This window comes from Pseudomonas sp. GW823-FHT02E01 (assembly GCF_058797535.1).
Genome location: NZ_JBXAJS010000009.1, coordinates 1 through 55218 on the forward strand (window position 1 = coordinate 1; position 55218 = coordinate 55218).

A 55218-nucleotide genomic window follows, 5' to 3' on the forward strand; every position below is an offset into this window, starting at 1 on the left:
TAGGTCATCGTCAAGATTAAATTCCGAAACCCCTATCTGCGTATGCAGGTAGGGGTTTTGTTTTTGTCCGCGGGAAATGAAATTACTGCCCCAACCGCTCCAGCGTGTGCTCCAGGGGATCCAGCGACACACAGATAAAACCATCAAGCGGTCGATTGAGTTCCTCTACCAACAAGATGGTTGCCCCCGTCGACAGGGCACACATCAGCAATACGGCGACAATGGTGCCGTTGCAGGGTGCAAACAGGCCGAACGAACCGAAGATAATCCCCAGCCACGTCACCAGGATCACCAGCATCACCGGTGGAATCGATTGATTGGCCTGCAGCAGGGTCAGCCAGCGGGCGGCAAACACGGTGTCCATGTCTTGCAATGCCTTGGCTTTGAGTGCGCGCTGATCATCGTTGCCGGGCGTCAGTGACTCGACCTGGCGTTGCAGGCCTTCGGAGCGACGGATCACTTCTGGGCTATCGAGTTTTTCAATCTGACGGTGATCGCGGGTCGCGAGCACCTGGGTGACTTCGGCGTAGTTGTGCTTGAGCTCGGTGCGGATGCCCTGGGTGTCGGGGCCGTAGCGGGCCAGCAAGCGGTCGAATTGAACCACTTTCGCCGCCGCGCCCTCCAGTTCGGCATTGGCCGTATCGAAGGTGCCTTTGGCAGAGGAAACGAGCAGGCCGAGGACCAGCGCCGACATCGTTGCGATGAGGCCGGTGGCCAGCTTCACTACTGCCACGGAGTCATCGCTCAGATGATGGCTCGGTAATCGCTCCCTCACGTACGAGCCCATCAGTGCGCTGGCGGACAGACAGGCGAAAACGATGAGAGCGATCACCACGTCATTCAAATTCAACCTCCGTTGACGCTGTCCTCCAGGGGGAGATATCTACTGGTACTTGATCACGATACCTTTGAGCTTGCGTCCCTCGATGGTCCTCACGTCGCGTGCCCACAGCGGCCCGCTGGCATAGGCACCCACCGCCTGAATGTGGTCATAGACGACCACCACGGCGTCGCCACCGAGTTTGGCGGACTCTTCCCGCAGCTTCTGTTCGACTTCGGTAATCGGCGGGGCAGGGTCGATGCTGGCGTCGATCAACACCTCACCCAGGCGCACATGTGGGCGCAGAGGCTCCGAGCGCAGCACGACAACCTGGTCCGGCGATGTCGGTGCCGGATGTTCTACACCGACATAGGCGGTGGTCTGTGCATCGACAGTGGTGCAACCATTGAGGGTCAGCAGGCTGGCGATCATTCCACCGGCCAGTAGCAAGAGCTTGCAACGGGTGGGCCAGGACGCGTCGTGGGTCGGCATAGTGGGTATCCTCCTCAGGTTTGCTGCTATCCGTATGGCTAGTTGACGGTAGCAGACAGGCGGGGAGTTGCCAGAAAGCCCAACCTTTTCAGGTCGGGCTTTTTTGTGCCTTCAATACTCTCGATCGACCAAGGCCTTTCACTGATCCTTTTCGCAATTGACCATCCACGACACACCAAAACGGTCGACCAGCATGCCGAAGCGTGCTGCCCAGAACGTGGTTTCCAGTGGCATTTGCACAGTGCCACCGTCCGCCAGTGCCTTGAAGACCCGTTCGGCCTCGGCAATGCTGTCGACGTTGAGTGAGATCGAGCAACCACTCATGCCCTGGACGGGACGATCCGGAGTGGTGTCCGACCCCATGATCGCCTGATCGCCCACGATCAGGCGGGTATGGATGATCAGGTTGTGCAGATCCGTGGGGACATGCTCACCGGCAGGCGTTTCGCCGAAGGTCATCATGGCTTCGATCTGGCCTTGCAGGCACTGCGCGTAGAACGTGAAGGCAGCTTTGCAGTCGCCGTTGAAGATAAGGTAGGGATTGATTTTCATGGTCGGCTCCAGGTGCTCGAGTGCATACATCGGTTTGGACGCCGGTTTTTTCGGCGAATTCCGATTGTGTCGAGCCGACAAGCAAAGCGCTAAATCTTCGTCGAAGCTTGTGTTTCTTTAGATGTTTTTTTCAATAGGACGCGCCAGGCTTATTGCCTCCGGCACACGCCGTGGCGCAAGCACGCGTTCGATGGCGCCGCTGACCATGCTCTCGAGCAGCTCATCACGTTCCTGCTCGTCCAGCACATGGGGTGTCAGCCAGCTGGGAGCACTGTTGAGCAGGGCGCCAATGGCATGCCCGGCGGCCAGCAGGCCTTGCTCGCTGAAGCGGGACTTGGCGCCCAGCATCCTCAGCAACGTGCGTTCGTATTGCTCGCGCAATTGCCGGACCCGATCCTGTTGCTCTTCGTTCAGGCAACCGCTGTCGCGCTCCACCAGGCGGAAATGCCAGGGCATCTCCCGATGCAGATTCAGATGGGCGCGAATCAGGCTGTTGAGTTTGTCGCGCTTGCCCGGGGCCTTTTGCTGGATACGTCCCAGGGTGGCCAGCAGCTCCTCGTAGAACTCCTCGATCAGGTCGAGCAGCAGATGCTGTTTGCTGGGGTAATGGTGATACAGCGAGCCTGGGGAGAGCCCCAGGCACGTCGCGAGCTCACGCATGCCGACCTGGCCGAACCCCTTGCAGGCAAACAGCTCCAGGACCTTGTCCCGGTACTCGGCAAAGCGCGAGCAACGCTCAGGCATAGGCATGGAAGCCGCGCCCCGTTTTACGTCCCAGGTAACCGGCGGCGACCATTTCCTTGAGTAACGGCGCCGGGCGATATTTGCTGTCGTTGAAACCGTCATAGAAGGCTTCGAGGATCGACAACAGGGTGTCCAGGCCAATCAGGTCCGCCAGGGCCAACGGGCCGATAGGCTGGTTGCAGCCCAGGCGCATGCCGGCATCGATGTCTTCGGCGCTGGCCAGGCCTTCCTGGAACACCAGGATCGCTTCGTTGATCATCGGTACCAGGATCCGGTTGACCACGAAGCCCGGGCGGTTGCCGGCAGTGATCGCGGTTTTGCCGAGGGTGGTCGCCATGTCCAGCGCCAGTTGGTGGGTCGCGTCACTGGTTTGCAGGCCACGGATGACTTCGATCAGGCCCATCACCGGCACCGGGTTGAAGAAATGCAGGCCGATGAAGCGCTCAGGCTGGCTGACACTGGCGGCGAGTTGGGTGATCGACAGCGACGAGGTATTGGAGGCAATGACGCATTCGCTGCTGACTTGCGCAGCAATCTGTTGCAGCACACGCAGTTTCAGGTCGAGATTTTCCGTCGCAGCTTCAATGACCAGCTGCGCATTTTGCAGGCTGCTGTAGTCGGTGCTGGTGCGGATTTTGTCGAGAGCGGCCTGTTTCTGCTCCGGCGTCAGGGTTTCCTTGGCGATCTGCCGGTCCAGGTTTTTGCCGACCGTTGCGACGGCTTTTTGCAAAGCGCTTTCGGAAATGTCGAGCAAGGTCACGTTGAAACCGGCCATGGCGCAGACTTGTGCAATGCCGTTGCCCATGGTGCCCGCACCGATCACCCCGATGTTTTGCAGATTCATCTTCCCATCCTTCGATCAAACCCTGCGATACCTTGGCCGCGATTGCGACCGAAGGCGTACTATTGCCGCGAGTCTAGAGCCGGCAGGGCGGTTGTCCTATGCCAAAACTGTTCAACGGCACTGATGTTTTTTGCCATTCGGGTGATGAGAGAGAAGCGAACCAATGCGGGAAAAGGACTCGGTTGCCGCCTATTTCGTGCAGGCAATGATCCATGGGCTGCGCGATGATCCGCAGCGCGTGACGGCCGTGCTCGAACAGGCGGGCATTGATCCGGCGGTCATGCACCAACCCACGGCGCGGGTGCCGGCCAATGCGTTTGCGGCGTTGTGGCTGATCCAGATCCGCGAGCTCGACGATGAGTTTTTCGGGCTCGATTCCCATGGCATGCCACCGGGCAGTTTCGCCCTGATTTGCCGTGCCTTGATTCAGGAGCCCGATCTGCACAAGGCCATGCGTCAATGCCTGGCCAACTTCGGCTTGTTCCTGCGCGACTTTCGCGGCTCTCTGGCCGTGCGTGGCAAGCGTGCGGTCATCAGCCTCGACACCCGTTCGACGGACAACGATGCCAGCCGGTTTGGTGAAGAAACTTTCCTGGTGTTGATGATCAGTCTGCTGTGCTGGCTGGGCGGGCGGCGCATTCCCATTGACCGTGCGGACTTCCGCCATTCGCGCCTGTCGCTGGGTGATGACCGCCTGCTGTGGGGCCCCAACCTGACCTTCGGTGCCGAGCGCACCGAAATCGAATTTGCCAGCCACTACTTGCGCCTGCCCGTGGTTCAGGACCTGGCGTCGCTGAAAGTGTTTCTGCGTACCGCGCCGCAATGGCTGGTGATCCGCTTCCGCAACCAGCATGGCCTGGCATCCCAGGTTCATCAGCGCTTGCGCGGCAGTCATTACAGTCAGTGGCCGACGTTGCAGGCCTTTGCCCTGGAACAGCACCTGAGCCCCAGCACCTTCCGCCGCAAACTGGAGCGTGAAGGCTGTTCCTACCAAGAGATCAAGGACGAAGTCCGCCGTGGCGTGGCCTTTGAGCAATTGCGTCAGAGCGACGCGAGCATCAGCGATATCGCTGAACAACTGGGTTTCCAGGAACCCAGCGCCTTCCATCGGGCGTTCAAGAAGTGGACCGGGGAAAGCCCCGGGCGCTATCGGGCCCGTTATCAGGGGGAGCAGGGCGCAGAGATCGCTACCCTTGAAGCTTCCTGCGATCCCTGAACCATCAACGATCCACCCGCAGGACGAGCAGATTTACACAAACTGTGGGAGCGAGCCTGCTCGCGAAAGCGATAGGTCATTCAACAATGATGTTGTCTGACACTCCGCCTTCGCGAGCAGGGTTTCGTCATGGCATTTCCGGCAGTTCCTGTGGCCGCAGGTCAAAGACCAATACTTCAGCATCCACGCCATTGCTCAAGGTCAGTACCTGTTCTTCGCGAACCCGCACACCGTCGCCTTCCTGCAACAACACACCGTTGAGTTCAACGCTGCCCCGAGCCACATGCACATAGGCGTAGCGGTTGGCGGCGAGCTCCAGGGTGGCGCTTTCCTTGCCGTCGATCAGGCCGGCATACACCCGTGCATCCTGACGCACCTTCAGCGAACCCTTGGCGCCGTCCGGCGAGATGATCAGTTGCAGGCGCCCGCGTTTCTTCTGGGGGCTGAAATGCTCTTGCTGATAGCGCGGTTTGGCGCCGCTGACGTCGGGCACGATCCAGATTTGCAGAAAGTGCACCGGCAGGGTTCCGGAGTGGTTGAATTCACTGTGGGCCACACCGCTGCCTGCGCTCATCAGTTGCACGTCGCCGGGGCGGATCACGGAACCTGTGCCCAGGGTGTCCTTGTGTTCCAGGGCACCTTCAAGCACATAGGAGAAAATCTCCATGTCGCGGTGCGGGTGCTGGCCGAAGCCTTTGCCGGCGGCGACGCGGTCGTCGTTGATCACCAACAGGTCGGAAAAACCCTGCTCTTTCGGGTTGCGATAGCTGGCGAAGGAAAAGGTATGGAACGACTTCAACCAGCCGTGATTGGCCAGGCCACGATCCGAGGCTTTGCGAAGAGTCAGCATGATGAAATCTCCTTTGGGGACGTGAATTCGTCCGAGTGAGGAGAAGGTTAATGGTTACTGGCTGATTCAATAAGTAGGTTGAAATTGAAATACTGTCTCGTTCAGGTTGACAGTATTCGGGCACGAATCAGTTATTCTTTTCCGATGCCTGGCCTGTGTTTGTCCATAATGCACAGTACCGAAACCTGTGGGAGCGAGCTTGCTCGCGATAGCAATTTTCCAGTCACCTCATCTGTCGAATGTGATACTGCCATCGCGAGCAAACTCGCTCCCACAAAGGGATAGCGCTCGACAAACCGACCTTATTTGATCCCAGTGAATTCCAATCCATGAAAACCGTGGCAATGGTGCTGTTTCCCGACTTTCTCCTGCTCGACATGGCCGGGCCCATGGAAGTGTTTTCCATCGCCAATCGTTATCTGAAACCCGAGGATCACTATGTGCTGACGACCATCGGCACCGAGCCCGGCGCACTGCGGGCGTCCAACGGGGTGAGCGTGCACGCCGACCGGCACATCGATCAGGCCTGCGAGGGTTTTGATTTGCTGCTGGTGCCCGGTGGTCCCGGTGCCTACAACGAAAAGCATCCGCCATTGCTCGACTGGCTCAGGCACAACGTCAGCGGGTCCGCCGGTTATGGCTCGATCTGCACCGGGGCGTTCGTGTTGGGGCATGCGGGGTTGCTCGACGGCTATCGCGTCACCACCCATTGGCACTACACCGAGCGGCTGATCAAGGGCTTTCCGAAAGCGACTGTCGAGACCGATCAGATCTTCGTTCAGGACCGCAACCTGATCACTTCCGGTGGCGTCACCGCCGGGATCGACCTGGCCTTGTCGGTGGTCGCCCAGGATCATGGCAAAAAAGTCGCCCAGGACGTGGCCAAAGTGTTGCTGGTGGTTATGAAACGCCAGGGCGGGCAAGCGCAGTTCAGCCCGTTGATGGCGGCGGTGGCCCCTCACGAAACGGCGATTACCCGGGTGCAGAACCACGTGCTTGAACATCTCGATGAAACCTACAGCATCGAGCGCATGGCCGGTCTGGCCAACATGAGCCCGCGCCATTTCGCCAGGGTGTTCGCCCGGGAAGTGAACATGACGCCGATGGAGTTTCTGCAAAGCGCGCGTATCGATTGCGCCAGGAACCTGCTGGAAACCACCGAGTTGCCACTCAAGACCGTGGCCTTCAAAAGCGGCTTCGGCAGCGTGCGGCACATGCGTTTTCTGTTCAGTGAAAAGCTCGGCCTGACCCCGACCCAATACCGCGAGCAGTTCAGCTAACGCGCATGTCCGTCGTGCGCACCGCAATGGCCGTGACGCTCCCCCCGCGGCAGTTGTACCGTCACCGAGGCCTGCCAAGATACCGCTGAACTCATTGCAAGGACGGTGCGGAGCCTGGGCTGGAAGCCAGGCTTGCAGCGAGTGACAGCCCATGAACAGCCTCAGAGATATAAACAACGAAGCGGTGCTGCAATTCGGGCCTTACGCTTTCCACCTCAGTCAGCGACTGGTGCTGGAGGGCGATCGACCGCTGCGCCTGGGCGGCCGCGCCCTTGACGTGTTGCAGGTGCTGGTCGAGCACGCAGGCTCGGTCGTCAGCAAGGAGGAGTTGATTGCGCAGGTCTGGCCGCGCTCCGTGGTCGAAGAGATCAACCTGCGGGTACACATTGCCGCCTTGCGCCGAGCCCTGGGCGACGGCCAGAACGGCCAGTGCTACATCGTCAACATTCCCCAGCGCGGTTACAGCTTTGTCGCCCCGGTACAGCATTCGCCGCAGCCCGTCTCGTTCCCGAGCGAGACCGTAAAAAAGCCCCTGCACAACTTGCCGGCGCGGCTCACGTCGATCACCGGGCGCGATGCGGTTGTCGGCAGCCTGGTTCGGCAGTTGCCGGTGCGCCGATTCATGACCCTTGTCGGGCCTTGCGGGATCGGCAAGACCACCGTGGCGCTGCGCGTGGCCGAACTGTTGTTGCAGCACTATCGGCACGGCGTGTGGCTGGTGGACCTGGCGGCGATCGATGACCCGGCGCAAGTGACCGACCACGTCACACGAACCCTTGGGCTGGAGGTCGGCACCACGCTGGAGGCGCTGGCGCAGCGGCATGCCTTGTTGGTTCTGGACAACTGCGAACACCTGCTCGAACGCTGCCAGACGTTGATCGAAACACTGCTGGCTTCGCTGCCTCGTCTGTCGATCCTCGCCACCAGCCGCGAGCCGCTCCAGGCAGCGGGCGAAACCGTATTGCGTCTGCCACCGCTGGCGGTGCCGCCGGTGTCAGCGCTGCGCAGTGTTGACGAGGTCATGGGCTATTCGGCGGTGCAGTTATTCGTCAGCCGTGCCCGGGCTCGTCAGCAAGGGTTCACCCTGCGCGAACAAGACCTCAAGACCGTACGGGAAATCTGCCGGCGCCTCGACGGCCTGCCGCTGGCGATTGAATTGGCGGCGGCGCAAATCGATGCGCTGGCGCTGGTGGGGTTGCAAGCGCAACTCGATAACTGTTTTCAATTGCTGTCCCAGGGCCGTCGCACGGCCGTGCCCCGGCACCAGACGCTCAAAGCGGCGCTGGACTGGAGCTACGAACGTTTGACTGCCGTGGAGCAAACCGTGTTGCAGCGCCTGGCGGTGTTCAAAATGGCCTTCACCCGGGACGCAGCGATTGGCGTGATCTGCTGCGACAGGCTGCCTGCCGCCGACCTGATCAAGGTGATGGAAAGCCTGGCCCTCAAGTCGCTACTGACCCTGGAGCAGGGGAGGGAAGTGGCCCGTTACCGCTTCCTCAACACCACCCGCACCTATGCGCTGGAAAAACTCGAACTCAGTGGTGATTTGCGCGCCCTTGAAACGCGTTATGCCGGTTACGTCAGTCAAGCGCGCTGGTCTTCAGGCGGGCAGGTGGCAGTGCAGCTCGTCGAGTAGCCGGCGAACGGTCATCAAGTCCGGCGTGGCGAAACCTTCGGTGTAGCGCTGGTAGATCGGGGCCAGCAATTGATGCGCCCGTTGGGGATCGCCCTGACGCTGCCACAACTGCGCCAGTGAGGTGGCGCTACGCAGCTCCCAGGCCAGGGCACCCTGGGCCTTTGCCACGTTGAGTGCCTTGAGCAGCATGGTTTCGGCCGTCGCGGTCTGGAGCGGGCAATCGGTTGCCAGCAACGTCCTGGCCCTGGCCCGCAGTATCTCTGCCGTGCTCCAGTCCGAAACACCGCTTTGCGCACGTTCGAGCAAATCATCGTCGACACAGGTTGAATCCAGCGTGACCATGATGTCCTTGATCAAACCGACGCTTTGTCGGCCGATTGGCTGAACATCGATACCGCCGATCACCCGCGCATAGTGTTGCGCCCAGTCATGGAACAGCAGGACCGAGTGTTTCCGCGCTTGTTGCAGCAGCAGGCGCAGGAGTTCGCGGGCGCTTCGGGTGTCGCCGTTGTAGTGGGCGATCAGACAGCCGGCGAGCGCCAGGGTGTAGCAGATCGATGTGCCGTGGTTGATCTGCAATGCGATGTCCAGCGCCTGGCGGGCAGTGCGCCAGGCCTGTTCCGGCTGGCCTTGCAGCCAGAGGATGCGCGCGTGGAGGGTCAGCGCCGCGACACTCTGGTCGTATTGCACGCCAAAGCCATGGGTGAAACGGTTGAGATGACCGCTGTGGGCCATGCGTTGCAGCACTTGTTCGGCATGCTCCCCAGCCTGATGCTGGTTGCCGGAGAAGTGCAGGGCGAGCACCCGCAATCGATGCATGCTCAGGGACATCTGGGCGTCGTCTTGCAGCCCCAGGTGATCGAATTGCCGACTCTGTTCCAGGGCCATCTGGTATTGGCCGCAGCTGAGATTGACCGCCAGGTGCCCGGAAATCGCCCGCAACTGACCGGCCACATCGTTGAGTTGGCTGGCCATGGCTCTGGCGCTGACGAAGGCGCCAACGGTTTCGCTGCTACCTCCTTGAACGTGATAACAGGCACTGCCCAAAGCCAGCTTGAGGGCCATCTGCAAGCGCGGGCAAGGCTCGGCAGACTGCTCGAGCAAGGCCAGCGCCTTGCGCACATAACCGCCGTGTTCCTTGAGCAGTGACAACTCCTGCCACAGCGGCGTGGACGTCGCGGCCAGGCGTATCGCCAGTGCCTGCGGCCCTTGCCCGTGCAAACCCCAATCGAGGGCTGCACGGATGTCCTCCAGGGCCCGGCCATAGCGTTCGAGCCACAAGCCGGTGGACGTTTTCTCCCAGTCGTCCTGCGCCTGTTGCATCGTTGCCAGGCAACGCTCGGCATGCCGCTCCCGCGTCCCGGGCAGGTCGGTGGTTTGCGCAAGTTTTTCCAGGGCATAGCTGCGGGTGGTATCGAGCAGGCGGTAGTAAACATCCTCGTCGCCCACCTCCACGTTCAACAGGGATTTGGCGACCAATTGGGTGATCGAGCCGAACACCTCGCGGGGTTCGATGTGTTCGCCGACAATCACCGCCGCTGCCGACTCCAGGGTGAAACCGCCGCGAAACACACTCAGTCGGCGCAAGCAGGTCTTTTCGCAGGCGCTGAGTAGCTCGAAGCTCCAGTCCAGTGTCGCGCGCAGGGTCTGATGGCGTGCCAGGGGCGTCTGGCAGGGCTGGGTCAACACCCGGAAGTTGCTTTGCAACTGCGTCAACAAGCCGGGCAATCCGAAGTTGCCCACTTGCGCCGCCGCCAGTTCGATGGCCAGTGGAATGCCGTCCAGTCGGTGGCAGATGTCGATCAACAGCGGCAGTTCATTGTCCGTCAGTTCAAAGCTGTCATGGCTGGCCATGGCCCGCTCGACAAACAGTTGCAGGGCGGAAAAGGTCATGGCCTGGGCGCGGTCGAGGACGGCGATGGGCGGCGGGCAATCGAGTGACTCCAGGCGCTGGACGAATTCGCCTTCGGCCCGCAGGCTTTCGCGGCTGGTGGCGAGAATATGTACGTGCGGCGCACTGCGCAGAATGGTTTCGCAGAGATGGGCGATGGCGTCGACCAGGTGCTCGCAGTTGTCGATGACCAACAGCATTTGCCTGTCGCGCAGAGAGTCGGCAAGACCGCTCAGGGGGGCGTCGTTGTGCAGGGCCAGTTCGAGCAACGTCGCCAGATGACCGTCGATCATCAGCGGGCAGTTGATCGGGGCCAGGTCCAGCAGGCGAATGCCGTCCCGGTAGCGACCGATCATTTGTTCGGCGACCCGCAAGGCCACGGTGGTCTTGCCGATGCCGCCGGGACCGACGAGGGTGATGAAGCGCTGGCGTGGCAGTTGCACCACCAGATTGTCGACCAGGGTCTGCCGGCCGATCATTCGCGTGCGGCGCACCGGCAGGTTATGCCGGCTCGGTGCGCAAGCCTCGGGCGCTGGCGATTGCTCGGCCTGTTCCAGTGAGTGCGGTGCGACGAAGCTGTACCCGCGCTGGGCCACGGTGACGATGTAGCGCTGGCCGGCCTGACCGTCGCCGAGCGCCTTGCGCAACGCGGCCATGTGCACCCGCAGGTTGATGTCTTCGACCACGCTGTTGGGCCAGACCCGGGCGATCAGTTGCTGCTTGCTGACAACGTTGCCTGCGTGCTCAAGCAGGATCAACAGGATGTCCATGGCGCGCCGCCCCAGGCGCAAAGGCTGGTCGGCCTCCATCACCAGGCGTTGTCCGGGGTAGACCCGGTAGGGGCCGAAATGCACAGCCTGTTCGGGGGAAAGGGTCAACGAGTCGCTCCTGCTGCATCCGTCTGGTACGCGGTTTTCGAGCATATTCCTCAGGTTTTTTACGGAGCGCAATGCGTCGCTTGGGTGACTGAAGGGGCAGGCATTGACTCTAGCGTATCGGCCAGCGGCTGTCGGCCCCGTGATCGTTGGGCGCGACAGATGGACAGCGTCTGCCGGGGCTTTTTGCGCGCCTGGGAAAATTAACAACGTTTAACTCGTCCTGCGTCCGGTCTGCACCCAAAACTATCTTCCTGTAGGAGCGAGCTTGCTCGCGATGGAGTATCAGTCGACACCAATGTGGCTGACACACCATCGCGAGCAAGCTCGCTCCTACAAGGGATTTCAACCCATCTCAAGGACAAACCAATGAGCAACGTGGTGGTGGTCTATCACAGTGGCTACGGGCACACCCGGGTCATGGCCGAAGCCGTGGCCGGTGGCGTGGAACGGCACCTTGGCAGCACCTGCCAGTTGATCCCGGTCGAAGAGGTAGACGAGCACTGGGAGCGGCTGCACTACGCCGACGCCATCATTTTCGGCGCGCCGACCTACATGGGCAGCGCCTCGGCGGCCTTCAAGGCGTTCATGGAGGCCACGGCGGCGTTCTACCTGACCCAGCCCTGGCGCGACAAACTCGCGGCGGGCTTCACCAACTCCGGCAGCCTGTGCGGCGACAAGCTCAACACCTTGCTGCAAATGACGGTGTTCGCCGCCCAGCACTCGATGATCTGGGTCGGCCTCGACCTGCTGCCGGCACGCTCCAGCACCGGCGCGTTCAACGGCCAACTCAATCGTCTGGGTAGCTCACTGGGCGCCATGGCCCAGTCGAATGTCGAGCAATCCCCCGACGATGCCCCTCCGCCCGAGGATCGCCGCACCGCCGCGCACCTGGGCGAGCGGGTGGCGCGTCTGGCCGATCGCCTGCGCCACTGACCCGTTTGATTCACCCCCCAACCCTCGTTAAGGAGGCATCACCCATGAGCACTTTCACTACCCGCGATGGCGTCGAGATTTACTACAAGGACTGGGGCACCGGTCAGCCGATTGTCTTCAGTCACGGCTGGCCACTGAACGCCGACAGCTGGGAATCGCAGATGATCTTCCTGGCCTCCAAGGGCTATCGGGTCATCGCCCACGACCGTCGCGGTCACGGGCGTTCCAGCCAGCCGTGGTCGGGCAATGACATGGACCATTACGCCGACGATCTGGCGCAGTTGATCGAGCTGCTCGACCTGCAAAACGCCGTGCTGTTCGGCTTCTCCACCGGCGGTGGCGAGGTGGCGCGTTACATCGGTCGTCACGGCACCGGTCGCGTGGCCAAGGCCGGGCTGATTTCCGCGGTGCCACCGCTGATGCTCAAGACCGAAGCCAACCCCGGCGGCCTGCCGCTGGAAGTGTTCGACGGCATCCGCCAGGCCTCGCTGGCCGACCGTTCACAGCTGTACATCGACCTCGCCAGCGGCCCGTTCTTCGGCTTCAACAAGCCTGACGCGAAACCGTCCCAGGGCATGATCGACTGGTTCTGGATGCAGGGCATGATGGCCGGCCACAAGAACGCCTATGACTGCATCAAGGCGTTCTCGGAAACCGACTTCACCGAAGACCTGCAGAAGTTCGACGTGCCGACGCTGGTGGTGCATGGCGACGCGGATCAGGTCGTGCCGTATGAAGCGGCGGGCGTCTCCTGCGCCAAACTGGTAAAGGGCTCGACCCTGAAGATTTACCCGGGCGCCCCTCACGGTTTGACGGACACCCATAAGGACCAGCTCAACGCTGACCTGTTGGCGTTCTTGAAAGGTTAAAAAGCCGGATCAAGGGATCGCAGGTTTCGCCAGCGCCTACACGTGCATACCCGTAGGCGCTGGCGAAGGCTGCGATCTTTTGCTTTTAAGGCCATGCACCGCCTGACAGCGCCAGGCAAACGGATTGATGCCTTCGCTGCGGGTGAAGATGTGGCAGAAGTGCGCCTGATCGCAGAAGCCGCATTCGAGGCTGATCTGCGTGAGGCTGAGGTTGGTGTACTGGATCAATTGCTTGGCCAGGGCAATGCGCTGCTGGCGAATCCAGTCCTGTGGCGAGAGGCCGGTGCTGCACTTGAACGCGCGGGAGAAGTGACTGCGCGACAGGGCGCAGGCCTGCGCCAGTTCAGTAACTTCCAGGCTGTCGCCCAGACGTTCGAGGATCAGTTGTTTAACCAGCTTTTCGCGCTGCGGGCTGAGGCAGCCGGTGCTTTTCTTTGGCACCGGCGTGAATGACGCGGGGGCGGCATTTTGCTGAACGTGAGCCATGGCGAATGTCCGTGTCGGTAGGCTTCATTCTTGGACCCGAAGGCTCTGGCTTACGAGTTAATCGTTGTTAATTTCTCGCTCACCGCGGGAAGTCTTGGGTAAAGTCAGACACAATTCTCATCCTCGCGCCCGGCCGAACACACACAAGGAACCTGTGCCTATGAACCGTAACGATCTGCGTCGCGTCGACATGAACCTGCTGGTGATTTTCGAGGCCCTGATGTTCGAAAAGAACCTGACCCGAGTCGCGGAAAAACTGTTCATGGGCCAACCGGCGGTGAGCGCCGCGCTGGGGCGTTTGCGCGATCTGTTCGACGACCCATTGCTGCTGCGCAATGGACGCGGCATGGAGCCGACGGCGCGCGCATTGGCGATTCTCAAGGAATTGCAGCCAGCGATGGACACCATCTCCGGTGCGGTCAGCCGGGCCAAGGAATTCGATCCTGCGACCAGTTGCGATGTGTTTCGCATCGGGTTGTCGGACGATGCCGAGTTCGGTTTGTTTCCACCGTTGCTGCGTCAGTTGCAAGAGGAAGCACCGGGCATCGTCGTGGTCGTGCGGCGAGCCAATTACCTGTTGATGCCAGCGCTGTTGGCGTCGGGGGAAATTTCGGTGGGCGTGAGCTACACCACGGATCTGCCGGCCAATGCCAAGCGCAAGAAGCTGCGTGATATCCCCTGCAAAGTGCTGCGCGGCGACACCCGGCCGGGGATGCTGACCCTGGATGAGTACTGCGAGCGGCCCCATGCGATGGTGTCTTTTTCCGGCGACCTGAGTGGCAACATCGACCTGGATCTGGCGAAGGTCGGGCGTAGTCGTCGTGTGGTGCTGGGGGTGCCGCAGTTCAGTGGATTGCGGGCGTTGCTCGCCGGGACCGAGATGATTGCCACTGTGCCGGATTATGCGGCGTGTGCGTTGGTCGAGGGCTGTGGCTTGCGCGCTGAGGATCCGCCGTTCGAGATTGAGGCGGCGCAGTTGTCGATGGCCTGGAGCGGGGTGCATGACAATGATCCGGCGGAGCGGTGGTTGCGGTCGCGGATCGGTCAGTTCATGTCTGTGGCTTTGGATGTTTCTTAGGTGTTGACCTTGGCGGCCTCTGGGCCGACCAGGTTCTTGGTTGATTGAGTACATATCCGTTGCTGCGGTAACGGCGGCTTATGGTTTCGCCCTTACGGCGAGTCCCTTTTGGCAAACGCCCCAAAAGGAACCAAAAGGTCTCGCCCCTTACGTACGGCCCCTCGCTTAGGCTCGGGGTTCCTTCGCTGCGGTATTCATCCGGGGGCATTGCCCTCCGGTCGGCTTCGCTTCGACCTACATGCAATGAGTTCGACTGCGTCGAACGGCGCTGCGCGCCAATCCCCGGATAAACACCTCCGCTCAGCCTGCCGAGGGGGCGGGTGGATCAAGATCAAAAGCTGCAGGCGAGCTAACGCTCGGCCTGATGAGTGGTGAGAAGCGACGCGGTGGTGCGGGATGCTCTGCTTTTTGCTCTTCTGTGGGAGCAAGCTTGCTCGCGATGGCGGCCTGACAGCCGACCACTTTCTTACGAGTGTACCCAGCCCAACTATAGGGGCGAGCCTGCTCGCGAAGGCGGCCTGCCAGCCAATCAATTTCTTGCTGATGTACACCGATCAAATTGTGGGAGCAGGCTTGCCCGCGAAGGCGGCCTGCCAGCCAATCAATTTCTTGCTGATGTACACCGATCAAATTGTGGGAGCGAGCTTGCTCGCGAAGACGGCCTGACAGCCGCCCAATTACTTGCAGATGTACTCAGCACCTGTGGGAGCAGGCTTGCCCGCGAAGGCGGCCTGCCAGCCAATCAATTTCTTGCTGATGTACACCGATAAAATTGTGGGAGCGGGCTTGCCCGCGAAGGCGGCCTGACAGCCGACCAATCTCTCACAGACATACGCTGATCCACTGTAGGAGCGAGCTTGCTCGCGATAGCGGTGTATCAGTCAACACCAATGCCGGATGTAATGCCGCCATCGCGAGCAAGCTCGCTCCCACAGGGAATGTGCAGTGTTCTGAAAGCCCTGTTTAAAAGCCGTCAGCCTCTATTCCTGAAAGCCACACCGCCTTGCGTCGTTGCCTACAACTACGCCAGAATCCGCCGGCTTGTGAGTCTTGGCCCTGATCTCTATCGTTCTCCACGTCGCTGCCCATTCAGCGATCGGGTTTAGCAGCTCGGTAAATTTCAAGGCTCGCCAGTGTCACCTTCAGATCAGTTCGATCTGCAATTTGGTGGCTGTGCGTGGGGCACTTCGGTGCGCCGGGTTCCTTGATCCCTGGTCTGCTAACCCGCGTACAGCCGCCACCCAATTCGTTTAGCAGCGACTTGTGGCGGCTCCATTGATCAAGGAGCTTGACCATGTTCAAACCCACCCCCAATCCCCCGAAAGCCCCGGCACCACCACGCAACCCCAGCACGATGTTTCTCATCGCCCCCGACATCAACACCGAAACCCTCTTGGCCCACGCCTGCGAATCCCTCGCCTCGGCCAGCATCATGGCCAGCGATCTTGCTGGATTTCTGCAAAGCCCTCATCGCAATGCGCTGCTGGGGATTGCGCAGATCATCATGTTGGGTGAGCTGGCGGTGAATCGGGCGCTGGATAATCTCGACCCGCAAGACTAGTCCAGTAGCAGCAAGCAACGAGCAACCCTGTGGGAGCGAGCTTGCTCGCGATGGACGTCAACGATAACGCGTGCTGCCTGATTGATCGTGTTGTCCAGACGTTTTTCGCGAGCAAGCTCGCTCCCACAGGGTTCTATGTCGTTTGGTCGATCTCGGTCTTCCCGCAAACAGAGCACGTACATTCAATTTTTCCTTCCTCCGCCCCGGCACTATCGAATCCTGTCCCGGCGCATCGACGCCGGTGGTTTTTCATTTGTGCGGGTAGGCCATGGACACTTCGCGAAGTGATGATCGGGCGCAAGACTGGGGGCTGCTGTTCCTGCGGGTCAGCGGCGGGTTGTTCCTGTTGTGGGTGCATGGCTTGCCCAAGCTGCTTCACTACAGTGCCGAGCTGCAAAACATCGAAGACCCCTTCCACCTGGGCACGAATCTGACGCTGATGCTGGCGATTTTCGCCGAGGTGGTGTGCCCGCTGCTGATCGTCGCCGGGTTGCTGGCGCGTCTAGCGTGTTTGCCTATTCTGTTTTTGCTGTGGGTGTCGATGTTGATCGTGCATCCGCAGTGGACGCTCTTCGAAGGCCAGTTCGGCTGGCTGCTGCTGATCGTGTTCACCAGCATTTTCATCGCCGGGCCGGGACGCCTGGCACTCAATGTCCGTTTCGCCGGAGCCTTGCGTTATGTCTGAATCCAATCGCCGTGAGCCGGCAAGTCCGGGGCCTGATGAGGTGGTGACCCTGATCGTCAAGCACCGGGTCAAGGCCGGTTTCGAAGTGCCTTATGCAGCCTGGCTGCGCAACATCGTCAAGGTGGCCGCGCAGAACGTCGGGCACTTGGGCGTGGATGTGGTGCGTGGCAAGAATGCTGGCCTGGACACCTACACCTGCGTGCTGCGCTTTTGTTCGACCGAGGCGATGCAGCGCTGGCTCGATTCACCGCAACGCCAGGAACTGGTCGATGAAGCCGCGCCGATGCTGGCCGATGGCGACCAGACCGAAGTCAATCCGGTCAACGAGTTCTGGTTCTCGCCCCAGGCCGAGGCCAGTACGCCACCGCCGCGCTGGAAGCAGGCTGTGGTGACGCTGCTGGTGATCCTGCCGCACACCTTGCTGGTGCCGCTGCTATGGGGGCCGTTGTTGCGGCTCAATGCCTTGCTCTCCAATTACGTGGTGGCCACGTTTCTGATCACCCTGACCATCGTGCTGTCGGTGGTTTACATCTTCATGCCCATGGCGACGCATCTGTTCGCGCCCTGGCTGTCTCCCGCCACATTGCACGAGGAACCGTGATGAACGCCGATCTGATTCTGTTCAATGGTCAATTCCATACCGTTGACCGCGAAAAACCGCTCGCCAGCGCCGTGGCGATCAGCGACGGGCGTTTTGTCGTGGTCGGCAACGATGCCGAAGCCATGGCCCTGCGGGGCTCGAACACCCAGGTGATCGACCTCAAGGGGCGTTGCGTGATCCCCGGGCTCAACGACTCACACTTGCACCTGATCCGTGGCGGCTTGAACTACAACCTGGAACTGCGTTGGGAAGGTGTGCCGTCACTGGCCGATGCCTTACGCATGCTCAAGGAGCAGGCCGACCGCACGCCGACCCCGCAGTGGGTGCGGGTGGTCGGTGGCTGGAACGAATTCCAGTTCGCTGAGAAGCGCATGCCGACCCTGGCGGAGCTCAATCAGGCGGCGCCAGACACGCCGGTTTTCGTGCTGCACCTGTACGACCGCGCCTTGCTCAACCGCGCCGCGTTGCGTGTCGCCGGCTACACCCGTGATACACCGAATCCGCCAGGCGGCGAGATCGTGCGTGACGCCAATGGCGAGCCGACCGGCATGCTGGTGGCGCGGCCCAACGCGATGATTCTGTACTCGACCCTGGCCAAGGGGCCGAAGCTGCCGCTGGAGTATCAGGTCAACTCGACCCGTCAGTTCATGCGCGAACTCAATCGCCTGGGCCTGACCAGTGCCATCGATGCCGGCGGCGGTTTCCAGAATTACCCGGACGATTACCAGGTGATCGAGCAGTTGGCAAAGGACGAGCAACTGACCGTGCGCATCGCCTACAACCTGTTCACCCAGAAACCGAAGGAAGAGTTGACCGACTTCAAGAACTGGACCGGCAGCGTGAAGCTGCACCAGGGCGATGATTTCCTGCGACACAACGGCGCCGGGGAAATGCTGGTGTTCTCGGCGGCGGACTTCGAAGACTTCCTCGAACCGCGCCCGGACCTGCCGCAAACCATGGAAGCCGAACTGGAGCCGGTGGTGCGCCATCTGGTCGAGCAACGCTGGCCGTTCCGTTTGCACGCCACCTACAACGAATCCATCAGCCGCATGCTCGATGTGTTCGAGAAGGTTAATCGCGACATTCCGTTCAACGGCTTGCCGTGGTTTTTCGACCACGCCGAAACCATCACCCCGCAGAACATCGAGCGGGTGAGGGCGCTGGGCGGCGGCATCGCGATTCAGGATCGCATGGCGTTCCAGGGTGAATATTTCGTCGAGCGTTACGGCGCGAAAGCGGCCGAAGCCACGCCACCGATCAAACGCATGCTGGCCGAAGGCGTACCGGTGGGTGCCGGTACCGACGCCACGCGGGTGTCGAGCTACAACCCGTGGACCTCGCTGTACTGGATGGTCAGCGGTCGCACCGTCGGAGGTATGGAATTGCACGCCGAAGGCCTTTCACGCCTGACGGCGCTGGAACTGTTCACCCACGGCAGCGCCTGGTTCTCCTCGGAGCAAGGCAAGAAGGGCCAGATCAAGGTCGGGCAACTGGCTGACGTCGCGGCCCTCAGTGCAGATTTTTTCAGCGTCGATGAAGAGGCGATCAAGTGGATCGAGTCGGTATTGACCGTGGTCGGCGGCAAGGTGGTGTACGGCGCCGGTGACTTCGAGAAGCTCGGGCCGGCCAGCGTGCCGGTGCTGCCGGACTGGTCGCCGGTGGTGAAGGTGCCGGGCCACTGGCGCCCGACTTCGCCGATGCAGGCCCAGGTTCACCATTGCAGCGGCCCGTGCGCGGTGCATTCCCACAGTCATGAACGGGCGCGCCTGTCGAACGCGCCGGTCAGCGATTTCGCCGGTTTCTGGGGCGCCTTTGGCTGCTCGTGTTTTGCCTTCTGACTCTTTTAAAAAAGCGCCGGCCCAACAGGTCGGCGCTGACTGCAACAACCATCCACCAAGGAGTTTCCAATGAGCAACGTTCCCTACAAACGCCTGAACAAAGACGATGCTGTGGTATTGCTGGTCGACCACCAGACCGGTCTGATCTCGCTGGTACAGGATTTCTCGCCCAACGAGTTCAAGAACAACGTGCTGGCGCTGGGCGACATCGCCAAGTTCTTCAAACTGCCGACCATCCTCACCACCAGTTTCGACAGCGGTCCGAACGGTCCGATCGTGCCGGAGCTCAAGGCGCAGTTCCCGGACGCGCCGTTCATTGCACGCCCGGGCCAGATCAACGCCTGGGACAACGAAGACTTCGTCAAGGCGATCAAGGCCACCGGTCGCAAGCAACTGATCATTGCCGGTGTGGTGACCGACGTGTGCGTGGCGTTCCCGACACTGTCAGCCATTGCCGAAGGCTTTGAGGTGTTTGTGGTGACCGACGCTTCCGGCACCTTCAACACCACCGTGCAACAAGCGGCCTGGGCGCGCATGTCGGCCGCCGGTGCACAACTGCTGAACTGGTTCTCCGTGGCCTGCGAGCTGCAAGGCGACTGGCGCAACGACATGGAAGGCCTGGCCAACCTGCTGTCCGAACGCCTGCCGAACTATCGCAACCTGATCAACAGCTACACCAAATTTACCGCTAAGTAAGAAGTACACCTGTGGGAGCGAGCTTGCTCGCGATGGCGGCGTATCAGTCGACACACATGTTGACTGACAGAAAGCTATCGCGAGCAAGCTCGCTCCCACAGATTTTTTGTGTGATCACTTGATCAGCGACTCTGCAACCAACTCAAAAACCCACCTTTCCTGACCGCTACCGGTTTGGCCATCAACGCCATCCGGCTGTTCTGCTGGCGCACCGCCTGCAGCTTGTTCAACGCCCGGTCGACTTCCCGTCGTTGCGCCATGCAGTTGCGGGTCAGTGATTTGTCGAGGCGGTAGATGATGCTTGAGGTCATGGCGGTGAACCGTGCCTGGGACGGCGTGTCGGCGAGGATGCTTTGTTCGCCCATGACTTCACTCGGCCCCATGCGCCCGGCTTCGATCTGCGTGCTGCCGTTGGGGACGGTGGCGCTGACCACGCCGGTGGCGATGACGAACAGGCTGTCCGGTACTTCCTCCAGATCCAGCACCACCTCACCGGCCGCGTATTGCTGCGCCACCATGTTCTGGGCCAGGTGATCCCGTTCCTCGGCGCTCAGGGAGCGGAATATTTTCACTTCATCGAGCAAGGCCCGTGCACGGGTCGACGGCTCGATCACGCCATCGGGTTGCCGGGAAATGCCTGCCGCTTCGAGGTGCCGATGGGCCAGGTCGAACAGTTGATTGCGCACTTCACCCTTTTTGCCCAATTCGGCGATGAAGCCGCTGGCCACGTATTCGGACATGGTTTCGCCGGCCTCCTTGAGCACGGCTTTCGGCGCCGGATCGAGCAGCAGACTGCTACTGCCCTGAAGGGTGCGGTCCAGGGCATCGAGTACCCGGCGCGGGCGGATGTGGTTGGGCACCTGAATGCTGATCGACACGCCGTGCATATTGAACGGGCGGCTGAGATTGACGATCTTTGCCTTGGCCGCCACCGAGTTCGGCACCACAGCGGTGCTGCCGGCGCTGGTCAGCAGGTGGGTGGCACGCCAGTCGATATCCAGCACCTTGCCTTCAATACCGTCGATGGAAACCCGGTCATCGACCTGATACGGCTTGGTGGTATTGAGCACGATGCCGGAGAACACGTCGCTCAAGGTGCTCTGCAATGCCAGACCCACCACGATGGCGACGACGCCGGAGGTCGCCAGCAAACCTTTCACCGGCAGCTCCAGCACGTAGCCGGCGGCGGCCACCACGGCAATCAGGAACACCAGTGCACCGATGACATCCTGCAACAGCCGGCCGCTATGGCCGATGCGCCGCATCAGGGCCAGGCCGATCACTTCGGTCAGCACCCGCGCGGCGTACAGCCACCAGAGAATCCCCAGTGCCGTGGCCCCCAGTTGTGCCACGCGATCATCGGCAAACAACGGCGCCTGCAACGGGCTGACGCCGGCGTTGATGAGCACCGCGCTGAACAGCACAAACAGCGCCAGGCGCACACCGACCCGGCTGACGCGATGCTTGAATGGCGCGAGGTGCCAGAGCAGGGCGTCGATGCCCAGCAGCAGGGTGCTCAGTGAGAGCAGGTGACCAAGGAGAAAGGACATGGGGAAACTCCATTTAAATGCTTGTGGCAAACAGATCGCAGATCCTTCGGGGAAGGTGATTTCAGTGCAGTGAACGAAGATTAATGGTGTGTCAGGAAGGGAAAAAGCGGCTATAACGTGTTTGACTGTCAACCGGGAAGTGACAATGAACCCCTTCGAAGATATGCGTATTTTTTGCCAGGTCATGGACTCCGGCAGCTTCACGGCGGCCGCCGATCAACTGGGGCTGTCCAAGCAGTTTGTCAGCCGCCGCTTGATGCAACTCGAAGAGCGCCTGGGCGTGCGCTTGCTCAATCGTTCGACCCGGCGCCTGGATGTCACGCCGCTGGGGCAGAGCTATTACGAGTCAGCCTTGCGTCTGCTCAGCGAAGTCGAACAAGTGGAGCAGGGCATCGCCGGCCAGACCACCGAGCCACGGGGGGCCATTCGTGTGAGTGCGCCGCTGTCGTTCGCGCTGGCGCATCTGGGCTGCTTGTTGCCGGTGTTTTTGCAGCGCTATCGCGACGTGACGGTGGAGATGGATTTGAGCGATCGTCCCGTGGATTTGCTCGGTGAGGGCTACGACCTGGCGCTGCGCATCGGCACACTGGAAGACTCGACACTGATCGCCCGACGCATTGCCTCCATTGAGCGGGTGTACTGCGCAAGCCCGGCGTACCTGACCGAACGCGGCACACCGCTCAAGCCTGAAGATTTGCACGGTCACGACTGCCTGCCGTACGGCCATGGTCGACAGGTGCAATGGCGGTTTGCAGGGCAGGGCAAGCCATTGAGCGTCAATGTCAGCGGGCGGATGCGGGTCAACAACGGTGAATTGCTCAAGGACGCGGCGATTGCCGGGCTGGGGATCACGTATTTGCCGACGTTCATTGTTGGCTCGGCGTTGAAGGATGGACGACTGGTGGAAGTGCTGGAGGATTTTCGGCCGGAGCCGCTGACGTTGTCGGCGGTCTATCCGCAACACCGGCAGAGTTCGCGGCCGGTGCAGGCGCTGGTTGAGTTCTTGCGCGAGGAACTGGATCAGTCTGAGGGTGGGTTGTAGAGCGGCGGATTGCCTGACTCACATCGGCCACTGTGGGAGCGAGCTTGCTCGCGATGGCGTCGTGTCATCCAACATTGAAGTCGTCTGACACTCCGCCATCGCGAGCAAGCTCGCTCCCACAGGGTTTTGTGTTGCATGGGAATCAGTGGGAATCAGCTCCTTTTGTCATCACCGGGCTCGGTATGGACACCGCGGTCATCCCCAGGCTCGCCATTGGCATGGACACCATGGTCATCACCGGGCTCGCCATTGGCATGAACGCCATGATCGTCGCCGACTTCACCGGACCGATGAACGCCATGGTCGTCCCCGGGTTCATCATGGGTGCCGCTGCGTCCTGAGGACGAGACCGATCCGGAGTGGCTCGAACCGCTGTTGGCACTGCCATGGCCACTGTTGCTGCCATGGTCGCCACTGTGGCCGCTGCCGCTGTTGCCACCACTGCCGCTTCCACCATGACTGCCGCCGCCGCCGCCGCCGCCGCCGCCGCCGCCGCCACCGCCGCCACCACCGCTACCACCACCGCCGCCACCGTGACTGCCGCCACCACCACTTCCGCCACCACCGCCACCACCGCCACCACTACCCCCATCCTTGGCCTGAGCACTGGAAACTCCAGACAAACTGTCCGGAATCAATACGGTAGACGCCGACAGAACCGCGCCAATAGCTACTGCCAGTAAAAGCTTATTGATGAGCATGTCGTTCTCCGTCCTTTAATTCAGATTGGAACCTTCATGAACAGTGCAATGTGCTGATTTTTCCCCGTGGGAACTTGATGAACAGTTCAGCGCACCGATTTATTCGGTGGGAACATTGAAAAATAGTGCAGCGTTCAGCCGGACCCGCGTCTAAAGGGTCAGCGTCAAAGAGTCAATGAATGCTCGAGGCCAGCTCGAAAATCGGGATGTACATCAGGATCACGATCACCCCGATCAACAGACCGATGAAGGTCATGAGCAAGGGTTCGAACAGCCGCACGAACCATTCGATCCAGCGGCTGATTTCTTCGTCGTAGAAGTCGGCGCTGCGCTCCATCATCTGCCCGAGGTTGCCGGACTGTTCGCCGGCTCGCAGCAGGCGCAGGGACACGGGGGTCACCAGGTGATTGAGTTCCAGCGCGGCAGAAAGTGATTGCCCCTCGCGCACCCGGTCGCAGGCCTGGTCCAGGCGCGTGCGGGAGGCGACGGTGAGCAGGCCACGGACCATGCCCATGGCGGTGACCAGGGGAATGCCGCCTTGCAGCAGAATCCCCAGTGAACGGTAGAAGCGCGCCAGTTCATACATGAAGATGCGTTGGTGCACCGCAGGGAGTTTTTCGATCAGGCGGTCCAGCCCCCGACGAAAGGCCGGCTGGCGCTGGAGCAGGGTGAGGGCGACGATGATGGCCAGCAAACCACCGAAGAATTCACCCTGGTGGGCGTGCAGGAACATGCCGCTGCTCATCAGGATCTGCGACATCCAGGGCAGGTTCGACCCCAGCCCTTCAAACACCAGGCTGAAGCGCGGCACGACATACCCCATCAAAAACAAAACCACGCCACCGCCCACCACCAGCAACAGCAAGGGGTAGATCGAAGCGCTGATGATCTTTTGGCGAACCTCGTCCATGCGTTGGCGATAGCTGACATAACGGCCCAGGGCATCGCCCACGGCGCCGGTCTTTTCACTGGACTGCACCAGCGCCACGTACAACGGGGGGAAAACCGCCGACAGCTGGCTCAAGGCCTGGGAAAACGATTTGCCCTCGTAAAGCAGGCGGACCAACTCGTTCAAGGTCTTGCGGGCCTGTGGCGCGTTTTCCTTTTCCGCCAGGCTTTCCAGGGCATCGATCAACGGCAGGCCGGCGTTGAGCAGGGTGGTCAGTTCCTGGCTGAACAACACCAGGTTGAACGTCTCGCGCTTGTGCAGGCGCAAGGCGCGCCAATGTCGTTCGGCGTGCAGGCTGACCACCCGCAGGCCCTGATCTTCGGCGATGCGCCTGGCTTCGCTGTGCCCCGGTGCCTCGACGGTCATCGAGACCACACCGGCCTTGCCGACGGCCTTGAGATGAAAGCGCATGGTCGCCATTCCCGTCAGTTCCAGTTGGTGACTTCGGCGTTCTCGCCTTCGCCACCGGGCTGCCCGTCCTTGCCCATGGACAACAGGTCGTACTCGCTGTTTTCACCGGGATAGCGATAGGCGTAGTTGCGGCCCCAGGGGTCTTGCGGGAGTTTTTTCTGCAGGTACGGGCCGGTCCAGCGCGGTTCGTCGGCGGGGGCGGTGACCAGCGCCTGCAAACCCTGTTCGGTGGACGGGTAATGGCCAACTTCCAGACGGTAAAGGTCCAGTGCCTTGCTCAAGCCTTCTATCTGCGCCTTGGCCACTTTCACTTCGGAGCGACCCAGTTGGGCGAAATACTTCGGCGCCACGATGCCGGCCAACAGCCCCAGTACCACCAGCACCACCAACAGTTCGAGCAAGGTGAACCCGCTTTGGGTTCGCCGGGCATAACACAGTCGCTGATTCATGATGACCTCATAACAGTCGGCAGCAGAGTTGCCATGTAGTTGCATGCAATTGCCATGCTCACGATTGCCGACCCTTGCGCGCCCCCCTTGCTACGGGCCTTCTCGCTTACGGCACAGTGCTTGCGTATGGCTGGTGCACGACTGGCCATTGGGGCAATACCCCCAATTTTCGGGGCCGGAAAGGGGAGGTATAACAATGAAGACACTCACCGCCGGATTGCTGGGTTTCCTTGTGTTGGCCAGCGCCGCACAGGCCGATGTGTTTGTTTCCGTGGACGCCAATGGCGGCTACGTCCTGTCCAATGTCCACCGCCCCGGACGCCACTATGAACGGGTGATTCGTGAGCCCGATGCGCCGGTGGTCAGCCTCGATCAGCAACCGCAGATGATCGCCGCGCAACCCTATGCCGAGCTGGTGGCGGCGGCGGCCACGGCCAACGAACTGCCGGCGGCGCTGCTGCACGCAGTGATCAAGACCGAATCGAGCTACAACGCCCGCGCCACCTCACCCAAGGGCGCTCGCGGGCTGATGCAATTGATGCCCGCCACCGCCCGCGAAATGGGGGTGACCAATGTCTACGACCCCAAGGCCAACATCCAGGGTGGCGCCCGCTATCTCAAGCGCCTGATGACGATGTTCGACAACGATATCCGGCTTGCCGTGGCGGCCTATAACGCCGGCCCGCAAGCGGTGCTCAGCCGGGGCAATGTGGTCCCGCCGTTCGCCGAAACCCAGCGTTATGTGCCCAGTGTGCTGAAGCAGTATCGGCGTTTGCAGGGGTTGCCCGCGGATGCGCCGCTGTGATCGAACACCCGGGGAAATTTCCCCAATAGTGGGGAATAGTGGCCCCGGCGAAAAAGGGGGGGGATTGGGTGGGGAATATCCCCCGGCCTATCAAGTCGTGATCATAACAAGCTGATTAATAACGTATTTTTTTGTGGCATGCGGATTGCTCCGGTCGATTTATCGAGAAGTGTTCCCCCGATAACCCGCAGCGAGGCCCGAGTCCATGATCGGCATATCCCACGCTTGGTCCTTGATTGATTTGCTTACCCCCCCTGTGGGAGCGAGCTTGCTCGCGATGACTGCTTTCCACTCGCCAACGATGTCGACTGTCAGTCCGCTATCGCGAGCAAGCTCGCTCCCACAACGGGGCGGGTAAGACAGGTACAGATCGGTAAAGAGGAATGTTGCTGAAAACAGGACCAACCCTTGTCCGGCGTCGTGCCGGGATTTCGGGTCAGTCCCGGTGATACCCACTAACGAGGAAACCGACATGGACCGATTCGCGCATTGCGGCCTGCTGACGTTTTGCCTGTTGGCCTTCGGTATCGACCAGGCGCTGGCTCACTCGACGGACGAGCACACCGGGCACGACACGGCGGCCAGCACCGCCAGCCCGGAGAACGCCCGTATCAGATTTGCCGACGTGGCCTTGCTGGACCAGAACGGCAAGGTCGTCAACCTGGAAAAAGACCTGGTCAGCAACAAAATCGTGGTCATGGGTTTCATTTACACCCGTTGCACCACGGTCTGCCCGGTGATGTCCTCGATCATGGGCAGGGTACAGAAACATTTGGGCGCGCGGGTCGGCACCGAGGTGCAATTGGTGTCCATCAGCATCGACCCGCAGCGTGATGATCCCCAACGCCTGAACGACTACGCCCGCACCTTCCAGAAAGGGCCGGGCTGGAGCTGGCTGACCGGTTCGCCGCAGGCGGTCGATGCCACGCTCAAGGGCCTGGGTGTCTACAGCGGCAACTTCGAGAACCACTCGCCACTGATTCTGGTGGGGGACGGCAACAACCGCTACTGGACCCGCTACTACGGTCTCACCGAACCGGCGGAGCTGGCCCGGGCCGTCGAGAGGCTCAGAGGCGAACGCAACGCCCACGCCAAGCACACCGCCATCGCCATGGAGCACCAGCCATGAGCGCCATGGACAGGAAAACCTGCTTCCCCGACACACCCTTGCAGGACCAGAACGGCAGCACCTTTATCTCCCTTACCAGTGATCCGCTGCGCAACACGCCAGCGGTACTCAAGGCTTGCACCTTGAAACAGGGCATCGATGGGCCCCACTGGTTTTTTCTTACCGAAGACAAGGTGCAAATGGACCTTGTATGGGGTCGCATCGACCAGATCGTGCCGACCCCCTTGCAGCACTCCACACGGTTGATCGTCGGTGACGCGGCGAACAAGCGCTGGAGCAAAATCCGTCCCGCCGCCATTGCCCAGCGCTTGCAGTTGCTGACAATGCCCGTGGCCCGTCGCTGAGCCACGGCCATGAATACTGCCCTCGTCCTTGGCCTGCTGCTCTTCGGCAGCATCGCGCTCACCGCCCAGGCGCTGCCGCTGAGCCTTAGCGAAAGTGCCGGTAAACGGTTGTACCACGAAGGCGTGTCGGCCAGCGGCGAACCGATCATGGTCCGGGTCGGCGCAGCGGGCGTGCTGCTGCCGGCCACCCGCCTGCCGTGCGCCAATTGTCATGGCGAGGATGGCCTCGGGCGCCCGGAAGGCGAGGTGCGACCGCCGGACCTGCGCTGGTCTCGACTGGCCAGCAGTCAAGGCCAGCAGCACATCAACGGCCGCAGTTATCCGGCCTACAGCGAAATCACCCTGGCGCGGGCGGTGCAAGAGGGGCGCGACCCGGGCAACAATCGGCTCGATCCGACGATGCCACGGTTCGTGTTGTCGATGATCGATCAACGCAACCTCACGGCGTACCTCAAGCACCTGGCCGAAGACCGCGTTCCGGGACTGGCCCCCGACAGTCTGCACCTGGGTACGTTGTTGCCGGGTTCCGGCCCCTTGGGCGAAGAGGGCATCACGGTGGCGGCGGTGCTCAATGGCTGCGTGGCGCGCATCAACGAGGCGGGCGGAATTCATGGCCGGCAGTTGCGCCTGACCATCCTCGACCCCGGCGCCGACCGCGCCAGTGCCGAAAAGGCGCTGGACCGGTTGATCAATGAAGAGCAGGTGTTTGCCCTGATCGCACCGATGGCGCCGGCATTGGACCTGAACTTCGCCATGCGTCTGGAACAGGCCGGCATTCCCCTGATCGGGCCGCTGTCCTTGCAGGGCACGCTCCACACCAGCCCGCAGATATTCGAGCCACTGCCGGGCCTTCGCGACCAATTGATCGCCCTGGCCAACTACGCCAGTACGAGCCTGCGGGTGCTTCAGGGGCCGACGCTGATCGCCTATCCGGACGAACCCGGCCAACGCCTGGCGGCGCAGGAACTCAGCAAGTACTTGCAGGGGCACGCCTGGCAAAAGGTGCGCCTGCAAGCCTATGACCCGGCCGGGGATGATTTTCCCTTGGGGTCGCGCTCGGTGTTTTACCTGGGCAGCAGCAGCGGCTTCAGTCGTCTGGCCGAGCGCTTGCAAACGGCGGGGCAGGTGCCTTACCTGTTCGCCGCCTCGAACCAGGTGGCGGGCAATCTGATGCAGGTGCCCAGCGGATTTTCCCGACGGGTATTCCTGGCCTATCCGTTCGTGCCAAGCGACTGGACCCAGGCCGGGCGCCTGGCCTTGACCCAGTTGCGCGAACACCAGGGCCTCGGTGGCCAGCATGCGGTGCTGCAAGTGGGCGCGTTCAGTTCGATGATGCTGCTCAGCGAAGGCATGAAGCAGGCCGGGCGCAATGCCAGTCGCGAGAAGCTGGTCAGGGCCCTGGAAGGCTTGCGTGACTTCGATACCGGGCTGACACCGCTGATCAGCTTTGGTCCGGGCCGGCGCCTGGGCTTGAGCGGTGCCCATATCGTCACGGTGGATCTGCCGGACCAGCGTTTCTATCTGGTCGCGCCCTATAAACCCATTGCTGCCAAGCCCTGACCGGAGGCCGATCATGAAACTCGATACCGCCCGGTGCAGACGCTTCCACTGGCGAAACCGCAGGGCTACGCTTAACCGGGAAGAGGGCGTCGGCGTCATTGTGCTCGCGCAATCGAATCGAATCGAACGGATTGACGATCAATAGGGGGTTTCCCCAACAGTGGGGGGAAAAGTCCAGTGCCAATCACGTCGCTTTCCCCGTTTTTGGGGGATGGAATTGCGTTACGAAAAGGCATTGTTTTTTAAATTCAAGGACATGAAGTCCTCAAATTACCGGTGCCCAGCCTGGCATGAAGTGTGCGTTAGTCCTGTCAGGACGCGCACTCCGTCAGGTTCAAAATCCGGACCTGCGGTTTCAAGGAGTCCACCTTGTTGAATAAAGTACTGGTTGTTGATGACGAACAGTTGCTGGCGGAGAACCTCCAGGGTTACCTGCAGGCGCAAGCACTGGAAGTCCGGATTGCCCACGACGGTGCGAAAGGAATCGCTGAAGCCGATGATTTCGCGCCCGATGTGATGGTGTTCGATTACCGCTTGCCCGATATGGAAGGCTTTCAGGTGCTCGATGCCGTCCGCCAGAACAGGAAGTGTCATTTCGTGCTGATCACAGGGCATCCAACCGCAGAGGTTTGCGAGCGGGCCCGGCAACTGGGTGTCAGCCATATCCTGTTCAAACCGTTTCCATTGGCGGAATTGGCCCGTGCCGTGCTTGATCTTCTGGGCAGGCAACGCGAACCCAAAGTGGGGGTGAGCACTTCCGAAGGCTTTGTCGAACGACGCCAGAGCAGGACCGAGAGTTTCCCGCTGCAGTTGTACGACGGTAGCTGGGTGCTGGCAGATCGCCGAAAAAATACATCGGCCTCCAAGGCGCCAGACGACGAACAGTTGCTCACCGGGGAGTAGTGGCGCGACAAGACGTTCCGGCCTCCGCCGAATGGCTCGCCGCGCCGACAGGGCCCAAAGCCCCGGGCGTAGGAGAGCAAGCCATGGACCGTCTATCCTTTGCCGTAGAACCGGCGCAACCGGAATGTTCACCGACTCGTTTTACCAGTGAGCAACTGGCCCAGGCCCGAGCCCTGGCCACCAGTTCCGGCGAGCGGATGCTGGACGCCCTGGGGCGGCTGTGCGCACTGGCTCCCATGCCTTTCATTCAATGCCTCGGCGTAACCCTGCATTACCCGGTGCTCGACACCGACAGCCTGTTCAATTCCACGCCGGTGTTCGACCGGGTGACCCTGGCCCAATGCCTCAAGCGCGAATTCACCCTGTTGCGTCACAACGATGCGGTCATCGGAGTGTTCGCCGACCCCTTCGACAGTGCGCGCCTGGCCTGGATCGATGAGTGCCTGCAAGGCGCGCCGCTGTACCTGGTGCATGCCGATGACCTGAAGGCCTATCTGGCGCGCCACGAAGAAAGCTTCCATGCGGTGGAGTCGCTCAACGCCCAGAGCGACGCCGGCGCCGAAACCGATAACCTGCAAAGCCTGTCCCTGACCAGCATCAGCGAAGATTCCAGCGTCGTGGTCAAACTGGTCAACTCGACCCTGTACGACGCGCTGAAAATGCACGCCAGCGACATCCACCTCGGCACCACCGGCAACGGTCTGGTGATCAAGTACCGGATCGACGGCGTGCTCAACAACATCAGCAAAATCCAGGGCAGCGAGTTCGCCGAGCAAGTGATTTCCCGGGTCAAGGTCATGGCCGAACTGGACATCGGCGAAAAACGCGTGCCCCAGGATGGTCGCTTCAAGATCGGCATCAGCGGCCGGCAGATCGACTTCCGGGTGTCGATCATGCCGAGCATTTTCGGCGAAGACGCGGTGCTGCGGGTACTCGACAAACAGGACCTGGCGGACAAGGTCTGTGGCGTGCAGTTGCAGGCCCTGGGCTTTGAAGAAGAAACCCTGCGCCAGCTGCGCCGGCTGGCCGCCGAACCCTACGGCATGGTGCTGGTGACCGGGCCGACCGGTAGCGGCAAAACCACCACCCTGTACGCGATGATCACCGAGATCAACCACGGCGTGGACAAGATCATCACTATTGAGGACCCGGTGGAGTATCAACTGCCGGGCGTGCTGCAAATCCCCGTCAACGAGAAGAAAGGCCTGACCTTCGCCCGGGGCCTGCGCTCGATCCTGCGCCATGACCCGGACAAGATCATGGTCGGTGAAATCCGCGACCCGGACACCGCACAGATCGCCGTGCAATCGGCGCTCACCGGTCACCTTGTGTTCACCACCATTCACGCCAACAACGTGTTCGACGTCATCGGCCGTTTCACCCAGATGGAAATCGATCCCTACAGCCTGGTCTCGGCACTCAATGCCGTACTGGCCCAGCGTTTGATCCGCCTGGTCTGCACCAGTTGCAGCAGCCTCTACAGCCCGACGCAAGAAGAGTTGGAGGTCTCGGGGCTTGATCCGCAAAAGGTCGCTCACTACCGGTTCGTCCACGGCAAGGGCTGCGGGCATTGTCGGGGTACCGGTTATCGCGGGCGTAGCGCAATTGCCGAGTTGCTGCACCTGGACGACGAATTGCGGCAAATGATCGTCGAGCGCCAGCCCATTTCGAAAATCAAGGCGCACGCCTGTAAACGTGGCTTGCGCCTGTTGCGCGAGTCGGCGCTGGAGATGGTGGAACAAGGCCGGACGACTCTCGAGGAGATCAATCGTGTCACTTTTATCTCGTGAGCAATTTGTCGCCGTGCTCGGCGCAAGCGGTGTTGGCCTGGGGCAGCGGCAAGGCGCTGCAACCCACTGGCTGGGCAGCGTCGGCTACATTGACGAAGGCTTCCAGGCCTGGACGGTGGCCCTCGATACCCTCGACCGTTTGTTGGCCGAACACACCGTTGCCAGGGCGGAACTGACGGTGGTGATCTCCGGGCACTTCAGTCGCTATTGCCTGGTGCCCTGGAGTGAGCAGATCAGTAGCCCGGCCGAATTGCTCGGCTTCGCCCAACTGTGTTTCGAAGACCTCTACGGTGCCCCGACACAACCCTGGAGCCTGGTGCTCTCGGCCGAACCCGCCGGTTACGACCGCATCGCCACCGCGCTGCCACAGGACTTGCTCGAACGCCTGCGCGCCCTGGTCAGGGCTCGCGGTTTGCGCTTGCGTTCGGTACAGCCGTACCTGATGACGGCGTTCAACCATTTCGATAAAAGCTTTGAGGCCGGGGATTTCCTGTTCGTGGTCGCCGAACCGGTGCGCAGCGTGTTGCTGCTGGCCAGGGAAGGGCGCTGGACCTCGGTGCGATCGGTGGGCAGCAGCGACAGCGATGCGGCGCTGACCGCGTTGATCGGTCGAGAACACCAGTTGCAGGCTTCCAGCAGCGAACGGCCGTTGAATGTCTACCTGCATGCACCGGCGCGCATCGATTCGCCTCCTGACGTGCCTGGTGTGCATCTGCGCACCCTCGAAGAAGACCGGACAGCCGTACGCGATTGCCTGTACCTCATGTCTCGGGCGGTGGCCTGACATGCGCCCCCTGATGCTCGACTTTCAGCCGCGCCGCCGTGCAGGCCCCTTGGGCTGGAGCCTGCTGGCCGGTGGCGTGGTGCTGACACTGACCTGCCTGCTGGTGCAACAGCACCTGAGCCACGAGGCCGAACTACAGCAAGGTCATCTGCAAATCACACAGCGAGTGCTCACCGGCGATACCGGCAGCAAGCTCAGCCTGACCCCGGCGCAAATTCGTGAGCAGGCGCATAACCTGGCGGAAATGCGCAAGGTCTCCCAGCAGTTGCGCCGCCCTTGGGAACGCCTGTTCGCCACCCTCGAAGCCATGCCGCGGGACAACATTGCCCTGCTGACCCTGACCCCGGACGCCCGCAAGGGCCAGGTGCGGATCAGCGCCGAGGCGCTGGACCTGGACGCCATGCTCGATTTCCACCGCCGTCTCGAAGCCAGCGACGAGCTGTCCGACGTATCGCTGCTGAGCCACGAAATTGTCGCCAACGTGCCGGAACACCCGGTGCAGTTCAACCTGTCGGCTACCTGGGAGATCGGCGATGCAAATCCATAAATTGATCGTCCACGAATACCTGCAAGGCCTGGGCGTTCCGGGGCTGGCAGGGATGGCCATGCTGGTGCTGGCGCTGAGCTATGGCCTGGTGGGGTTGCTGCCGAACTGGGAGTCGCTGCAAAGCCTCAGCCAGCAGACTCGCGAAGCCACCGAGTACCTGGCCAAGGTCGAAGACGGCAGCGTGGCCGCGCCGGTGGTGCCGCAGCGCCAGCTCGACGATTTTCGCAGCAAGTTACCGTCCCAGCCCCAGGCCACCGTGGCCATCGACAAGATCTACGCCCTGGCCGCCCAGGAACGCATCACCTTGTCCCGGGGTGAATACTCCCTGGGCGTGGACCCCAAGACCCACCTGGCCCGTTATCAGATTCTGCTGCCGGTACGTGGCAGCTATCCGCAACTGCGGCGTTTCCTGCACGCCTTGCTCGGCCAGTTGCCGGCGGTGGTGCTCGAGGATGTGGAGCTACAGCGCAAGAACATCGCCGATACCGACCTGACCGGGCGGATCCGCATGACCCTTTACCTGTCGAGGTCATGATGAATACCAAACGAGTGTCGGGGTGGGTGGCGTTCTTCGGTGTAGCGGCAGCGCTCGCCTGGCTCCCCGAATACTTCAATCAGGCCGACGACAGCGACCTTGCGGTGGCCACCGTGGCTACGCCAGCCAAGGACAAGACCCCTGGCGCATCGACGGCTGCATCGAGCGCCGCTGCGCTGGCGCCGATCAAGGACCTGAGCCCGGCAGGCGACCTGTTCGCCGCCCGTAGCTGGATAGCGGCGCCGGCCCTTGGCACCGTCACTGAACAACCGGTAGTCGTTACTCCTGTGGTGCAAGTCCCCACTGCACCACCGTTGCCCTTCCAGTTTGTCGGCAGGCTGGATGACCGTTCCGATCTGCAGGTGTTTTTGCAGAGCGGCGAAAAAATATACGTCGTGCGCAAAGGGGATGTCATCGACGAAACCTGGCGGATCGAGCGGATTTCCGATAAGGAACTGAGCCTGGTCTACCTGCCTCTGCATTTGGCGCAGACCTTGTCTGTGGGGAGTACGGAATGAACAAATCCCGTTTGCTGATGAGCCTTTGTCTCTGCGCGGGGCTGGCCGCATGCAGTTCGGCGCAGGTTGCCAGGGATGAAGCTTCGGCCCTGATCGAATCGGGCCAGTATGAAGCCGGTCTGGCGCGCATCGAAGAAGGATTGCGGGAAAACCCTCGCGATACCGAACTGCACATGGCTCTCAACAGCGGACGGGCCCGCGCCGTGACGGCGCTGCTGACCCAGGCCGACATGGACCGCACCCAGCGTAATTTCGCCGGGGCCCGCATGACTTACAGCCGGGTCTTGAACATCGAACCGAACAACCGTCGTGCCCAGGATTCCCTGCGCCAGCTCGACTACCTGCGCAGCATGGATGAGAAACTCGAACTGGCCCGTGGCGACCTGCGTCGCGGTGACATCTACGGTGCCGACCGCCAGGTCAGACAGATTCTCGAACTGGACCCGAAGAACGAAGGCGCCCTGGAACTGCAAGGCAGCATCCGCCTGGTGCAGAGCCGCAACGTGGTGCAGTACCCACAACTGCGCACGCGCCTTGACCGGCCGGTGACCCTGGAATTTCGCGATGCCAACCTCAAGACCATTTTCGAAGTGCTGTCCCAGGTCGCCGGCCTGAACTTCATCTTCGACAAGGACCTGCGCCCGGACATGAAAGCCACGATCTTCGTACGTGACGTGCGTATCGAAGACGCCGTGGATCTGCTGCTGCAACAGAACCAGCTGCATCAGAAAGTGGTCAATGAAAACACCGTGCTGATCTACCCGGACTCGCCGCAGAAACTCAAGGATTACCAGGAGCTGGTGATGCGCACCTTCTACCTGACCAGCATCGATGCCAACACGGCGTTGAACATGATCAAGACCATGCTCAAGACCCGCGACGTGTTCGTCGATGAGCGCCTCAACACCCTGACCATGCGCGATACCGGTGACGCGGTGCGCATGGCGGAAAAACTCCTGCAATCGCAGGACCAGTCCAACCCGGAAGTGGTGCTGGAAGTGGAAGTGATGGAAGTCGCCCGCCAACGTATTCTCGACCTTGGCTTGCAATGGCCCAACACCTTCGGCGTGGTCAACAGCGATGGATCGGCGGTGACCCTTCTCGATCAGCTCAAGGGCATCAACTCCGGCCGCATCACGATCTCGCCATCGCCCCAGGCCAAGATCAATGCCCAGGACAAGGACATCAATACCCTGGCCAGCCCCGTGATTCGGGTCAGCAACCGCGAACAGGCGCGCATCCACATCGGTCAGCGCGTACCGATCATCAGCGCCACCTCGGTGCCTTCGACCCAGGGCCCGGTGATCACCGAAAGCGTGACCTACCTCGACGTCGGTCTGAAGCTCGAAGTGCAGCCCATCGTGCACCTGAACAACGAAGTGGCGATCAAGATCGCGCTGGAAGTCAGTAACGCCACGCCGCTGACACCGACCGCTCAGGGCACCATTCCGGTCCAGGTCGATACCCGCAACGCCCAGACCACCTTGCGTCTGCATGACGGCGAAACCCAGATCCTCGCCGGTCTGGTGCGCGACGACCACGGCGCCACCGGCAACAAGATTCCCGGCCTTGGCGACATTCCCGGCCTGGGTCGCCTGTTCGGCAGCAACAGGGACGACGTCATCAAATCCGAACTGGTGCTGTCGATCACCCCGCGGATCGTGCGCAATCTGCCGTACCAGAGTCCGTCGGACATGGAATTCCCGACCGGTACCGAAACCAGCATGCACATCCAGGCACCGGACCGTTCGATGAGCACCACGGTTCAGGCCAACCCCATGATCGCCCCGATCGCCACCACCGTTACCGTCGGGAAGCCTTGATCATGAACGCCTCGCAACGCGGTTTTACCCTGGTCGAAGTCGTGGTGACGCTCGCCCTGGTCGGCCTGCTGGCCGGCATGGCCGCACCGCTGACCGAGACCGTGGTGCGTCGGGGCAAAGAGCAGGACCTGCGAACCGCGCTGTACCAGATCCGCGATGCCATCGACGCTTACAAACAAGCCTTCGACGCGGGCTACATCGAGAAGTCGCTCGACAGCAGCGGCTACCCGCCGAACCTGCAAGTACTGGTCGAGGGTGTGCGTGACACGCGCAGCGCAAAGGGCGCCAAGTTCTACTTCCTGCGGCGCATCCCCCGTGACCCGCTGGCAGCCGTCAAGCGTGACGACGAGGGCGGCTGGGGCCTGCGTTCCTATGACAGTTCGGCTGAGAACCCGCGCGAGGGCCAGGACGTCTTTGACGTTTACTCCAAGGCCCGCGGCAAGGGCCTCAATGGCATCGCCTACCGAGAGTGGTGAGCATATGCGTCGGCAAAAGGGCTTTACCCTGATTGAACTGATGGTGGTCATGGCAATCATCGCGACCCTGATGACGATCGCCTTGCCACGCTACTTCAGCAGCCTGGAAGCTTCCAAAGAGACCACCTTGCATCAGAGCCTGTCGTCCATGCGCGAGGCGCTGGATCATTACTATGGAGACACCGGGCGTTATCCCGATTCCATCGAACAGCTGGTCGAACTGCGCTACCTGCGCAACCAGCCTCTGGACCCGATTGCCGAGCGCAAGGACACCTGGGTCATTGTCGCGCCACCGGATGGCGTGGCGGGCGGGGTGGCTGATATCAAGAGTGGGGCCAGCGGGAGGGCGCGTGATGGCAGCCTGTATTCCGAGTGGTAAATCTTCGAACCAGGACGGCTTCACCTACCTGGGTGTGCTGTTTCTGGTCGTCGTGCTGGGCATGGGCCTGGCCAGTGCCGGCGAGTTGTGGGCCACCGCTGCGCGCCGCGATCGCGAAAACCAGTTGCTCTGGGTCGGTACGCAATATGCCCAGGCGCTGCGCAGCTATTACCGCAGTTCGCCCGGTATGGCCCAGTATCCGAAAGAACTCAAGGACCTGTTGCAGGACGAGCGTTTTCCGTCGGCCAGGCATCATCTGCGGCAGTTGTACCCGGAGCCGATGACAGGTGGCGAATGGGAGCTGATGCGTGATTTCGACGGGCGGATCAGCGGTGTGTACTGCCCGTCCGAGCAGAAGCCGCTCAAGCAAGAGAATTTTCCCAGCCAGTGGGCGGACTTCAAAGGCATGGCCAGCTACAAGGATTGGCAGTTCGTGGCCGAGAAAGTCTCCTTCGAAGGTACCGACGGGCCGCCGAAAGAACAGTCCACCGGGCCCCAGGCATTGCAGCCTTGAATCGCAGGAGCGGGATTGCTTGCGAAGGCGGCCTGACAGCCGACCTGTCTTTTTGTTGACCGTGTACATATCCATTGCTGCGGTAACGGCTGCTTATGGTTTCGCCCTTACGGCGAGTCCCTTTTGTCAAACGACACAAAAGGAACCAAAAAGTCTCGCCCCGAACGTACGGCCCCTCGCTGAGGCTCGGCGTTCCTTCGCTGCGGTATTCATCCGGGGGCATTGCCCTCCGGTCGGCTTCGCTTCGACCTACATGCAATGAGTTCGACTGCGTCGAACGGCGCTGCGCGCCAATCCCCGGATAAACACCTCCACTCAGCCTTCCGAGGGGGCGGGTGGATCAAGATCAAGAGCTGCAGGCGAGCTAACGCTCGGCCTGATGAGTGGTGAGAAGCGACGCGGTGGTGCGGGATGCTCTGCTTTTTGCTCTTCTGTGGGAGCGAGCTTGCTCGCGATGGCGGTCTTACAACCAACGATAATCCTTTGGCTCACACCACAGGAATTTGTGGATGTCAGAGGCGGCTGTAGGACCAGGAGTGAGGCTACACCGCCTTGCGTCGTTGCCTACATCTACGCCAGAATCTGCCGGCTTGTGGGCCTTGGACCCTGATTCTATCGTTGCCGGGTCGCTGCAAATTCAGCGATCGGGTTTCGCAGCCCAGGTTAATCAAGGCGCTCAGCGCCACCGTTTCCTTGCAGTTGGCGCTTTTGTTCGCCCACTGTTTTGCGTTATGGCGGCTGTGCGCGGGAGACTTTCGGGTCTGCCGGGTTCCTTGATTCCCGGTCTGCGAACCCGCGTATGGCCGCCACCTTCTTCGTTTCGCAGCGAATTGTGGCGGCTCCATCAATCAAGGAGCTTCGTCATGGTCAAACCCACGCCAAATCCCCCCGAATCAAAAGCCGATACCAGTCAGCGTGCATCAACTCTCCACCTGAAACCTGCCATCCTCAAAAGCATCGCCCCCCACAATCCCAGCACGATGTTCGTCATCGCCCCGAACATCGACACCGAAACCCTGTTGGCCCACGCCTGTGAATCGCTGGCTTCAGCAAGCGTGATGGCGACTGATTTCGCCACGTTTCTGGACGGCCCCCAGCGCAGCATGCTGCTGGGTATCCAGCAGGTAATCATGCTGGCCGACCTGGCAGTCAACCGCGCTCTGGATAACGTTGCCCCATTGGACTAAACACAGAACCTTTGTGGCGAGGGGGCTTGCCCCCGTTGGGCTGCGCACCGGCCCCAAAATCAGGCAATGCGGTTTTTCAGGCTGACCGCGCTGAGTGGATTTGCGACTGCTGCGCAGCCGAACGGGGGCAAGCCCCCTCACCACAGGGGTTGTGTTCGCTTGCACGCTTCAGGCGTTTTCCAGCATCGTGATCAACTGCTCCGGCCACACCGTTTCTCGGGTCTCTTGCAGCTCTGCCACCGACCACCATTTATGGTCAGCCATTACCCGGACTTCGTTAGCCGTCCATCCCTCCCGGGACAGGTGTTCACTGTCGGTACGAACCACGAAATAGCGCTCAACGGACAACACCGTTTCGCCGCTTGGCAGCATCATCGGAAAACTGCGTTCTGCAACGCTCGGCCCCACCGTGTCGATGAGTAAACCCGTCTCTTCAAACAGTTCACGAACCGCCGCAACCTCAAAGGATTCACCCTGCTCAAGCCCCCCACCGGGTGTCGCCCAGTGGCTTTGGCCAGCGAGGGCATCGTTTTTGTGTTGGAAGTGAAACAGCAGAACCTGTTGCGAGGGATTGATCACCAGCAGTCTGGCGGAATTACGTTGGCGCATTTTTTTCTTTCCATAGAGTGCCGCGAACCGCAGCTTTCACTGCGGCTCGCGACGGTAAAGCTCATGTCGGCGTTATTACACCGAAAGGGTTATGCCACCACCCGATAACACGGCACATACGCCGCGCCGCCCGGCAGTTTCATCCGGTGCTGGGCGACGAAGGCTTTGAGCAGCAGGTCCAGCGGTTGCATGATCGCCGCGTCGCCACGGATCTGGTACGGCCCGTGTTCTTCGATCAGGCGGATACCCTTGTCCTTGACGTTGCCGGCGACGATGCCGGAGAACGCGCGGCGCAGGTTCGCTGCCAGTTCGTGGGACGGCAGGTCGAGGCTCAGTTTCAGGTTGGCCATGTTTTCGTGGGTCGGGTCGAACGGGCGCTGGAAGCCTTCGTCGATTTTCAGCAGCCAGTTGAAGTGGAACGCGTCGTTGCGCTCGCGGCGGAACTGCTTGACCGCCTTGAGACCCTGGGTCATCTGCCGCGCCACTTCGGCCGGGTCATCGATGATGATCTGGTAGTGCTGCTTGGCGGTTTCGCCCAGGGTCGCACCGACGAATGCGTCCAGTTGTTCCAGGTACGGCGCGGCGTGTTTCGGCCCGGTGAGGATGACCGGGAAGGGCAGGCCTTCATTGCCCGGGTGCATCAGGATGCCCAGCAGGTACAGGAACTCTTCGGCCGTACCGGCGCCGCCCGGGAAGATGATGATGCCGTGGCCGACGCGGACGAAGGCTTCCAGGCGTTTTTCGATGTCCGGCAGGATCACCAGTTCGTTGACGATAGGGTTCGGCGCCTCGGCGGCGATGATTCCGGGTTCGGTCAGGCCCAGGTAGCGGCCGCCGTGGATGCGTTGCTTGGCGTGGGCGATGGTGGCGCCTTTCATCGGGCCTTTCATCACGCCGGGGCCGCAACCGGTGCAGATGTCCAGGCTGCGCAGGCCCAGTTCGTGGCCGACTTTCTTGGTGTATTTGTATTCTTCGGTGTTGATCGAGTGCCCGCCCCAACACACCACGATCTTCGGCTCGACGCCAGGGCGCAGGGTGCGGGCGTTGCGCAGCAGGTGGAAGACGTAATCGCTGATGCCTTGGGAGCTGCTCAGGTCGATGCGTTGGCTGTCGAGTTCGTTTTCGGTGTAGACGATGTCACGCAGGGCGCTGAACAGCATTTCCCGGGTGCTGGCGATCATTTCACCGTCGACGAAGGCGTCGGCCGGGGCATTCAGCAGTTCCAGGCGCACGCCACGGTCCTGCTGGTGAATGCGGATTTCAAAATCCTTGTAGGCTTCAAGAATGGTCTTGGCGTTGTCGACATGGGCGCCGGTGTTGAGGATGGCCAGGGCGCACTGGCGGAAGAGGGTGTAGGTGCTGCCGGAACCGGCTTCGCTCAATTGCTGGACTTCCCGTTGCGAGAGTGTTTCCAGGCTGCCTTTGGGACTGACGGAGGCGTTGATAACTTGGCGTTGGGTCATTCAATGATCCTTAAAACGATGTCATTCACACAACAACAACGAATGGCATCCGAATAATGTGTACTCATGAAAGAAGATGGCACGAACTGCGCAGTCTCGCCATGTCCCCGCTTGACGATGAAAAGATGAAAAGGGGCCCCAGCATAGCTAAATCCCGCGCAGAGGCGATAATGGCCCGCAGTCTTTTTGCCTCAAACCCCTTTTTACCATTGAAGCTCAGGAAACCCGACGCAATGTTCGAAATCCAGCCGATGAACGCCCAGACCTACCGGCAACAGACACGGCGCAGCACGGTCATCATTGCCCTGATCTTTCTGGCGCTGGCGATGGTGCTGTCCACGGCGGCGGTGGCTCTGTTCGGCACGCCGGGAGGCGACAATCTGCGCTTCAATGCCGGTGGCGTGTTCGTTGCGGTGCTGGCGATGGCAGCGTTGATGCGCAAGGTGTTCTGGCGCCAGGAATGGATGGCGCCAGCGGTCTACAGTTGGCAACTCAAGCGCAGCCTGATGAGCGTTACCAATGTCATGCATCATGTAACGGCGGCCGTGGAAAAGGGCGATCCGGTTGCGATGAAGCTGTTGCGTTTCTACCATTTGGGGTTGAACCAGATGCATCAACTCGATGGCAACTCCAGCGACCATGGCCAGTTGCTCCGCGAAATGGATCAGCACAAGGAACGAATGCAAGCGCTGGGCATCGACACCGAACAGACGCGGCTGGATCCGACGTGGCTGGAGGCGGTAAAGCAGGCGTCGCGCTAACATCATTGCGAGCCTGTATCAGGCATAGTCAGCAAAAGAGGCGATCAGGAAGAGTCGCCCTGTCACAGACAATCAGGGAGCAGCATGGTACATCCATCGATCAACGATCATATTGAAATGCTCCGGCCAGCGGTGCCCCGGCTCAAGGTTCGCTCGGCGGTGATCCTGCTGCTCGCAGTGTGCCTGTCGATGGTGGCTATCGTGATCTGGGAAGCCTGGAGCTCGCGCCAGTACTACCTGCATGACAAGGAAGTGACGATGTCCAACCTTGCGCAGACCCTGGCATCGCAAGCGCAGGCAACGATCAAGCAGGCCGACACACTGTTGTTCACCCTGGTCGATCGGCTGGAGCACGAGGGTGTGGATCAATCCCGGCTGCCGGCATTGCTCAATGCCCAGCGCAGTGAGTTGAGTCAGCTCCATGGCGTGTTCGTTTTCGACGAAAAAGGGCAATGGATCGCCAATTCCAACGGCGCCGGCCAAACCGGCGTCAACAATTCCGACCGCGAATACTTCACCTTCCATCGCGATAACCCCAGCCGTGGGCCGCACATCGGGCCGTCGATCAAGAGCCGTTCGAGCGGTGAATGGATCATGACGGTTTCGCGCCGGTTCAATCATCCCGACGGCAGCTTTGCCGGGGTGGCGGTGGCGACGATTTACCTCAGCCATTTCCTGCAGCTCTACGACAGCATCGACATGGGCAGTAACGGCGTGATCAACCTGATCGGCGACAATGCCCGCATTGTCATTCGCAGGCCCTTCAAGGAAGCGGAGATCGGTTCCAGCCTCGCCAAGAGCCCGTTGTTCAACGAGTTGTTGCCCAAGGGCGACGCAGGTACGGCCACGCTCAGGTCGATCGTTGACGGTGTCGAGCGGGTGACGGGCTATCGCCGGGTCGAGGGTTATCCGCTGATCGTTTTTACCGCGGTGAACAAGGATGAAGTGCTCGGCAGCTGGCGCAAGGAGACGCTGCTCAGCGCCGGCATTGTCGCGCTGTTGCTGAGTTTTCTTGGGGTACTGGGGTTTCGGCTTATCAACCTGATGAGGCAGCAGAACCTGGTGCAGGTCGAGTTGCTGGACACCCAGGACAAGCTCCTGGAGGTCAATCGCAACCTCGAAGGCCTGGCCCTCAAGGACGCGCTGACGGGGCTGGCCAACCGCCGTCAGCTCGACGCTTTCATCGATGCTGAAATGGGCCGTGCCCGACGCAGCCAGTCCGAATTGGCGCTGTTGATGATTGATGTCGACCATTTCAAACCGTTCAACGACTGCTACGGCCACCTGGCCGGTGACGAGTGTTTGCGCAAGGTCAGTGCGATCATCACGAACAGCATCAAGCGTCCCGGTGACCTGGCCGCCCGCTATGGTGGCGAAGAGTTTGCCGTGGTGCTGCCCGGCAGCGACTACGTGGGGGCATTTCTGGTGGCGGAGAAAATCCGCCGTGCGGTACTGCAGGCCGACATTGCCCACAGTGACAGCCCGGAAGGCATCGTGACCGTCAGTGTCGGCGTCTGTGCCAGCAATGCCGCGTCCCAGGTCCGCCCCGAAGACCTGATTGGTGCGGCAGACAAGGCGCTGTACGTGGCCAAGGCCAGTGGGCGGAACATGAGCGTGATTGCCAACTGAACGTCGGGCTGGTTGAAGATCAGGCAGCCCATCGCTTGATCAACCGAAGATAGATCAGCACGTTGATCAGCAACACCACGGCGCCCAATCCCAACTGAATGCCGGGCGTCAGCCCCGCCGGGTAAATCACCGGCCAAATGTAGTGCTCGATGAATCCTCCGCCATAGCCGGTTTGCCCGGCTTCATGGCGCATGCGGTTTTCCCAGTCGGTCAGCGGGCAGGGCAGGTGGAAGAACTCCACCGCCATACCCCACAGCGCGGCCGGTGGGTGCCACCAGATCAGGTGGCGCCATTTGAGCACCAGCAACCCGCCGAACAACACAAACACGATGAACAGCAAGTGAAACAGCATCAGCCCGTCGGCGGCGATTCGGTACAGCATGTCGGTGCCCCTGAAGGCTGAACGAATCGCTCCATGTTACTCGGGCCGCTGGCCGTTGCTCTATCGATTGTCGCGGCCCAATGCGCTGAGCACACCCTTCAAACGCTCGGTCATCGGTTCACTGCTGCGTTGCATGGGCGCGCGCAGTTCGTCACCGATCAAGCCTTGCAGGGCCAGTGCTGTTTTCACCGGGGCCGGGTTGGGCTCCAGGAACAGGCTGTTGATCAGTGGCAGCAAACGGAAAAACGTGGCGCGGCCCTCGGCCAATTGGTTGTCGCGGATCTGTCGGTGTAATTGTACGAACAGTTCGGGACGGACATGCGCCGACGCGGCAATCGCACCTTTGGCGCCCAGGCACAGGGCATTGACGATCTGGTTGTCTTCGCCGCACAGCACGTCGACAAGGCCGCTGTTGAGCAAGGCGAGGGTGTTGGAAAAATTACCGCCGCAATCCTTGATGGCGACGATCCGCTCGTGGGCGACGATGTTGAGCAGGGTCGCCTGTTCGAAGGCCACGCCGGTACGGTATGGGATGTCGTAGAGAATCAGCGGTACGCTGGAGGCATCGGCGACCGTGCGGAAAAACGCTTCGAGGCCGGCCTGGGAAGGGCGGATGTAATACGGTGCCGGCACCAGCAGGCCAGCCACCGGGCGCTTGAGGATCTCGCTCTGGAACTGCAACAACTCGGTCAGGTTGTTACCGGCCAGGCCCATGACCACCTGTTGCGCCGGCACCAGTTCCAGCACCGCATCGAGCACCGCCAGTTGCTCATGCTTGCCCATCGCCGCCGGTTCGCCGGTGGTGCCGCAAACGATGAGTCCGTCGACACCTTTTTCCAGCAGATGGCTGACCAGCCGGCGCAAGCCGACAAAATCGATGGCGCCGTTGTGGAATGGTGTGACCAGTGGAACCCAGATACCTTGAAACGCTGACATGCACTTTCTCCTGATGGTTGACCGATTTCGTCACCGTCAGGGGCATGGAAGGAGAGTAAGCAAGGGGAGGGTGGTCCGTCGCGCTCAATGTCCTGTCAGCTCATCTGACGGGACAGCGCGCCCCGGTCACATGAGCGACTGTTTCTTCGATTTGAGGGCGTGCGCAACGCAACCTTGCGCCTTGGCAATCAAGCCAATGACGGAAGAGTCGAGATTGAAGGTTGCGGACATACTTGCTTACACCCTGAGTGAGGCGCTCAGTTTTAAAAGCCGGCGCGCCGTTTGTCAATCACGAAAATCAGCGTACTCGGCGCGCATTCGGCCATTGTGCTTGGCCTTGTACAGCAAATGATCGACCTGTTCGACGAATTCCAGGGCCGTCGCGTGCATCGACGCCAGGGTGGTGCCGACGCCGAGGCTGATACTCAGCAGCTTCGACACGTTCGAGAATTCATGGGGGATCTGCTGCTGGCGAATCAGGTGCAGGCACTTGTGCGCTACCAGCCGCGCTGACTCGGCATCGGTTTCCGGCAGCAGCCAGACAAACTCTTCACCGCCGATCCGCGCAATGAAATCCCGTGGCCGGTTCGCCGCCAGGGACAAGGTTTGCGCAACGCGGCGCAGGCATTCGTCGCCCTTGATGTGGCCGTAATGGTCGTTGTACTGCTTGAAGTAGTCGATATCCAGCACGATCACCGACAATGGCAAGCCGGTGCGCTGGGCATTGTTCCACTCGCGCTCCAGCACGGTGTCGAACATGCGCCGGTTGGCGATGCCGGTCAGGCCGTCCTGGAAGGAATACTCTTCAAGCTGCTTTTGCAGGCGGATCAGGTGCTCTTCGGTTTTCTTGCGCTCGCTGATATCGAACATGAAACCTACCAGCGCCTCGACTTCGCCGTCCTTGCGCACCACATGCACCACATCGCGGATCCAGACGTACTCGCCGCTTTCGGTGAGTGCGCGATAGTCGGCCTCGTGATCGATACCGGCGCGCGATTGCGAGACGCAGAAGTCCATCACGTAGTCGCGGTCATCCGGATGCATGCGCTCGACCCAGTCATTGACCGACGCCCAGCTGTGCTGTTTCCAGCCCAGCAGTTCTTCGATCTGTGGCCCGATGTAGCTGAACGTCATGGTTTTCCAGTCGATGCGCCAGGGAATCGCCCGGGTCGATTCAAGCAGGGTTTTATAAACGTCGCTGTCGGTTTCCACTGAACTCATGAAGGGCCTGCCCCGATGAAAATGCAGGGCCATCATGTTGCTAGCACTTTGGCGAATCAAGCGGGCAGCCGATGAATGGCACGCCACGTATCAGTGAGCAAGATTGTTCAAGCCTTCGGCCGCGACTGCTGGCACAGTCTGGGGTCTATCCCTGTCTGTAGAACGTTATGTCCAACTCAATCATGCCGCGCAGTGCCTTTTTGCGCGGCGCAGCGGCGATCATGCCGTTGTCCCTGGCCACCGCGCCCTGGGGCTTGCTGGCCGGTTCCATGGCCATCGAAGCCAACCTCACGCCCCTGCAAGGCCAGGGCCTGTCGAGCATTGTGTTTGCCGGTGCCGCGCAACTGGTGGCCATCGGCATGCTCAAGGGCGGTGCCGGGATTTTTTCGATCTTGCTGACCACACTGCTGCTGACCTCCCAGCATTTGCTCTACGGGATGAGCATGCGCTCGGTGATTTCGCCATTGCCGGGGCGCTGGCGCGCGGGCCTGGGGTTCTTGCTCACCGATGAGTTGTTCGCCCTGACCAGCCAACACGACAAACAGCAGTTCAACCGCTGGTACGCCCTGGGCGTGGGCCTGACGTTCTACATCGCCTGGAACCTGTTCACCCTGGCGGGCATTGTGCTCGGCAGCAGCATTCCCGGCCTTGAACACCTGGGCCTGGATTTCTCCATCGCGGCGACCTTCATCGCCCTGATCACCCCGGTGGTGCGCAATGTGCCGACCGTGGTGTGCGTGGCGGTGTCGCTGTTCTGCTCGGTGCTGTTCAGCTACTGGCAATGGGGCTCGGCGCTGGTGCTGTCGGGGCTGGCGGGCATGACCGCCGGGTTTGTCTGCAATAAATTCTACGGTGGACGCACATGATGGTCTGGGCAGTGATTATCGGAATGGGCGTGCTGGTGTTCCTCAACCGCTATGTTTTTCTGGAACCGCGACTGCCGCTACGCTTGAGCAGCAATGCCCGGCAGTTCCTCGGGTTTGCCGTACCGGGCATGTTGACCGCCATCTGCGGGCCGATTGTGTTCATGCCGGAAAAACAGCTGAATCTGCACTGGGACAATCCCTATCTGATCAGCTCGCTGGTGGCGGTCGGGCTGGTGCTCTACACGCGCAATACGTTGCTCAGCATGCTGTTGAGCATGGGCTTCTTCTTTTTGCTGCGCTGGTGGCTCTGAGCGGGGCAGGGGAACTGATCTAAGCTTAAGTTGATGACCGATCCCTTCAGGAAGAGAGGTGAACATGGCCAATGAACCCAAGCAACCGGACCCGGAAGAAGATGAGGACGAACCCACGGAAGAAGAGATTGAGCAGCAGAAACGTTCGGTACCGGACTGGAAGCATCCTGACGACGGTAAGGAACTGTCAGAGCCTGACCGCAAGTTCTGAGCAGCACGGGAATACAACAAGGCCCCGCCATTGAGCGTAATGCTGCTGTAGGAGCGAGCTTGCTCGCGATGGTTATTAACGATTACGCGTGTTTACTGGCTAAACGCGGCGTTCTTGAGTCCATCGCGAGCAAGCTCGCTCCTACAGCGGTTGATCGGTTCATGGGACTTCCTTGATCAGCGTGGCGCCCTGGTTCCTGACATTGCCAACGGCCCTGTCGACCTTGTACCACTCGAATACATCGCTGGCCTCGCCCTGGGATAACGCCATTTCCTCGGCTCGCTCCCTGGGCGTGGCCGGGTCCAGCCATTCCCGCGCCAGTTCGGGTGAGAACACCACCGGTCGGCGGTCATGCACGTCAAGCATGCCGCCCGCGCTGTCGGCCGTCAGAATGACGAAACCGTCGTGCTCCCTGTGGGGCGCTCCACCGATGGGGTACTGGCCGATGGCCGCGCAGAAAACCGGGGCGCGGTCCCGTCGCCGGATCAGCCACGGTTGTTTGTTGGCCTCGCCGGTGTCGACCCATTCGAACCAGTTATCAATCGGGCAGATCGCGCGATGGGGCCAGATCGCCCGAAAGTACGGGCCGTGGGCGACTTTCTCGACCCGGGCATTGACCGGCTCCACGCGATCCGTCGCCCAGTGCGGTCGCCAACCCCAACGCACGGCGTCGGCGTGCAGCCGCTCGTTCTCCAGGTGCAGCAGGGCGAGTTGCGTGGTGGGGGCGGCGTTATAGTGCCCCAGGGGTTCGTTGCCGACGCGATTGATCAGCGCGTCGGGGATGCTCAGCACCGCTACGAAGTCGTGGATTCCACGGTATTGCGACAGTCGTCCGCACATGGCCTGACACTCCGGTTAAGACGCTCCGACCGAAGCTTTGAGTTTAGTTGCTCGTGGCGAAACGGGCCTGGCGAGCACCGGAACCAAACCCTGTGTACCCTATCCAACCTCGGCCCGTCGTCTCGATGCGGGCCGACGACGGATGAGCGGGCGAAGGATCCTTGCCCATTGAAGTATCGACCGTGATGGTCTGGCCCAAGGCAAAAAATGAAACGATTGTTCAAGTGTTTAACGGTGTGCGCCTTGGCAGTGGGTTTGTTCGGCTGTATCGCCGCACCCATCGAAATGACTCCGCGGACCGAGCAGCGTTTGCAGGCGCAACCCCCCATCCGGTTTCTGCTGACCTTCGATGACGGCCCCAGTGCCTCGAGCTGGTGGAATCCGACCGTCACTGTATTGGAGAGCCTGGCGCAAAACCCGCTGCAATCGGACATCAAGGCCGTGTTCTTCGTGCAAACCCGCGCTCCGCGAGCCGGTGGCAGCGAATTGGGCCGGGACATCATGCGTCGTGAACATGCCGAAGGTCATATCCTGGGCTTTCACACGGCAACACCCCGGCACACCAATCATCGTTCCCTTGACCCACCCGTGTTGGAGCAGGCCCTCACCGATGGCAGCGCCGACATCGCTGCGATTACCGGCGCTGCGCCAACCCTGTTGCGCCCGCCATTCTGGAACTACGACAAACGCACCTTCGCCGCTTATCAGCGGCATGGCCTGCATGTACTGCTCACCGACTTGAGCGCCAATGACGGCAAGATCTGGGGCTTCAACGCCAGCCCCCGGCGCCGGTCGCACATGCTGCGCTCGATGTCCGAAGTTCGCGAGCGCATTGCCCGCGGCGAGTTGCCGGTGGTCGATGGCGTGATTCCGGTGGTGGTGACCTTCCACGACCTCAACCGCTATACCGCCCGGCATACCCGCGAATACCTGCAGATTCTGCTCGACAGCGCCCGGGAGACCGGGGTGAAAACCGCCGACAAGCCGTTTTACGACGATCAGGCTGCGTTACAGCGGGCGGCCATGGCGCGCACCGTGCGTGACGGTTCGCAGCCAGTCGAATTGCCGGGGTTCTGGAACTGGATCTGGGGCGGGAACACCCGTTAGAAAACCTGCAGATAGGGCCGCTACGCAGCCCAACGGGGCGGTGCGGCGTTCCGACAAGCCCCGTCCCCACAGGTATTCATTGCCTCAAGTCGCTGGCAGCAGCTCATCAATCATTCGCAAACAATGGTTCAACCCCGGCGATACATCGCCCACCCGTCGGCTGAGAATGATCGGCGAGGTGGCGTTGTCTTCCAGCAGCGGGGTGAAGCCGATGTCGTCGCGGTGCAGCAACTGCACCGAGGCCGGTACCAGCGTGACGCCGATTCCTGCCCCCACCAACCCGATCGCCGTTTGCAGTTCGTTGGTCCATTGCGCGACGTGGATGCTCACGCCGTAGGACTCGAACAGGGCAATCACATGGTCGGCGTAACTCGGCCTTGGATTGCCGGGGTACAGCACAAAGGGTTCCTTGGCCAGTTCCCGCAAACTGATGGGCCCTGCGAGCAACGGATGCCCGGCGGGCAGGGCGGCGACCAGGCGGTCTTCGGTGAGCACGGTCTGGACGATGGCCGGGTCGTCGATACGGATTCGCCCGAAACCGATGTCGATGCGCCCGGCCTTGAGCGCCTGCACCTGTTGCAGGGTGGTCATTTCAGAAAGCCCGAGCTCCAGCTCCAGCGGCTCGCCACTGCGTAACCGGCGGATCAGTTCCGGCAGCACGCCATACAGTGTCGACGGCGCAAAGCCGATACCCAGCCAGGTTTTCTCACCCAACCCGATGCGCCGGGTGTTGTCGCAGACCTTGTTCAGTTGTTCGAGCAGGGCGGTGGAGTGCTCGTGGAAAAACCGCCCGGCGTCGGTCAACTTCAGCGGTCGGCCGCGCTCGAGCAGCATCACCCCCAGTTCGTCCTCCAGTTGCTGGATCTGCCGACTCAAGGGTGGCTGGGCGATGTGCAGCAACTCGGCCGCGCGGGTGAAGTTGAGGGTTTGAGCCAATACCTGGAAGTAACGCAGGTGCCGCAGTTCCATGGAGCCTCCAGTCAATCAGTTGCATACCTTTAAGGTATCAAGTCAGACCAATTCTATATTGGCTTCAGGAAAAAAGCCGTACGAGAATCGATTCCAGAACTTCAAGAACCTGACGGGTATCGAAATGCTTGCAACAGCCATTGAGTCGATCGAGACGATCATCGTCGATCTGCCGACCATCCGCCCGCACAAGCTGGCGATGCACACCATGCAGAACCAGACCCTGGTGATCATCCGCGTGCGTTGCGCCGACGGCATCGAAGGCATCGGCGAATCCACCACCATCGGTGGTCTGGCTTACGGCAATGAAAGCCCGGACAGCATCAAGACCAACATCGACACGCACTTCGCGCCACTGTTGATCGGCCAGGACAGCAACAACGTCAACGCGGCCATGTTGCGCCTGGAGCGCAGCATTCGCGGCAACACTTTCGCCAAATCCGGTATTGAAACCGCACTGCTCGATGCCTTGGGCAAACGCCTCGGCCTGCCGGTCAGCGAATTGCTTGGCGGTCGTGTTCGCGATGCGCTGCCCGTGGCCTGGACCCTGGCCAGCGGCGACACCGAGAAGGACATCGCCGAAGCGGAAAAAATGCTCGACCTGCGTCGCCACCGCATCTTCAAACTGAAGATCGGCGCCGGGGAGGTCAACCGCGACCTGGCCCACGTCATCGCCATCAAGAAGGCCCTGGGTGACCGCGCCAGCGTGCGGGTCGACGTGAATCAGGCCTGGGACGAAGCGGTGGCGCTGCGGGCCTGCCGGATCCTCGGCACCAACGGCATCGACCTGATCGAACAGCCGATCTCGCGCAACAACCGCGCCGGCATGGCTCGCCTCAACGCCATGAGCCCGGCGCCGATCATGGCCGACGAATCCATCGAATGCGTGGAAGATGCGTTCAACCTGGCCCGCGAAGGCGCGGCTTCGGTGTTCGCCCTGAAAATCGCCAAGAACGGTGGCCCACGTGCCGTATTGCGCACTGCCTCGATCGCTGAAGCGGCCGGTATTGCCCTGTACGGCGGCACCATGCTTGAAGGTGGCCTGGGCACCATGGCCTCGGCGCATGCCTTCGTCACCCTGAACAAGCTGGCGTGGGACACCGAACTGTTCGGCCCGTTGCTGCTGACCGAAGACATTCTCAGCGAACCGCTGGTGTATCGCGATTTTGAACTGCACGTGCCGAACACCCCGGGCCTGGGCCTGAGCCTGGATGAAGAGCGCCTGGCGTTCTTCCGCCGCGACAAGACATCCACCGCCATTCATCAAGCCTGAGGAGAGCATTATGCTGTTCCACGTAAAAATGACCGTGAATCTGCCGGTCGACATGAATCCGCAAGCGGCAGCCAAACTCAAGGCTGACGAGAAAGCCCTGGCCCAGCGCCTGCAAGAGCAGGGCAAGTGGCGCCACCTGTGGCGCATCGCCGGGCACTACGCCAACTACAGCGTGTTCGATGTCGACAGCGTTCAGGAACTGCATGACCTGCTGATGCAATTACCGCTGTTCCCGTACATGGCCATCGAAATCGACGCGATGTGCCGGCATCCTTCTTCCATCCGTGACGATGACCGCTGAGCCCAGCCTGTTCAGCGCGCTACGCTAATAATTACAAGATGAGGAACCCTTCAAAATGAACGTCAAGATTTCCCACACTGCCGAAGTCCAGAAATTTCTCGAAGAGGCCAGCGGCCTGCTCAACGACGCCGGCAACCCACGGACCAAAGCGCTGGTGTACCGCATCCTGCGTGATTCGGTGAACATCATCGAAGACCTGGCCGTGACCCCGGAAGAGTTCTGGAAAGCCGTCAACTACCTCAACGTGCTGGGCGCTCGCCAGGAAGCCGGGCTGGTGGTGGCCGGTCTCGGTCTGGAGCACTACCTCGACCTGCTGATGGACGCCGAAGACGAGCAGGCCGGCAAGTCCGGTGGCACCCCGCGCACCATCGAAGGCCCGCTGTACGTGGCGGGTGCGCCGCTGTCGCAAGGCGAAGCGCGTCTGGACGACGGCGTCGATCCGGGTGTGACCCTGTTCATGCAAGGCCGCGTGTTCAACACCGCTGGCGAACCCCTGGCCGGTGCCGTGGTGGATGTCTGGCACGCCAATACCGGTGGCACCTACTCGTACTTCGACACCACGCAATCGGAATTCAACCTGCGTCGCCGTATCGTGACCGACGCCGAAGGCCGCTATCGTTTCCGCAGCATCGTGCCGTCGGGCTATGGCTGCCCACCGGACGGTCCGACCCAGCAACTGCTCGATCAACTGGGTCGTCATGGCCAGCGTCCGGCGCACGTGCACTTCTTCATTTCCGCGCCGGATCATCGCCACCTGACCACCCAGATCAACCTCGACGGCGATCAATACCTGCACGACGATTTCGCCTACGCCACCCGTGACGAACTGATCGCCAAAATCACCTTCAGCGACGATCAGCAGCGCGCGGCGGCCCATGGTGTCAGCGGTCGCTTTGCCGAAATTGACTTCGATTTCACCCTGCAGTCGTCGGCCCAGCCTGAAGAACAGCAGCGCCACGAGCGGGTTCGCGCACTGGAAGACTGATAGCACGACCCTGTGGGATCACCACTCTGTGGGAGCGAGCTTGCTCGCGATAGCGGTTTTACATTCAACATCCATGTTGACTGGCACTCCGTCATCGCGAGCAAGCTCGCTCCCACAAGGGTTTCGGCTAACTGTCTGGAAAATCTCAAGGGACTGATGCAGTGTTCTAGAATGCCCCGACGCAACCTATAACAACAACGAGAGTGACCCGATGATGCAAGCTCAACTGTTGAGTCAGCGCAGCAGAGTATTCGACCATGCCGACCCCTATGCGGTGTCGGGCTACGTCAATCAGCACGTCGGTAACCACTGCATTCTCATGCCCCGTGCCGGCAGCCCGCTGGCCAGTCTCGACCATCGCAAGTTCGCCAGCCTCGACCTGTGCCGCATCAGCTACGGTGCCAGTGTGCGAGTGACGTCCGGTGCGCTGGACAGTATCTATCACCTGCAAGTGCTGCTGCGCGGCAATTGCCTGTGGCGTGGCCACGGCCAGGAACATTACTTCGCTCCCGGCGAATTGCTGCTGATCAATCCTGACGATCCGGTGGACCTGACGTACTCCGCCGATTGCGAAAAATTCATCCTCAAAGTCCCGACCCGCTTGTTTGAATCGGTCTGCGATGAGCAGCGCTGGCGCTATCCGGGGCAGGGCGTGCGGTTTCTGGAAAACCGTTATCAGCTCGATGATCTGGAAGGCTTCGTCAACCTGTTGGCGATGATCTGCCAGGAGGCCGAATCCACCGAGCAGATCCCCAGGGTCCAGGAGCATTACACGCAGATCATCGTCAGCAAGATGCTCAGCTTGATGAAAACCAACGTCAGCCGCCTCGAACTGGGCTCGCAGACGGCCACGTTCGAGGCGATTGCCGACTACATCGCCAATAACCTCAAACAGGACATCGACAGCGAAGAGCTGGCGCGCCAGGCCCACATGAGCCTGCGCTCGTTGTACGGATTGTTCGAGCGAAATGCCGGCCTCACGCCGAAAAACTATCTACGCCAGAAACGCCTGGAACGCATCAACGCCTGCCTCAGCGATCCGACCTGCAACGTGCGCAACGTCACCGAAGTGGCAATGGATTACGGCTTCCTGCACCTGGGCCGGTTCTCCGACAGCTACCGCAAGCAGTTCGGCGAATTGCCGTCCGATACCCTCAAGCGCCGGCATTGAGGCGCCAGCAATGGCGGCCTTGTAGTCGACCAGTCGCTCGCGGATGTACCCGATCTACTGTAGGAGCGAGCCTGCTCGCGATGGAGGTCAACGATGACGCGGGGAACCTGACACCCCGCAGTGCTCTCAGGTTTTTCGCGAGCAAGCTCGCTCCTACAAAAAACACATTGCACAAAACGGATAAAGGTCTGCACTGCGCGGATATTCCAGCCTGACCCCCCGTCCTAGCATGACCCCTGCCTGAACAATAACAATGGAGGCGGCGGCCATGACCCTGCGACCCGAATATTTGCATTCCCTGCTTGAAGACGATCCCGAGCAAGGCCTCTATCGCTGCAAGCGCGAGATGTTCACCGACCCCCGGTTGTTCGATCTGGAGATGGAACACATCTTCGAAGGCAACTGGCTGTATCTGGCCCACGAAAGCCAGATCCCCAACATCAACGATTTCTACACCACCACCATGGGGCGCCAGTCGATCTTCATCGCGCGCAACAAGGACGGTGTGCTCAACGCCTTTATCAACGCCTGCAGTCATCGCGGCGCGACCCTGTGCCGGCACAAGTCCGGCAACAAGAGCTCCTACACCTGCCCGTTCCACGGCTGGACTTTCAACAACTCCGGCAAGCTGCTCAAGGTCAAGGACCCGGCCAACGCCGGATACCCGTCGAGTTTCAACTGCGAAGGCTCCCACGACCTGACCAAGGTTGCGCGGTTCGAGTCCTATCGCGGCTTCCTGTTCGGCAGCCTGAAAGCTGATGTGCTGCCACTGGTCGAACACCTGGGCGAGTCGGCGAAGATCATCGACATGATCGTCGACCAGTCCGCCGATGGCCTGGAGGTGCTGCGTGGCTCCTCCAGCTACATCTACGAAGGCAACTGGAAACTCACCGCCGAGAACGGCGCCGATGGCTACCACGTCAGCTCCGTGCACTGGAACTACGCGGCCACCCAGAACCAGCGCAAGCAGCGCGAAGCCGGCGACACCAACCCGACCATGAGCGCCGGCAGCTGGGCCAAGCAGGGCGGTGGTTTCTATTCCTTCGACAAGGGCCACATGCTGCTCTGGACCCGTTGGGCCAACCCTGAGGACCGTCCACTGTACGAGCGCCGCGATGAGCTGGCGCAAGACTTCGGCAAGGCTCGCGCCGACTGGATGATCGAGAACTCGCGCAACCTGTGCCTGTACCCGAACGTGTACCTGATGGACCAGTTCAGCTCGCAGATCCGCATTGCCCGGCCGATCTCAGTCAACCGCACGGAAATCACCATCTACTGCATCGCCCCCAAAGGCGAGAGCGACCACGCGCGTTCGAGCCGGATTCGCCAGTACGAGGATTTCTTCAACGTCAGCGGCATGGCAACGCCCGACGATCTGGAAGAGTTCCGCTCCTGTCAGACCAGCTACCAGGGCAGCGTCACCACCTGGAACGACATGTCCCGTGGCGCCGAGCACTGGATTGAAGGTGCTGACGAGGCTGCAAAAGAAATCGACCTGCATCCGCTGCTCAGCGGCGTGCGCACCGAGGACGAAGGCCTGTTCGTGCTGCAACACAAGTACTGGCAGCAGACCATGCTCAAGGCATTGGCTGCCGAACAGTCGAAGCTGATCGCCGTGGAGGACGTGCAATGACCATTTCTTACGATGCCGTGCGCGATTTCCTCTACCGCGAGGCGCGCTACCTCGACGACCGCCAGTGGGACGAGTGGCTGGAACTGTACGCCCCCGACGCGACATTCTGGATGCCGTCCTGGGACGACAACGACGAGTTGACCGAAGACCCGCAGCGGGAAATCTCGCTGATCTGGTACGGCAACCGCACGGGCCTTGAAGACC

Annotated in this window: 56 protein-coding genes and 2 pseudogenes (1 of these 58 only partly in view); 39 read left to right on the top strand and 19 right to left on the bottom strand. The window is 61.0% G+C overall.

The window, feature by feature from the left end:
- Nucleotides 1–82 precede the first annotated feature (82 nt).
- The 5 genes and pseudogenes from AC1RDQ_RS20995 to AC1RDQ_RS21015 form a co-directional block, all read right to left on the bottom strand.
- The gene (locus AC1RDQ_RS20995; protein WP_223473825.1) at nucleotides 83–835 is read right to left on the bottom strand and encodes a bestrophin-like domain; all 753 of its coding nucleotides are present in this window, start codon (nucleotides 833–835) and stop codon (nucleotides 83–85) included.
- A 48-nt stretch (nucleotides 836–883) separates the two neighbouring features.
- On the bottom strand, nucleotides 884–1312 hold the full coding sequence (locus AC1RDQ_RS21000; protein ID WP_218498358.1) for a hypothetical protein: 429 nt from the start codon (nucleotides 1310–1312) through the stop codon (nucleotides 884–886).
- Between the two features lie 138 nt (nucleotides 1313–1450).
- Nucleotides 1451–1864 (bottom strand): VOC family protein, encoded by a 414-nt coding sequence (locus AC1RDQ_RS21005; RefSeq protein WP_154862382.1) that lies wholly within the window; start codon nucleotides 1862–1864, stop codon nucleotides 1451–1453.
- 89 nt (nucleotides 1865–1953) lie between these two features.
- Nucleotides 1954–2614 (bottom strand): annotated as a pseudogene (locus AC1RDQ_RS21010) (TetR/AcrR family transcriptional regulator).
- The gene (locus AC1RDQ_RS21015) at nucleotides 2601–3452 is read right to left on the bottom strand and encodes a 3-hydroxybutyryl-CoA dehydrogenase (RefSeq protein ID WP_057715519.1); all 852 of its coding nucleotides are present in this window, start codon (nucleotides 3450–3452) and stop codon (nucleotides 2601–2603) included. The pseudogene AC1RDQ_RS21010 and the gene AC1RDQ_RS21015 overlap by 14 nt, the downstream one beginning before the upstream one ends.
- Nucleotides 3453–3615: 163 nt before the next feature.
- On the opposite strand from AC1RDQ_RS21015, the gene AC1RDQ_RS21020 reads away from it, so the two are divergent.
- Entirely contained in the window at nucleotides 3616–4668 is a 1053-nt protein-coding gene (locus AC1RDQ_RS21020) for an AraC family transcriptional regulator (protein ID WP_492588011.1), read from the top strand.
- A 127-nt stretch (nucleotides 4669–4795) separates the two neighbouring features.
- On the opposite strand, the gene AC1RDQ_RS21025 is transcribed toward AC1RDQ_RS21020, so the two are convergent.
- On the bottom strand, nucleotides 4796–5518 hold the full coding sequence (locus tag AC1RDQ_RS21025; protein WP_492588012.1) for a pirin family protein: 723 nt from the start codon (nucleotides 5516–5518) through the stop codon (nucleotides 4796–4798).
- Nucleotides 5519–5847: 329 nt separating this feature from the next.
- On the opposite strand from AC1RDQ_RS21025, the gene AC1RDQ_RS21030 reads away from it, so the two are divergent.
- Both AC1RDQ_RS21030 and AC1RDQ_RS21035 read left to right on the top strand, forming a co-directional pair.
- Nucleotides 5848–6798 carry a GlxA family transcriptional regulator gene (locus tag AC1RDQ_RS21030; RefSeq protein ID WP_492588013.1) on the top strand — a complete coding sequence of 317 codons (951 nt, stop codon included), beginning with the start codon at nucleotides 5848–5850 and terminating at the stop codon, nucleotides 6796–6798.
- A 151-nt stretch (nucleotides 6799–6949) separates the two neighbouring features.
- The gene (locus AC1RDQ_RS21035; RefSeq protein ID WP_492588014.1) at nucleotides 6950–8434 is read left to right on the top strand and encodes an ATP-binding protein; all 1485 of its coding nucleotides are present in this window, start codon (nucleotides 6950–6952) and stop codon (nucleotides 8432–8434) included.
- Here AC1RDQ_RS21035 and AC1RDQ_RS21040 read toward each other — a convergent pair.
- Nucleotides 8399–11203 carry an ATP-binding protein gene (locus AC1RDQ_RS21040; RefSeq protein WP_492588015.1) on the bottom strand — a complete coding sequence of 935 codons (2805 nt, stop codon included), beginning with the start codon at nucleotides 11201–11203 and terminating at the stop codon, nucleotides 8399–8401. The genes AC1RDQ_RS21035 and AC1RDQ_RS21040 overlap by 36 nt on opposite strands.
- Before the next feature lie 366 nt (nucleotides 11204–11569).
- Between AC1RDQ_RS21040 and AC1RDQ_RS21045 the strand changes: the two genes are divergently transcribed.
- Both AC1RDQ_RS21045 and AC1RDQ_RS21050 read left to right on the top strand, forming a co-directional pair.
- On the top strand, nucleotides 11570–12136 hold the full coding sequence (locus AC1RDQ_RS21045) for a flavodoxin family protein (RefSeq protein ID WP_492588016.1): 567 nt from the start codon (nucleotides 11570–11572) through the stop codon (nucleotides 12134–12136).
- Nucleotides 12137–12180: 44 nt separating this feature from the next.
- Nucleotides 12181–13005, top strand: a complete 825-nt coding sequence (locus AC1RDQ_RS21050) for an alpha/beta fold hydrolase (protein ID WP_057715512.1) — start codon at nucleotides 12181–12183, stop codon at nucleotides 13003–13005.
- A 36-nt stretch (nucleotides 13006–13041) separates the two neighbouring features.
- Here AC1RDQ_RS21050 and AC1RDQ_RS21055 read toward each other — a convergent pair whose 3' ends face one another.
- Nucleotides 13042–13491 carry a helix-turn-helix domain-containing protein gene (locus tag AC1RDQ_RS21055; RefSeq protein ID WP_218498348.1) on the bottom strand — a complete coding sequence of 150 codons (450 nt, stop codon included), beginning with the start codon at nucleotides 13489–13491 and terminating at the stop codon, nucleotides 13042–13044.
- A 160-nt stretch (nucleotides 13492–13651) separates the two neighbouring features.
- Between AC1RDQ_RS21055 and AC1RDQ_RS21060 the strand changes: the two genes are divergently transcribed.
- From AC1RDQ_RS21060 to ycaC, 6 genes are all read left to right on the top strand, one after another.
- Nucleotides 13652–14569: a LysR family transcriptional regulator gene (locus AC1RDQ_RS21060; RefSeq protein WP_492588017.1), complete on the top strand. Its 918-nt coding sequence runs from the start codon at nucleotides 13652–13654 to the stop codon at nucleotides 14567–14569.
- A gap of 1294 nt (nucleotides 14570–15863) precedes the next feature.
- The gene (locus AC1RDQ_RS21065; RefSeq protein WP_340315491.1) at nucleotides 15864–16130 is read left to right on the top strand and encodes a DUF6124 family protein; all 267 of its coding nucleotides are present in this window, start codon (nucleotides 15864–15866) and stop codon (nucleotides 16128–16130) included.
- Nucleotides 16131–16398: 268 nt separating this feature from the next.
- Nucleotides 16399–16815, top strand: coding sequence for a DoxX family protein (locus AC1RDQ_RS21070; RefSeq protein WP_057715507.1), 417 nt, complete (start codon nucleotides 16399–16401; stop codon nucleotides 16813–16815).
- A complete protein-coding gene (locus tag AC1RDQ_RS21075) occupies nucleotides 16808–17416 on the top strand; it encodes an antibiotic biosynthesis monooxygenase (protein WP_057715506.1) in 609 nt (202 codons plus the stop codon). The genes AC1RDQ_RS21070 and AC1RDQ_RS21075 overlap by 8 nt, the downstream gene beginning before the upstream one ends.
- Nucleotides 17416–19254, top strand: coding sequence for an amidohydrolase (locus tag AC1RDQ_RS21080; protein WP_057715505.1), 1839 nt, complete (start codon nucleotides 17416–17418; stop codon nucleotides 19252–19254). Before AC1RDQ_RS21075 ends, AC1RDQ_RS21080 begins: the two co-directional genes overlap by 1 nt.
- Before the next feature lie 69 nt (nucleotides 19255–19323).
- Nucleotides 19324–19950, top strand: a complete 627-nt coding sequence (gene ycaC / locus AC1RDQ_RS21085; protein WP_008004800.1) for an isochorismate family cysteine hydrolase YcaC — start codon at nucleotides 19324–19326, stop codon at nucleotides 19948–19950.
- A gap of 122 nt (nucleotides 19951–20072) precedes the next feature.
- Here ycaC and AC1RDQ_RS21090 read toward each other — a convergent pair whose 3' ends face one another.
- Nucleotides 20073–21500, bottom strand: a complete 1428-nt coding sequence (locus AC1RDQ_RS21090) for a mechanosensitive ion channel domain-containing protein (RefSeq protein ID WP_492588018.1) — start codon at nucleotides 21498–21500, stop codon at nucleotides 20073–20075.
- A gap of 145 nt (nucleotides 21501–21645) precedes the next feature.
- Here AC1RDQ_RS21090 and AC1RDQ_RS21095 point away from each other — a divergent pair, with 145 nt between their 5' ends.
- Complete coding sequence (locus AC1RDQ_RS21095) at nucleotides 21646–22542, top strand: LysR family transcriptional regulator (protein ID WP_492588019.1); 897 nt, start codon at nucleotides 21646–21648, stop codon at nucleotides 22540–22542.
- 152 nt (nucleotides 22543–22694) lie between these two features.
- Here the strand turns inward: AC1RDQ_RS21095 and AC1RDQ_RS21100 are convergent, their stop codons facing one another.
- The 3 genes from AC1RDQ_RS21100 to gspG form a co-directional block, all read right to left on the bottom strand.
- Entirely contained in the window at nucleotides 22695–23243 is a 549-nt protein-coding gene (locus tag AC1RDQ_RS21100) for a hypothetical protein (protein WP_492588020.1), read from the bottom strand.
- Between the two features lie 172 nt (nucleotides 23244–23415).
- Nucleotides 23416–24603, bottom strand: a complete 1188-nt coding sequence (locus AC1RDQ_RS21105; protein WP_090457830.1) for a type II secretion system F family protein — start codon at nucleotides 24601–24603, stop codon at nucleotides 23416–23418.
- 14 nt (nucleotides 24604–24617) lie between these two features.
- Complete coding sequence (gene gspG / locus AC1RDQ_RS21110; RefSeq protein WP_057715501.1) at nucleotides 24618–25052, bottom strand: type II secretion system major pseudopilin GspG; 435 nt, start codon at nucleotides 25050–25052, stop codon at nucleotides 24618–24620.
- A 196-nt stretch (nucleotides 25053–25248) separates the two neighbouring features.
- Here gspG and AC1RDQ_RS21115 point away from each other — a divergent pair, with 196 nt between their 5' ends.
- From AC1RDQ_RS21115 to AC1RDQ_RS21185, 15 genes and pseudogenes are all read left to right on the top strand, one after another.
- Nucleotides 25249–25857, top strand: a complete 609-nt coding sequence (locus AC1RDQ_RS21115; RefSeq protein WP_057715500.1) for a transglycosylase SLT domain-containing protein — start codon at nucleotides 25249–25251, stop codon at nucleotides 25855–25857.
- A gap of 472 nt (nucleotides 25858–26329) precedes the next feature.
- Nucleotides 26330–26986, top strand: coding sequence for an SCO family protein (locus tag AC1RDQ_RS21120; RefSeq protein ID WP_492588021.1), 657 nt, complete (start codon nucleotides 26330–26332; stop codon nucleotides 26984–26986).
- Nucleotides 26974–27330 (top strand): annotated as a pseudogene (locus tag AC1RDQ_RS21125) (thioredoxin domain-containing protein); the annotation flags it as partial. The gene AC1RDQ_RS21120 and the pseudogene AC1RDQ_RS21125, both read left to right, overlap by 13 nt.
- 9 nt (nucleotides 27331–27339) lie before the next feature.
- The gene (locus AC1RDQ_RS21130) at nucleotides 27340–28890 is read left to right on the top strand and encodes an ABC transporter substrate-binding protein (protein WP_492588022.1); all 1551 of its coding nucleotides are present in this window, start codon (nucleotides 27340–27342) and stop codon (nucleotides 28888–28890) included.
- Between the two features lie 369 nt (nucleotides 28891–29259).
- Nucleotides 29260–29793: a response regulator gene (locus AC1RDQ_RS21135; protein ID WP_057715495.1), complete on the top strand. Its 534-nt coding sequence runs from the start codon at nucleotides 29260–29262 to the stop codon at nucleotides 29791–29793.
- Nucleotides 29794–29876: 83 nt separating this feature from the next.
- A complete protein-coding gene (locus tag AC1RDQ_RS21140) occupies nucleotides 29877–31583 on the top strand; it encodes a GspE/PulE family protein (protein ID WP_492588023.1) in 1707 nt (568 codons plus the stop codon).
- Entirely contained in the window at nucleotides 31564–32367 is an 804-nt protein-coding gene (locus AC1RDQ_RS21145) for a hypothetical protein (RefSeq protein ID WP_057715493.1), read from the top strand. Before AC1RDQ_RS21140 ends, AC1RDQ_RS21145 begins: the two co-directional genes overlap by 20 nt.
- 1 nt (nucleotide 32368) lies before the next feature.
- Nucleotides 32369–32914 (top strand): PilN domain-containing protein, encoded by a 546-nt coding sequence (locus AC1RDQ_RS21150; protein WP_492588025.1) that lies wholly within the window; start codon nucleotides 32369–32371, stop codon nucleotides 32912–32914.
- The gene (locus AC1RDQ_RS21155; protein ID WP_090454711.1) at nucleotides 32901–33449 is read left to right on the top strand and encodes a GspMb/PilO family protein; all 549 of its coding nucleotides are present in this window, start codon (nucleotides 32901–32903) and stop codon (nucleotides 33447–33449) included. The genes AC1RDQ_RS21150 and AC1RDQ_RS21155 overlap by 14 nt, the downstream gene beginning before the upstream one ends.
- Entirely contained in the window at nucleotides 33449–33967 is a 519-nt protein-coding gene (locus tag AC1RDQ_RS21160; RefSeq protein ID WP_492588027.1) for a hypothetical protein, read from the top strand. Before AC1RDQ_RS21155 ends, AC1RDQ_RS21160 begins: the two co-directional genes overlap by 1 nt.
- A complete protein-coding gene (locus AC1RDQ_RS21165; protein ID WP_057715489.1) occupies nucleotides 33964–35790 on the top strand; it encodes a secretin GspD/PilQ domain-containing protein in 1827 nt (608 codons plus the stop codon). The genes AC1RDQ_RS21160 and AC1RDQ_RS21165 overlap by 4 nt, the downstream gene beginning before the upstream one ends.
- A 2-nt stretch (nucleotides 35791–35792) precedes the next feature.
- Nucleotides 35793–36266, top strand: a complete 474-nt coding sequence (locus AC1RDQ_RS21170) for a type II secretion system protein (protein ID WP_090454714.1) — start codon at nucleotides 35793–35795, stop codon at nucleotides 36264–36266.
- Nucleotides 36267–36270: 4 nt separating this feature from the next.
- Nucleotides 36271–36645, top strand: a complete 375-nt coding sequence (locus AC1RDQ_RS21175; protein WP_057715487.1) for a type II secretion system protein — start codon at nucleotides 36271–36273, stop codon at nucleotides 36643–36645.
- The gene (locus tag AC1RDQ_RS21180) at nucleotides 36620–37159 is read left to right on the top strand and encodes a type II secretion system protein (protein ID WP_492588028.1); all 540 of its coding nucleotides are present in this window, start codon (nucleotides 36620–36622) and stop codon (nucleotides 37157–37159) included. Before AC1RDQ_RS21175 ends, AC1RDQ_RS21180 begins: the two co-directional genes overlap by 26 nt.
- A gap of 863 nt (nucleotides 37160–38022) precedes the next feature.
- Nucleotides 38023–38346, top strand: a complete 324-nt coding sequence (locus AC1RDQ_RS21185) for a DUF6124 family protein (RefSeq protein WP_057715485.1) — start codon at nucleotides 38023–38025, stop codon at nucleotides 38344–38346.
- A 168-nt stretch (nucleotides 38347–38514) separates the two neighbouring features.
- Here AC1RDQ_RS21185 and AC1RDQ_RS21190 read toward each other — a convergent pair whose 3' ends face one another.
- Entirely contained in the window at nucleotides 38515–38955 is a 441-nt protein-coding gene (locus AC1RDQ_RS21190; protein WP_492588029.1) for an NUDIX hydrolase, read from the bottom strand.
- A gap of 89 nt (nucleotides 38956–39044) precedes the next feature.
- On the bottom strand, nucleotides 39045–40418 hold the full coding sequence (gene ppnN / locus AC1RDQ_RS21195; protein ID WP_057715483.1) for a nucleotide 5'-monophosphate nucleosidase PpnN: 1374 nt from the start codon (nucleotides 40416–40418) through the stop codon (nucleotides 39045–39047).
- 233 nt (nucleotides 40419–40651) lie between these two features.
- Here ppnN and AC1RDQ_RS21200 point away from each other — a divergent pair, with 233 nt between their 5' ends.
- Together AC1RDQ_RS21200 and AC1RDQ_RS21205 are read left to right on the top strand one after the other, a co-directional pair.
- Nucleotides 40652–41179, top strand: a complete 528-nt coding sequence (locus AC1RDQ_RS21200) for a DUF3087 family protein (RefSeq protein ID WP_492588030.1) — start codon at nucleotides 40652–40654, stop codon at nucleotides 41177–41179.
- 84 nt (nucleotides 41180–41263) lie between these two features.
- On the top strand, nucleotides 41264–42808 hold the full coding sequence (locus AC1RDQ_RS21205; RefSeq protein ID WP_492588031.1) for a sensor domain-containing diguanylate cyclase: 1545 nt from the start codon (nucleotides 41264–41266) through the stop codon (nucleotides 42806–42808).
- 19 nt (nucleotides 42809–42827) lie between these two features.
- Here the strand turns inward: AC1RDQ_RS21205 and AC1RDQ_RS21210 are convergent, their stop codons facing one another.
- The 3 genes from AC1RDQ_RS21210 to AC1RDQ_RS21220 form a co-directional block, all read right to left on the bottom strand.
- On the bottom strand, nucleotides 42828–43190 hold the full coding sequence (locus AC1RDQ_RS21210; RefSeq protein WP_090454727.1) for a DUF2784 domain-containing protein: 363 nt from the start codon (nucleotides 43188–43190) through the stop codon (nucleotides 42828–42830).
- A gap of 60 nt (nucleotides 43191–43250) precedes the next feature.
- On the bottom strand, nucleotides 43251–44126 hold the full coding sequence (dapA, locus tag AC1RDQ_RS21215; protein ID WP_492588033.1) for a 4-hydroxy-tetrahydrodipicolinate synthase: 876 nt from the start codon (nucleotides 44124–44126) through the stop codon (nucleotides 43251–43253).
- 285 nt (nucleotides 44127–44411) lie between these two features.
- Nucleotides 44412–45347: a sensor domain-containing diguanylate cyclase gene (locus AC1RDQ_RS21220; protein WP_090457832.1), complete on the bottom strand. Its 936-nt coding sequence runs from the start codon at nucleotides 45345–45347 to the stop codon at nucleotides 44412–44414.
- Nucleotides 45348–45514: 167 nt separating this feature from the next.
- Here AC1RDQ_RS21220 and AC1RDQ_RS21225 point away from each other — a divergent pair, with 167 nt between their 5' ends.
- The 3 genes from AC1RDQ_RS21225 to AC1RDQ_RS21235 all read left to right on the top strand — a co-directional run bounded on the left by AC1RDQ_RS21225 (nucleotide 45515) and on the right by AC1RDQ_RS21235 (nucleotide 46735).
- Nucleotides 45515–46213, top strand: a complete 699-nt coding sequence (locus AC1RDQ_RS21225; RefSeq protein ID WP_007978998.1) for an AzlC family ABC transporter permease — start codon at nucleotides 45515–45517, stop codon at nucleotides 46211–46213.
- Complete coding sequence (locus AC1RDQ_RS21230) at nucleotides 46213–46524, top strand: AzlD domain-containing protein (protein WP_167362889.1); 312 nt, start codon at nucleotides 46213–46215, stop codon at nucleotides 46522–46524. Before AC1RDQ_RS21225 ends, AC1RDQ_RS21230 begins: the two co-directional genes overlap by 1 nt.
- A gap of 64 nt (nucleotides 46525–46588) precedes the next feature.
- Complete coding sequence (locus AC1RDQ_RS21235) at nucleotides 46589–46735, top strand: hypothetical protein (protein ID WP_167362858.1); 147 nt, start codon at nucleotides 46589–46591, stop codon at nucleotides 46733–46735.
- Nucleotides 46736–46894: 159 nt separating this feature from the next.
- Here the strand turns inward: AC1RDQ_RS21235 and AC1RDQ_RS21240 are convergent, their stop codons facing one another.
- Nucleotides 46895–47575 carry an SOS response-associated peptidase family protein gene (locus tag AC1RDQ_RS21240; protein WP_154862405.1) on the bottom strand — a complete coding sequence of 227 codons (681 nt, stop codon included), beginning with the start codon at nucleotides 47573–47575 and terminating at the stop codon, nucleotides 46895–46897.
- Between the two features lie 207 nt (nucleotides 47576–47782).
- On the opposite strand from AC1RDQ_RS21240, the gene AC1RDQ_RS21245 reads away from it, so the two are divergent.
- On the top strand, nucleotides 47783–48682 hold the full coding sequence (locus tag AC1RDQ_RS21245; RefSeq protein WP_057715475.1) for a polysaccharide deacetylase family protein: 900 nt from the start codon (nucleotides 47783–47785) through the stop codon (nucleotides 48680–48682).
- Nucleotides 48683–48766: 84 nt separating this feature from the next.
- Here AC1RDQ_RS21245 and AC1RDQ_RS21250 read toward each other — a convergent pair whose 3' ends face one another.
- Nucleotides 48767–49651 (bottom strand): LysR family transcriptional regulator, encoded by an 885-nt coding sequence (locus tag AC1RDQ_RS21250; RefSeq protein WP_349736069.1) that lies wholly within the window; start codon nucleotides 49649–49651, stop codon nucleotides 48767–48769.
- 124 nt (nucleotides 49652–49775) lie between these two features.
- On the opposite strand from AC1RDQ_RS21250, the gene AC1RDQ_RS21255 reads away from it, so the two are divergent.
- The 6 genes from AC1RDQ_RS21255 to benB form a co-directional block, all read left to right on the top strand.
- On the top strand, nucleotides 49776–50924 hold the full coding sequence (locus AC1RDQ_RS21255) for a muconate cycloisomerase family protein (protein ID WP_191629309.1): 1149 nt from the start codon (nucleotides 49776–49778) through the stop codon (nucleotides 50922–50924).
- Between the two features lie 10 nt (nucleotides 50925–50934).
- Nucleotides 50935–51225, top strand: a complete 291-nt coding sequence (catC, locus tag AC1RDQ_RS21260; protein ID WP_218432980.1) for a muconolactone Delta-isomerase — start codon at nucleotides 50935–50937, stop codon at nucleotides 51223–51225.
- 55 nt (nucleotides 51226–51280) lie between these two features.
- Complete coding sequence (catA, locus tag AC1RDQ_RS21265) at nucleotides 51281–52210, top strand: catechol 1,2-dioxygenase (RefSeq protein ID WP_057715471.1); 930 nt, start codon at nucleotides 51281–51283, stop codon at nucleotides 52208–52210.
- A 211-nt stretch (nucleotides 52211–52421) separates the two neighbouring features.
- Nucleotides 52422–53381, top strand: coding sequence for an AraC family transcriptional regulator (locus AC1RDQ_RS21270; RefSeq protein ID WP_492588034.1), 960 nt, complete (start codon nucleotides 52422–52424; stop codon nucleotides 53379–53381).
- Nucleotides 53382–53649: 268 nt separating this feature from the next.
- On the top strand, nucleotides 53650–55014 hold the full coding sequence (benA, locus tag AC1RDQ_RS21275) for a benzoate 1,2-dioxygenase large subunit (RefSeq protein ID WP_057715469.1): 1365 nt from the start codon (nucleotides 53650–53652) through the stop codon (nucleotides 55012–55014).
- Nucleotides 55011–55218 carry the 5' portion of a benzoate 1,2-dioxygenase small subunit gene (gene benB / locus AC1RDQ_RS21280; protein WP_102672557.1) on the top strand. It continues 281 nt past the right edge of the window, so only the first 208 of its 489 coding nucleotides appear in the window; the start codon lies at nucleotides 55011–55013; its stop codon lies beyond the right edge, outside the window. Before benA ends, benB begins: the two co-directional genes overlap by 4 nt.

Excerpts from the sequence above, each read along its gene's own strand:
- AC1RDQ_RS21245 (WP_057715475.1), top strand. The coding sequence starts at position 47,783 with ATGAAACGATTGTTCAAGTGTTTAACGGTGTGCGCCTTGGCAGTGGGT.
- AC1RDQ_RS21210 (WP_090454727.1), bottom strand. The coding sequence starts at position 43,190 with ATGCTGTACCGAATCGCCGCCGACGGGCTGATGCTGTTTCACTTGCTG.
- AC1RDQ_RS21180 (WP_492588028.1), top strand. The coding sequence starts at position 36,620 with ATGGCAGCCTGTATTCCGAGTGGTAAATCTTCGAACCAGGACGGCTTC.
- AC1RDQ_RS21175 (WP_057715487.1), top strand. The coding sequence starts at position 36,271 with ATGCGTCGGCAAAAGGGCTTTACCCTGATTGAACTGATGGTGGTCATG.
- AC1RDQ_RS21035 (WP_492588014.1), top strand. The coding sequence starts at position 6,950 with ATGAACAGCCTCAGAGATATAAACAACGAAGCGGTGCTGCAATTCGGG.
- AC1RDQ_RS21190 (WP_492588029.1), bottom strand. The coding sequence starts at position 38,955 with ATGCGCCAACGTAATTCCGCCAGACTGCTGGTGATCAATCCCTCGCAA.
- AC1RDQ_RS21000 (WP_218498358.1), bottom strand. The coding sequence starts at position 1,312 with ATGCCGACCCACGACGCGTCCTGGCCCACCCGTTGCAAGCTCTTGCTA.
- AC1RDQ_RS21170 (WP_090454714.1), top strand. The coding sequence starts at position 35,793 with ATGAACGCCTCGCAACGCGGTTTTACCCTGGTCGAAGTCGTGGTGACG.
- AC1RDQ_RS21165 (WP_057715489.1), top strand. The coding sequence starts at position 33,964 with ATGAACAAATCCCGTTTGCTGATGAGCCTTTGTCTCTGCGCGGGGCTG.
- benA (WP_057715469.1), top strand. The coding sequence starts at position 53,650 with ATGACCCTGCGACCCGAATATTTGCATTCCCTGCTTGAAGACGATCCC.
- AC1RDQ_RS21140 (WP_492588023.1), top strand. The coding sequence starts at position 29,877 with ATGGACCGTCTATCCTTTGCCGTAGAACCGGCGCAACCGGAATGTTCA.
- AC1RDQ_RS21045 (WP_492588016.1), top strand. The coding sequence starts at position 11,570 with ATGAGCAACGTGGTGGTGGTCTATCACAGTGGCTACGGGCACACCCGG.
- AC1RDQ_RS21075 (WP_057715506.1), top strand. The coding sequence starts at position 16,808 with ATGTCTGAATCCAATCGCCGTGAGCCGGCAAGTCCGGGGCCTGATGAG.
- AC1RDQ_RS21240 (WP_154862405.1), bottom strand. The coding sequence starts at position 47,575 with ATGTGCGGACGACTGTCGCAATACCGTGGAATCCACGACTTCGTAGCG.
- gspG (WP_057715501.1), bottom strand. The coding sequence starts at position 25,052 with ATGAATCAGCGACTGTGTTATGCCCGGCGAACCCAAAGCGGGTTCACC.
- AC1RDQ_RS21030 (WP_492588013.1), top strand. The coding sequence starts at position 5,848 with ATGAAAACCGTGGCAATGGTGCTGTTTCCCGACTTTCTCCTGCTCGAC.
- AC1RDQ_RS21015 (WP_057715519.1), bottom strand. The coding sequence starts at position 3,452 with ATGAATCTGCAAAACATCGGGGTGATCGGTGCGGGCACCATGGGCAAC.
- AC1RDQ_RS21155 (WP_090454711.1), top strand. The coding sequence starts at position 32,901 with ATGCAAATCCATAAATTGATCGTCCACGAATACCTGCAAGGCCTGGGC.
- AC1RDQ_RS21100 (WP_492588020.1), bottom strand. The coding sequence starts at position 23,243 with ATGCTCATCAATAAGCTTTTACTGGCAGTAGCTATTGGCGCGGTTCTG.
- AC1RDQ_RS21105 (WP_090457830.1), bottom strand. The coding sequence starts at position 24,603 with ATGCGCTTTCATCTCAAGGCCGTCGGCAAGGCCGGTGTGGTCTCGATG.
- AC1RDQ_RS21080 (WP_057715505.1), top strand. The coding sequence starts at position 17,416 with ATGAACGCCGATCTGATTCTGTTCAATGGTCAATTCCATACCGTTGAC.
- AC1RDQ_RS21255 (WP_191629309.1), top strand. The coding sequence starts at position 49,776 with ATGCTTGCAACAGCCATTGAGTCGATCGAGACGATCATCGTCGATCTG.
- catA (WP_057715471.1), top strand. The coding sequence starts at position 51,281 with ATGAACGTCAAGATTTCCCACACTGCCGAAGTCCAGAAATTTCTCGAA.
- AC1RDQ_RS21020 (WP_492588011.1), top strand. The coding sequence starts at position 3,616 with ATGCGGGAAAAGGACTCGGTTGCCGCCTATTTCGTGCAGGCAATGATC.
- catC (WP_218432980.1), top strand. The coding sequence starts at position 50,935 with ATGCTGTTCCACGTAAAAATGACCGTGAATCTGCCGGTCGACATGAAT.
- AC1RDQ_RS21050 (WP_057715512.1), top strand. The coding sequence starts at position 12,181 with ATGAGCACTTTCACTACCCGCGATGGCGTCGAGATTTACTACAAGGAC.
- AC1RDQ_RS21055 (WP_218498348.1), bottom strand. The coding sequence starts at position 13,491 with ATGGCTCACGTTCAGCAAAATGCCGCCCCCGCGTCATTCACGCCGGTG.
- AC1RDQ_RS21090 (WP_492588018.1), bottom strand. The coding sequence starts at position 21,500 with ATGTCCTTTCTCCTTGGTCACCTGCTCTCACTGAGCACCCTGCTGCTG.
- AC1RDQ_RS21200 (WP_492588030.1), top strand. The coding sequence starts at position 40,652 with ATGTTCGAAATCCAGCCGATGAACGCCCAGACCTACCGGCAACAGACA.
- dapA (WP_492588033.1), bottom strand. The coding sequence starts at position 44,126 with ATGTCAGCGTTTCAAGGTATCTGGGTTCCACTGGTCACACCATTCCAC.
- AC1RDQ_RS21095 (WP_492588019.1), top strand. The coding sequence starts at position 21,646 with ATGAACCCCTTCGAAGATATGCGTATTTTTTGCCAGGTCATGGACTCC.
- AC1RDQ_RS21060 (WP_492588017.1), top strand. The coding sequence starts at position 13,652 with ATGAACCGTAACGATCTGCGTCGCGTCGACATGAACCTGCTGGTGATT.
- AC1RDQ_RS21150 (WP_492588025.1), top strand. The coding sequence starts at position 32,369 with ATGCGCCCCCTGATGCTCGACTTTCAGCCGCGCCGCCGTGCAGGCCCC.
- AC1RDQ_RS21025 (WP_492588012.1), bottom strand. The coding sequence starts at position 5,518 with ATGCTGACTCTTCGCAAAGCCTCGGATCGTGGCCTGGCCAATCACGGC.
- AC1RDQ_RS21270 (WP_492588034.1), top strand. The coding sequence starts at position 52,422 with ATGATGCAAGCTCAACTGTTGAGTCAGCGCAGCAGAGTATTCGACCAT.
- AC1RDQ_RS21230 (WP_167362889.1), top strand. The coding sequence starts at position 46,213 with ATGGTCTGGGCAGTGATTATCGGAATGGGCGTGCTGGTGTTCCTCAAC.
- AC1RDQ_RS21220 (WP_090457832.1), bottom strand. The coding sequence starts at position 45,347 with ATGAGTTCAGTGGAAACCGACAGCGACGTTTATAAAACCCTGCTTGAA.
- AC1RDQ_RS21120 (WP_492588021.1), top strand. The coding sequence starts at position 26,330 with ATGGACCGATTCGCGCATTGCGGCCTGCTGACGTTTTGCCTGTTGGCC.
- AC1RDQ_RS21160 (WP_492588027.1), top strand. The coding sequence starts at position 33,449 with ATGAATACCAAACGAGTGTCGGGGTGGGTGGCGTTCTTCGGTGTAGCG.
- AC1RDQ_RS21065 (WP_340315491.1), top strand. The coding sequence starts at position 15,864 with ATGTTCAAACCCACCCCCAATCCCCCGAAAGCCCCGGCACCACCACGC.
- ycaC (WP_008004800.1), top strand. The coding sequence starts at position 19,324 with ATGAGCAACGTTCCCTACAAACGCCTGAACAAAGACGATGCTGTGGTA.
- AC1RDQ_RS21005 (WP_154862382.1), bottom strand. The coding sequence starts at position 1,864 with ATGAAAATCAATCCCTACCTTATCTTCAACGGCGACTGCAAAGCTGCC.
- AC1RDQ_RS21115 (WP_057715500.1), top strand. The coding sequence starts at position 25,249 with ATGAAGACACTCACCGCCGGATTGCTGGGTTTCCTTGTGTTGGCCAGC.
- AC1RDQ_RS21070 (WP_057715507.1), top strand. The coding sequence starts at position 16,399 with ATGGACACTTCGCGAAGTGATGATCGGGCGCAAGACTGGGGGCTGCTG.
- ppnN (WP_057715483.1), bottom strand. The coding sequence starts at position 40,418 with ATGACCCAACGCCAAGTTATCAACGCCTCCGTCAGTCCCAAAGGCAGC.
- AC1RDQ_RS21185 (WP_057715485.1), top strand. The coding sequence starts at position 38,023 with ATGGTCAAACCCACGCCAAATCCCCCCGAATCAAAAGCCGATACCAGT.
- AC1RDQ_RS21205 (WP_492588031.1), top strand. The coding sequence starts at position 41,264 with ATGGTACATCCATCGATCAACGATCATATTGAAATGCTCCGGCCAGCG.
- AC1RDQ_RS21130 (WP_492588022.1), top strand. The coding sequence starts at position 27,340 with ATGAATACTGCCCTCGTCCTTGGCCTGCTGCTCTTCGGCAGCATCGCG.
- AC1RDQ_RS21235 (WP_167362858.1), top strand. The coding sequence starts at position 46,589 with ATGGCCAATGAACCCAAGCAACCGGACCCGGAAGAAGATGAGGACGAA.
- AC1RDQ_RS21225 (WP_007978998.1), top strand. The coding sequence starts at position 45,515 with ATGTCCAACTCAATCATGCCGCGCAGTGCCTTTTTGCGCGGCGCAGCG.
- AC1RDQ_RS21250 (WP_349736069.1), bottom strand. The coding sequence starts at position 49,651 with ATGGAACTGCGGCACCTGCGTTACTTCCAGGTATTGGCTCAAACCCTC.